The following is a 57,671-nucleotide window of genomic DNA, read 5'->3' as shown; positions in this document are numbered from 1 at the left end:
GCAAGGAAGCTAATCTATGAATATGTATGGACCTTCTATGCGAAAGAAAGAAGGCATGCGACAAACGGATACCAAACCCCTTACGAGGCTTATTACGGATGAGGTAGAAATGATAAATCTACACTCTACCATTTGGGGGACAGTTCAAAATGGAGAAACGACTCGTAAAGCCGGTGGTGGAATTACGGGTCAAAGACGAAAAACGAAGAAATGACCCGTAAAGCGGATGGTGAAATTACGGGTCAAAAACGCGAAATGGGGAAATGCCCCGTAAAGCGGGTGGCGAAATTACGGGTCAAAACCGCAAAATGGGGAAATGCCCCGTAAACTGGTCGGTGCGATTACGGGTCAAAAACGAAAAGTGGCAAAATGCCCCGTAAAGTGGCCGGCCGTTCCCCGGCTCCCCATTCTCATTGCGGTACACCGCATCAGCGGAAGGTGGTAAAATGAACCAAATGCAAGAAAAGAGGTTATTATGATTACTATCCCGTCCGATTATGTTCCGAAACTGGACCATTTTGAATTGCAACGTGCTATCGATTACGTCAAAAAGACCTTTCAGGCGGAGATTTCGCAGGCACTGAATCTCCAGCGCGTTTCCGCGCCGCTCTTTGTGCTGCGTGCCAGCGGCCTAAACGATAACTTAAGCGGCAAGGAACGTCCGGTTTCGTTTGATATTCCTGATGTGGACGCTGAAGCAGAGGTTGTGCATTCCCTGGCCAAGTGGAAGCGCATGGCCCTTGGTCGCTACGGCTTCGAACCCGGTCAAGGCCTTTATACCGACATGAACGCCATTCGTCGTGATGAAACTCTGGATAATCTCCATTCCATCTATGTCGACCAATGGGATTGGGAACGCATCATTACGCCCGCCGAGCGCACGGAGAAAACCCTCCGCGAAACCGTTCAAGCGATTGTTTCGACCATTTGCAATGTCAATCACCTGGTGCAGGCGCGATTCCCATCGCTGGACACCCAAATCCGTCGCGAAGTGACGTTCTTCACCGCCCAGGAACTCGAGGATCGCTGGCCGGACAAAACGCCGGAGGAGCGAGAAGCCGCGGCCGCGGAGCAATACAAGACGATTTTTATTCAGGGCATCGGCGGCGCACTGCGTTCGGGCAAGCTCCATGGCGACCGTGCGCCAGACTATGATGACTGGACGCTCAATGGCGATATTATTCTCTGGAATGATGTCCTCGGTTGTGCGTTCGAGCTTTCCTCCATGGGCATTCGCGTGGACGAAGCTGCGCTCACTCGCCAACTCAAAGCCGCCCACGCCGAAGAGCGCGCATCGCTACCATTCCATCGCGCGTTGCTGCAAGGGAAATATCCGCAGACCATCGGCGGCGGCATCGGTCAATCGCGCCTTTGCATGTTATTGCTGGGGACGGCGCACATCGGCGAAATTCAGGCGAGTGTCTGGGACGAAGAAACGCAGAAAGCGTGTGAAAAAGCGGGGATTAAGCTGTTGTAAGGAGGGAGAGCATAAAGTTTTCAATAATGGGTGTTATAAGAGAAGTCTTATTTAAAAGTTAAGAAGAAACGACAAGTGCGCCTTCCATCTGTAAGTGAAGATTCTGATGATCCTTCATCACTTCACAGATAGAAGACGCACTCATGTTACTTGTCCCAGATTAGAATTGAGATTGTATTTTTAGAATTCGGTATGATCCGTCCACAATTCGCATTGCGTCATTACCGTCTGGACAGCGTCTTCCATGCCTTCCGGTGGATAGTGATGCTTTTTGAGTAGTCTTTTGATCATCATGCGCATTCTGGCCCGCGCAGAGTCACGCTTTTGCCAATCGATCGTTTGATTTTTACGAAGAGCTTCAGTCAGTTCTTTTGTGATAGCAATCAGCTCATCATTCTCATAAAAATCTTTAATTGCTTCCGGCCTGGTTAAAGCATCATAAAATGCTAACTCCTTTTCTGACAGGCCCATTGCCTTTCCTGCGTTACGAGCGTCTCGAATCTGTTTTGCTATCTTTAACAGCTCCTCGATTACCTGCTCGTTCGTAAGCATTCCATTCAGATAGCGATTCATCACACCTTGTATGATTTCACTGAATTTTTCAGATTTAACAACATTATTATGCTTGTATATTTGCACTTGATCATCTATCAATCTTCTTAACAGCTCCACAGCAAGATTTTTTTCCTTTATTTTTGTAATTTCTTCGAGGAACTTTGGATCGAAGAGCGAAAACTCAGTTATTCTTGTTACTATTATCATACTCCGTTTTTGAGAGAAGTTCTTAGCAAAATTGAGTCATGCTAAGATAAACAAGAATTTAGAAGAGCAAGCAAAGGCTCTATATAAAAATCGTTTTATCGACTTAATTCCCTTTAATGGTACTATTCCGGAAGAATGGCATCGTGGAACTATAGCGGAAATCATAGAGCTACATGATGCAAAGCGAATTCCACTTTCTAGCCGAGAACGCGCGAATCTTGCCAAAAATTACCCATATTATGGAGTCACATCTGTTATGGACTACGTGGACAGATATATATTTGATGGCATCTGTCTTCTTCTTGGAGAAGATAGCACTGTTATCGATAGTAAAGGTTATCCAATTTTGCAGTATGTGGAGGGAAAATTCTGGGTGAATAATCATGCTCATATCATAACAGGAAAAAACAATTTATCTGTTGAGCTGCTTTATTTGCTTTTGGCGCTTTTGCAGGTGCGGCATCGGAAATAAGCGAATTGCTTCTTTCCGCTTGGATAAGTTCGTGTCGTTGAAGAATAGGTCAGAATATGGCCACATTCCGCGCAGATGGGCAAACTCGACGCGTCGATTCTGACACAGGTGGAAAAACCGAAAAGCGATTTTCTGGTGACCTATGAACGGTGCCGGAAGACTGGGGATGCTGAAAACTTGAAAGGATATGGTTATACTCAAAGGCAGCGGAGCTACCGCGAAGAAGATCAATGAAACCGAAGACGCCATCATTTATGAATATGGTGGGTATGATTTGGATGAGGCACGAATCGAAAATCCGGATCAACACTGTGAAGGCACCATCACCATTAACAAAAGATCCCTCGATGAATTGAATCGGGGAACAGCATCTCCTACCTCAGAGAGCTGGTTGGAGCAAAAACCACAGTTGCTTTCCTCTGGTGCCATCGATATTTTCACAAACGGAAAATACGAAGACGCACAGGATGGAAACGTCAATCCTTTGGCAAGTTGAATTCTTACCGGCCTGTTCTATCACTTGGATGACAATGGTGAACTGACAGATTCCATCACTTTGATCTTTTGAGTGAGATCAGCTTAGAAAGAGGAACATAAACCAAAATGAAATGCCGGTTATCTGTGAACCGGCACCTAAGGTGAAAGTACAAATTCGGAGGTGAGAATGGCGAATTATATTGAACAAATCCTTGATAACAAGGAAAGAGAATCTGAACGCCTTGAGTTCAAGGATTACCGCTTTGAACAGGGGAAATTTAACAGCCTTGGCCAAAAAGAATCTGATAAATTCCTAAAAGAAATTTGTGCCTTCGCGAATACCTATGGTGGCACCATCGTATTAGGCATTGGTGAAGATGAGAATCATAATCCAGACAAATTAGTGGATACTGGCGTCACTCCCGAACTGTTTGAGGAATGGGAAAAAGCCTTGCGCAATAAAATAGCCACACAGACCATCCCTGTGCTTTACGGTATCAAAGCAGAGCACATGACAGTTCGGGAGAAGAATTGCATTCTCATTACCGTTCCAAGGAGTGTATTAAAACCACATGCATTCAACTCTGGAAGCCGTGATGACATCTATATGCGTAATGGGAATACTTCCTCTCCAATGCGCTATAACGATTTAAAACATTCATTTCTGGAGTTTGATCACATAATGCAGAAGATTCAAGGATATAGGGATGAACGCCTATCTTTCTTACTCAATGGTGATCTCGACGAAACCTTAATAGAAATGCCGTTTTTGCTTCTGCACATCTTACCTGAACAGTCTTTGGATATGAGCACCACCGTTGAACTATCAAAAATAATTTATAATTCAGCCTTTCACCCAATTTGTACAACTTCTTATAGCGTATATTCATACAATTCCGACGGACTTATAAAAGTCGAATTAGGGCGAGACCAATCCGGGTTAAGCTCATACATTCAGCTCTCATTAAATGGATTTTTAGAGTCCCTAACCCTAAGACTATGGAACGAAGAAAAACTTTACTTACCACCATGGGATGATGTCGAGGAGTCCGTAGTCAAAGACATTTATTCTCTTTGTCATGAATTGAATATTTTAGGTTTAGGTGATGTGTACCATATTGGCATGACTCTCGCTAACGCTAAAGGCAAGTCATTGCCTTCGCGCGCTTACTACAACGAGGACGCGCTTCCTATCAACAAAAACTTAATAAAGACATCTTTTGTTCGAGTCGATATCAATAAGGATTTTGCTGCATCGATCCTACCAATCTTCACTAAACTGTCTCAGACAATGGGCTTATCACATTCGACATTATTCGAACAAGATGGAAGCCCAAACCAGAAGAAGTTTTCATTCATGAGACAGGCAGACAACACCCAATGAGCGCGGTAAAATCAGTTCAACAACCCAATACTTTGCTTAACGATAACGCGCAAATAAAACTTTTGTAGCAAGCACAGTTAGTGTCCGGCCACTGATGACAAATTGATGAAGCAGCCTCCTCGGAGTCCTGCTTCTTTTTTTCAATTTGAATCTTGTTAGGGTGAACCCTTAGACCCCAAAAAATACTGCACGGAGCAAATAACCATGGTAAATCGATTGAGAAATGAACGCATTGAAATCAAGTAGACGAAGGAAGAAAAGAATCTGTTTTGGCAAAAGATGAAGCTTGCCAGGTTCCGCAATATGAGCCTATTCATCCGCAAGTGCGTCCTGGAAAAAGAAATCCATGTGGTCGATCTGGAACCATTCCGTAAGCTGGAAGGACGGCTTGCCAATATTGCTAGCAACGTCAATCAGGTCGCCAAAAAAGCCAACGCCACCGATGAGATTGACCCTAAAGGCATCCGCAAAATGCAGGAACAAATTGATGATATAGGCAAAGAAATCCTTAAGATTCATGCCCTTTTACTAAATCGAACGACCTCAAAACAGGAGAAGACAACCGATGGCCATCACGAAAATCCATCCCATTAAAGCGACCCAAACTACGCGATCGACTATATCACCGATGCGCACAAGACCGATGAGAAAGTTCTGATTGATGCTTTTGATTGCTTGCCGCCCAGCGCATCCGTGCAGTTTTTGCGCACCAGAGAGGATGCTCATTCGGGAGGAAATGTGCTGGCGCGGTACTTGATTCAGTCCTTTTTGCCGGGTGAAACTACGCCTGAACAGGCGCATGAAATCTGCCTTGCGCTCTGCGAAAAAGTGCTCCAAGGCGAATATGAATATGTACTGGCCACGCACGTGGATAAAGGCCACATTCATAACCACATCATCTTCAATAACGTCAATAAAGAGACCGGTAAATGCTATCAGTCCAACAAGCGGAGCTATCACCGGATTCGCACAATCAGCGATAATCTCTGCAAAAAAAACCACCTCTCTGTGATCGATGAATATTATGAAGCCTATCGCCGTAAGTATAAGACCAACGGCAAAAGCTGGTTTGAACAGCAACAAGCCAAACAGTGAAAGTCCTGGAAAAGTCGTCTGCAATTCGACATTGACAGGACGATCAAAGCATCCAAAAGCTGGGATGATTTTCTTTCCCGGATGGAGGAGCAGGGATATGAAATCAAGCAGGGAAAGTACATTGCCTTTCGCCATCAGGATAAAGACCGCTTCACCCGTGCAAAAACAATCGGCGAAGATTATACAGAAGAACGATTAAAAGAACGCCTTAAAGAAGCACTTGCCCGGTCAGCCTTTACCGTCAAGAAACCCATCGGAAAAAGCATCGATGCCAGAAAAAACGTGGAGGCAAAAAACAGTCCTGCTTATGCCAACTGGATCACGAAACACAATCTCAAAACGACAGCAGAATCCATCGTAGCTCTGCGTAATCTAGGCATTCAGTCCATCACGCAGTTAGACGCTTTACTTACGCAATCCGCTGATGAGCGCCAGTCCCTTCAGGATGAAATCCGGAAACTTGAGACGCAGATGGATACACTCTCGCAAGATATGGAAAATGCGCACACCGTGCACGCCTACCGTGAGCTCTACAAGTACCACAAGGCGCATCCGGAAGACAAGGCTTTCGCTGAGGAATACCGCAGTGGACTTGCCGTTTACAAGGTGGCAGCCTCGGCAATTTTAGAGCGCTATTCCGACCTGCCGAATAGCAAAGAGATTCTCAAACAGCTGGACAATCTGGCACAAAAAAAGAACGCCCTGATGTCCCGACACGAGGACAACAAGGCGCAATTTGAGGAACTGATCCAGTACCGCCAAAATTATGAGCAGGGCATTGAGAAGAAGATGGAGAGGTGAACGATTGTGGGTGCTAAAATCTTTTGTCTTTAGAAAGTTTCCAATAATGTAACCCAAGAGGAGTGAGTCTGCAAGATTTGCTTTTCATTGCAGCAAAATACATGTGATCTTCTCCAACTGGTTCAATCAGACCAACACTTTCAAACATTTGCAATTCTTTGAACTTTTTAATGTTATCGGGATTTGCATAAGGCTCCCTATATTCATGCTTCTGATCCGGTGAATTTGTAAATTCATACGAAGGATCTAAGCGATATTCATCTTGTGGAGAGGTGAAATACTGGCTTAACTTTCGTAAGACATGTTTTGGAACTTTGGGTTCGACAGTCCTTAGCGGCAAAAAGCGGGAAATGTTGGTTTTGAAAACCGGTCGTTGTTCCCAAGCACCTAAAGATTGGTCTACGAATGAATAAAGACTGGCAGGAGTTATATTACCACCTACATCAGCCGCGCCACCTTTCAACCCCTGAATAAGTAGTTCCGTGAAAACCCCATGCCCCGTAATTCCATCTTCTACTGCATATTCATCACGGTTACTTGCGGTCATAATGGTAATGCCTTGACCTACTAATGACTCTGTGGAGTTAATCATTCCAAGTTCTCCAAACCGCCCAGAAAAACAACAATCCAAAATTATGACGGAGTTTTTGCTTTTGGACTTATTTGCTAAGCTCAACAAGTCAGTCATAGAAACACCAGTATCGAGTCCATTGTAATCCGGGGTTACTAAAGCTCCATTAAGACTATTCGCACCGTGGCCGGAAAAATAAAAAAGTGAAACATCGGCTTCTCCGACCTCAAATAAGTTGTGAAGGAGATTTAGTAGTTCTGATTTTGTTTTTATATTATAGGCCGTTTTAACTTCAAAGTTAGGAGAACCATCTCCATTATCTTCAAGCAGACCTGCGATTTCTTCAGCATCTTTAACGCAGCCATGTAATGGGCTGCCTGGATAATCGTCAATGCCTATAATCAGTGCTTTTTTCGTCATGAAGATTCCTCCTCTTAAACACTTCTAATCCAAGATGAAATGTTAGACCACGTCCAATCCATCACGCGAACATATCCGCATTCATCTGGCACAACAACACCATAGTGATCATCATTTCCATAGATGCCCACTACAGGAATATGCTCTTCCTTTGCACATTTCATTTCCCATATTTGTCCGTTCGCATGTTTTGTGTTCTTTGTAATGATAGAAATTACCCCAGCACAACCCTTTATTCTGGTTCGACAATTACTTTTCCATTCTGAACTCCAAGGTTGTTTGACAGACATATCAACAAACTCAAATGGACTATATTCATTTCGAGCTTGTCCCTTTAAAAAATCCCTTAAACGCTCGTCCTCAATTGCAAAACTGATAAAAATACGTTTCATACTTCCGCCCTCCTACATTGTTTTAATGCTATTTCGAATATGCGCCCTTTCAGCATCATCCAAACCATATTTTTCAAACAACTGATTATCAAGCTGTGTAAGTTCACATGACCAATTGATATCTGATTCCTTAGAATAGTCTTGTACAGGAATGAACCTGAATGTTTTTGCACTAGAATCTTGACTGCTCTTTGCTAGGCTATGAAGATATCTAAAAAATCGAGTGCTCATATATTTCACAAGATTGTTAGCTTCTTCCTCAGAAAGATTGTCTTCGCCATAGCAACACAAATAGGATTCTGTACAGATTGTCTTTGGTCCAGCAACAAACGCATTTAGATTGTCATCGTTTAGTTCTGTCGCGATATTGTTTGCTCTCGGTATAAACACTTTCCATTTATCAATCCAATTTCTATTCTTCTGAATCAAAGCTCTCTCAACAAAACCTTCTCTACGCCCCTTGCCTATACATAAAATAGGATCATTCATTCCCGATTGAGAGCTTTTATAGTTAGCGTCATTTACAAAGTACCCTCTAAATCCGAAAGGGCGTAAAGACGAGATGTGATTTTCAATCCTCGCAGTTTCATCTGATTGACCAATGTTGATTTTCTCAAGAATTGTTGATGCTTCGGCATCTCGGACTAAAATATCGACGCCAGCAGTTTTAAGGCGACGTTGAGAGTAATTGATTACTTCGCCATTTTTATGCGTCACAAACAAAACATGATCTATTTCTGCATTCCAAGATTTATCCATTAAAAAATAACATATTCCGCCACGATTATTAGTTCCCGGAAAAATTTCTTCTGGACTGAGAAAATCATGCATCACTTTAATAAATATATTGTTCAACATAAATTCTCGAAAAATATGTAGTCCCTTGCCTCCAGCAAACCACCTAGTTGGAATAATCATGGTGAGATAGAAAGGTTTAATTTGAGATGATATGTTTACAAAATGTTGGTAAATTGGTTGTGAACTAGATTGTGCTCCTCCATCAAGCTCATTATATGGCGGATTTCCAACCACTGCGCCAAATTCCACGGTATCAGCTCCTTTCTCTAATGCTTCTGCCAAGGTGATTGTTTCAAAAGGCTTCATCTGTTGAAGTAGCATTGCAGCTTTTTCGTAATCCATCTCGCCCTTTTCATCTTTGATTTTCAATAAATCATAGGCATTGAAGCCTCGGGCGATGTTTTGTGTATTCAGCCCCAGCGTTTCGTAAAAACGCCTGGTGAACTCGTAAGCGATAGACGAAGTCGGTATGGAATAGATCCGATCCTTAACTTCTTCCAGCGTGTAGCCCAATTCCTCGGTTAAAAGTCGGAACAGTGCCAGCGGATATTCGCCGGCTTTCCCACCCATATCAAGAAAATTCTGATTTCCAGCCATAATGGTGCGGATGCCTTCTACCGGAAGCAGTGCAACCATATCATGGCTTACTTTGGCCGGCGTAATCACCTCAGAATCCGACATACGATTGAACTTGGCCAAAGAGGTGGTCGCCCGCTCTACCGGGGATAGGCTTTCATCATGGGCAAGCGTTGAGATGTTCTGCACTTTATAATCCAGCTTGCTGAGCATAAAGGGATTCATACGCTCCAGCAAAGCCTCCAGCATGGCACGGTTTATGGATAGGTTATCGGCAATGCGCGGATTCGGACCATCGTCGAGAGTATCAAGAATATCCTGTACCGAATTGACCTGAACTGGCGTCAGGAAAGCATAGAACAGAATGCGCTGATAAAAGGTCTGAATCTTTTTGGCAAGTTTCTGCTCTTCTTTGTCTTCGTCTGTAGTTGATGTCGAAGGCGTTGTCTCGTCTTCCTGCTCATCCCCATCAGAATCAGGAACTGGAGGCTGAGCGTTCCCGTCAACGGGGACATCGGGAACATCTAGGTAATCGCCTTCACCGCTTGCGGGGCTTAGCGTCATGCCCTGTTTGGAACCGAATTCTCCTTGTCGTTCAATCAGAGCCTTAAATCTCGGGTCATCCAACAATCCCATATCCACCGGAATTTCAATCACTTCATCGTTCACGCTACGATTGTTATGGTAGGCGCTGATTACCTCCAGAATATCGGTAGCTTCAATTTGGTGAATTTTTCCGTGATTCAATAGCACCACAGGAGAGATGCGCAGTTCTTCTTCGATGCGGGCTTTCAGTTTGGCATTTCCGCCTTTTTCTACATTGGCATTGTAAATAAGCGCTTTTTGCTCCTGCATCCGGAAGAGCCTTGCCGGATCAAAATCCACCAGCAAAGTCTGTGGCTTCAGATTTTCTTTAATGACATGTCCTTCTTCATCGCGCAATTCACGCGTGTATTGATTTTGCAAACGAAAGATCGACTGATCATATTCCTGAGGAGAAGCCGTATCCTTGAAATAGAGCATTGTATCCCATTGTTCCACGGTACTTCCGGTCAGCATACGGTTAACCGTCAACGTCAGCGTCTTCTGATCTTCTGACTCACATTCACGGATGAGGCGCTTCACATCGGACGGCCGCTTATAGTTTTTGGAGCCGTCTACACCGGAGATATTGATGATTCGATAATTTCCGAGATTCTTAAATTCATCCTTGTGTTTATCGATCAAGGCTTCCATCGCATCACAAGACGCCCGGTAAGGTAAAACCATGACTAGGTGGCGGCACATTTTGCCTTCTTTCAGCTTGTCATAATCAAGGAAACTCAGTAAATTCTCATCTTCCTTTGTTCCGTCAATCACGCGCAAAAGCTCAGTAATCTCTTGCTCAAATCGAAATTTCTTATGCGCATTGGTCTTGATATCTTTCTTCGTCGACAAGGGCTTAAAAAGCGCCGACATCGCTGCGCTGACCCCTTGTTTTTGAAGCTCTTCCATCTTTTTGCGGGAAGATTCATTGGGATGAAAGGTAAAGCGAATCATCTCAGGGAACCCAAAATACGGGTTATCCCATTCATTCGTTTCATCGTCGGCCAAATGGGCGGCGTCCCAAGCTTTTTGCTCGTTGACAATATCCGTGAACTGCACAAAGGCGATAATGTCTTTCGGCTCAAACTCACTGCCCATGAGAATGCGGTAAGGCGTTCCAGACAAATGCAGCTGTACCTTTGCATGGAGTCGCTTTAAGACTTCGTCCGCGTCATCAAGACTCACGGCGTCGTCATCATCCTCATGGTCAACATCTGCAAGAACCTTGCCATACGAGGCAGCCCGTGCGCCAAAGTGCGTTTCATCCACGATCACTAAATCAAGCCGATGTTCGAAAATTTCCTGGTGCTTCTCTTTGATTGCGTTGCCCTGTAAATCCTGGAGCGTCAGGAAAATGACTGCCCGTTTTCCATTTTCCAGCGTTTCTTCCAAAATACGTTCGTTGGCACTCAAAGCACGGCTGTCAACGAAAACATAATCCTTAAAATTCCCAGCGGATTCGACCGTCTTTTTCCACTCTTCGGCGACATCCGCTTTCGCAGAAACAACCAAAACCAGTTTGGCTTCCATCGCCAGAGCGCAGCAAAGGGAAGTGAAGGATTTCCCAAAGCGCATCACCGCATACATGAGCAGCTTATGTCTGCCTGCCTGTATCGCCTTCTGAAAAGCCTCAACAGCAGCTTCTTGATTAGGCCGAAGCGCCCAGGATGCACCGCGCTCATAGTGGTACTCCTCCGGCAAACGACGAGAAGCATCATAAAAGGCATATTTCCCGTTATTTTGCTCGTAAGAACATGTAATATCTTTGATGGCCTTTTTAACATCTTCCGGCTTCGTCTCGCGGAAAAATTCTTTGCTGTAGTAAATCTCTTCTTCAATGTCTTCGGGAAGAAGACGAACTTTTTTCAATTCCTGTTCCAAAAACTGATGAACAGCAAAATCACGAAAATATACGTCCTCGGCTACGCTGGCTTTATCCTCAAAATTCTTTGTCAAATCTGGAAAATACAAACGCCATTCATGTAAACGCGTCGATACCGGACGATAGGTATCGCCAACTTTAAGGTAGTTCGGGACTGTGTTGGTCGAAAAAGCATAAATATGGGGCGTTACACGACCAACAATTAAATGCTCTAAGACTTCAAGATTATCAATCATTGCTTTCCCTTCTCTACCAATTTACGGAATTCTATAATCTCTTTCGCTCGCCAATCTTTAATCAGACAGTTTGCTTTCGGTTTTTCTACTACTCCTTCCAACTGATCGAACAGTGTCATTTGCCTGTGTAGCTCATCGGGAACCTCATACGGTATGGTGAAGGTGAGCCCATCCATCTGCCAGATATTCCAGGCGATGATCTTTGCAATTTTGATCAGCTCTTGAATGCTTGGCTGGCGTTTCAGGGCTTCTTCCAGATAATCGCTGTAGGTGAACAGGATATTTTCTCGGGCCAGAAGGAGGCTGTCACCTTGAAATTCAAAACCATACGTCGCCTGCACAGCACGCTCCGCCCATTTCAGCCAGTCATCTTCTGTTTCCGTGTTTTCTCCTACAATGCGCAGCTTACGATCAAGAAGGCCGATGCGATCTTTGATCTCAATGGCTTCTCCAGTAACGGTGTCATAACGGCTGACTAAATAAGGTGCTTCTCCACAGGTAATCTCAAGACGGCGCTCATCCACATAAGCCTTCCAGGTCTTTTTCGATTTGCCTTCTGGGAACGAAATCTTGTCCGTAATCGTTTCCCAATGATGGTCAAGTTCACGATTAAACACCACGTCCCGTTCAAACCAGGCCTGATCCACAAGGTTGTTTTGTGCATTACAAATCCAGGACGGTGTAAAGACCTCAGCCATTTCTTTGGTTCTCGCGCCCTTATGTTCATGGCTTTTCGCCACTCTGGGCTGAATAATGCCTGCATGAGTGCCTGTGATCTGATCGATGTGCATGGGGTAGCGTTCGCCGTAATCAGCGCCATAGCTCAGATAATTATTGGTTCCCCAGATAATTGTCCGATTGGTCGTACAATCCTTCAAAAGAATCCGAAGGAGTTCAGGGTGCATTTCATATATTTGTTGTTCGTTAATGTCAACGCGAGATGTCATCCCTTATCGTTCACTCCTTCTTCTCCGGCACATAGTCCACCAAGTCCCCGAAATTGCATCCCAGCACCTCACACAAGCGTCCGAGGACGGTCAGGGATACTTCCACATCCTTCTGAAGCCGGGTCATCGTATTCGGCGCAATATCGGCCTTGCGCCCCAGACGGGCAGCACTCATATTGCTTTCTTTCAGAAGCTTTCTGTATTTCTCATATGAAACAGCCATACTGCCTCCTTAATCGCTGGTTCTATTATACCGGCCTTGAAGATATGTCGCAATTTAGTTATACATTCCGCTTGCGACATTCAGGGCAAAAAAATAAGAGCGGTGCAGTCCGAAAGCCACACCGCCCTTTTCATCTTTCCTGTTCCTTGCTCCGTCCGCAGGACGGCTTGTCCTGTTCCTCGGCTTTGAAGTCCGCAATCTGCTGTAAGATGGACGTCTTCTCCGTTGGCTCCGGCTCTTTAATCTGTTCATCCACGTCATAGGCAGATTCCAGATAGTCGCTGTCCTGAAAGGCGTTGTCGTTCCGGTCGGGAATGCCATCATTGTCCATATCCTTGGCCAGCGGATCTTCTTCAAGCCGGGCATTCTCAATCCGCCGAATCAGATCATTGAGCGGGCTTTCTTCAATGTAGACTAGGTCGCTGAAATCGGAGAGTTCAATCTCATCTTTCATGTTGCGCAAGGGGTCAATCTGTTCTTCGCCTTCCCGCGCAAAACTTTCCATGGCGACCGCCACCTCATCCACGTACTGCGTCCAGGTCTTATCTTCCAGATTGAGTTCGTACTGAATGCTGAGCCGGCCGTCTTCGGTTTCCGTATAGGCCAGGGCCACATGTTTCAAGTCCAGATAGAGAGTGTCAAACATGTCCACCGTGTTGTTTTCATCATATTCTTGGTTGCGAAATTCCATAATGGTACGCTTGACGTCTTCGAGCAGCGGAGAAGGATTCTTGAGTTCTTCCACTTCGCCCATATCAAGAAGTTTGTTGAGTTCGGCTAGAGATTAAATATAATAATCTTGATTCGGGTAACTACCCACCAGAACCTAATAGCTGGAAAAACATCTCATGCTACTACAAGAAATATCGGAAGCAAACTCACTAAGTCGCCTTTTCAAGAGATGGCGTGCCTTTAAGAAAGCCTGTTAAAACTGGGCAACTTATAATTCCTTTAAAGAAGAGCTATTCCTTCATGTAGTGCTTTATGGAAACGAAATGGATTTCGACTTATGATAAATGAAGACGTTTAGGCTTAAGAACGAAGTGAAAGAGGTGCAACAATGGCAAAAGTGAAACAGGAAGACGACGATCTTGAAGAAGTAACTGATGAAGAATTCGCCGAAATTTACGAAGAGGCTATGGCGGAAGCGGATAAAATGATTCAAGAAGTGATGGATCGCCCGTTAACGGCGGATGAAAAAGCTTTTCTGGATGCCCTGGAAAATGCTAAAACCCAAGACGAAAAGATTCGGCTTCTTAACGATCTTCACGCATAGAACGGCGAACAACAGAATACGGAATTAGCACTCTTTTTAGAGTGCTTTTTTCGTGCTGAGCAGTTGTTTCCGTGCTACGCTACAATAAAATAGAAAACAATGCTCGGATGGGCTGGGGAGAAACGATGCATCACAAAGGCACACAAATCATTGAAACGCCACGCTTAATTTTAAGGCCGTTTACGATGGATGATGCGGAGGCAATGTTTCGCAATAGGCATGCCGACAGAGAAGTCACGAAGTTTTTAACTTGGCAGGCGGTACAATCAGTGGAGGAAACCAAGGCGGTTTTACAGTCATGGGTGGCGTCCGATGCGGATCCTTCTTTTTATCATAATCGATAGTATTTTCTGGAACGATGCCCTCGGTTGCCCCTTCGAGCTCTCCTTCATGAGCATTCGCATGGACGAAGTCGCACTCACCCGTTCGTCGAAATGCAGGCGAGTGTCTGGGACGAAGAAACGATTGCAGAATGTCAAAAAATGGGTACTTCTCTATTGTAAGACGATGCACCGACAACTCGTGAGCAAAAAGGAGGGCCTATGAAAAAGCGGATTTGGATGGTATGGGGTTGTATCTTGTTGCTGGTTCTGACCGCGTGCGGCGCAAATGCCTCCCCCACGGAAGAAGCCAAGTCAACTGTCGAAGGATTCTTTCAGGCATTTGCCAAGATGGATGCCAAGGAAATGGCAAAGTTTCTGCCAAAGGAGATGCGCGAAAAGCAGCAGAGCGCTGAAAAGGAAAGTTCAAGTTTGAACATGGACGATCCCAACGTGAAGAAGCAAGTGGATATGTACAAGTCAGTTTTTGCGAAGGTGCAAGCCGCTTACGTGAGTGGCGAGATCGAGAAAGGAAAGACGGAAGGAACGCTGACCTATAAGGTGACAGCCCCCAATATGATGGATCTTGCGTCCAAAATGATGAGCGTTATCGGGCCGAATGGTCAGCCGGACTATTCGAAGTTAGATCTTTCCACCGTTAAGACGGACGAAACATCGCTTGATATCGACGTGAAATATGACGATGATCGCTGGGTCATTGCGGATCCGCAGACGCTCTTTATGAAAACCATGGGCGTTCAGGGCAATGTAACGGATATGATGCCTGCACAACCATAATCGGCACGGCCCGCGAAAGAGGTTCGTGGAGCAAGGCAACGGTACCTTTGTAAACCATGTGGAACCAAAAACATCAGAAGATTTCCTGAATGCAACCCTATGGATGGCGGGTTAACACGCCATCCATAGGGTACGTTTTTTCATGGGCGTTAACCTTTCTTTCTTTGTTTGGTTGATACTTTTTATGTAAAGGATTCTCTCTCCCAACTCCGCAGCACCGAGTTATGACAAATAGTTGTTTTCGTGCTACGCTACAATAAATTAGAAAAAATGACCAAATGGGCAGGGGGAGAAACAATGCACCACAAAGGCACACAAATCATTGAAACGCGACGCTTAATCTTACGTCCTTTTACGATGGACGACGCGGAGGCAATGTTTCGCAATTGGCATGCCGACGAAGAAGTCACGAAGTTTTTGACATGGCAAGCAGTGAAATCGGTGGAAGAAACCAAGGCGGTTTTACAGTCTTGGGTGGCGTCCTATGCAGATCCTTCTTTTTACCAATGGGCCATTGAGCTCAAAGAGCTTCAGGAAGGGATCGGCTCTCTTTCGGTTGTCGGAAAAGAGGAAAGGACCGACACGGTCCATATCGGCTATGCGATTGGGAAAAAGTGGTGGCACAAGGGAATTACGACCGAGGCCTTCCAAGCGATCATTCCCTTTTTATTTCAGGAAGTTGGGGCGAATCGCATTGAATCTCAACACGATCCGAATAATCCGCATTCCGGGCAAGTGATGAAAAAGTGCGGCTTGACCTATGAAGGTACGTTACGGCAGGCGGACAGAAGTAATCAGGGCATCGTGGATGCGGCCATTTACAGTTTATTGAGGGAAGAATGGGAGAAAAGGGGAAAATAACTATCGCTATTTTCGGGGAATAACCCAAATGTGTTTGGGATTTATGTCATAACTGCTGTAACGGTGAAGTATTTGGGTGCGGAATAGCGCGAGGATGCAGGCGCAGGAACAGGAATTCATTAAAGCGCTTCATGCGTGAGGAAAAAGACGAAGATAGAAATGGGATTCAAAAGGATGTAACAAAGCCTCTCCCTTGCAATCGAATGTTCGCATTCCGCGGTTCTCTTGCTTTCGGTTCATCCAAAGTTTGTTGTTACGTTAGCCGCTCTTTCATTACGCCCCATGTTATTGCTCTATCTTAAAAATAACATGGGGCGCCGTTTCGCGATTGTCCCATGTTATTTCCTGATTTGTAAAATAACATGGGGCACTGAAGGGAGAAAAACTCTGATTTCTCCCATGTTATTTCATTATTTCAAAAATAACATGGGTTTTTACACAGCAATTTTGGCGAAACACCCCATGTTATTGCTTTATCTTAAAAATAACATGGGTTTTTACACAGCAATTTTAGAAAAACACCCCATGTTATTTCTCTATCTTAAAAATAACATGGGGTAGCGGTCGCGCGAGCACCCCATGCTATTTATCGATCTGTAAAATTACATGGGGTACCGTCGTTATATGGGGCCGAAGCTGCTTTGTTAAGCCATCCCACTGCGCCGGGCATTATTAAATAAGGAAAAGGGCTGCCCCAATATCTTGCCGAAAATCGGCATTTTGAGGCAGCCCCTTTTTATGAAGTAAATATTATATTTCAGTTGTTTTTCGCCAACGATCCGATCGGATCCCAGGGCTTGAGTTCGGTGACTTCGCCATCGTAGGCCTTGAGCCACTTCTTATCCACATATTTGCGATCCACCATGATCTGGTAGGTGAACTCGTTCATCCAAGCATCGCTCATGGAGTAGATGCCCTTATCGCCATTTTCATCGCCCCAGCTGTTTTCCACTTTCCATTTCAGCGGGTTGCCTTTTTTGTCCAGATCGACACCGACAAGAACCATGGCATGGGTAAGGACGGATTCGCTGTAATCCAGGCGTTCGGCTTTGGTCATGCCCGGGGTGAAGCCCAGGGTGTCTTCAAAGTCGTAGGTTTCCAGATCCATGATGCCTTCCTTGCGACCCAGTCGCTGGCCGACATCGCAACCGAACCAGACGGGATGACCGTCTTGAATGGAGCGAATGGCTGCCTTTTTGAGGTCTTCCATGGGGACGTTGACGTAACGGACCGGATCGGCCTCGTAGATCGTGCCCAGATACTGGACGGTGTAGGCTTTGCCGTAGGGCTTGTCTTCCGTAGGAGCATTGATGAGCGAAATCTTGTCATCCATGTTCCAACCAACGTACTTGTTGAAGAATTCCTGGGGCGTAATGCCTTCGATGCGATGGAATTTCTCATCTTCATCGCGATAGGAGAAGTCGAATTTCGTTGGTACTTCGCCCAAGGCCTTAGTCAGGATGTTATAAATATCATAGAGCATGTCATCCTTTTCGGCACGAAGCGCTTTCTCTTTTTTGCCTTCTTTGTATTGTTGACGGATGCGGCAAGCATCTTCACGCAGACGCGTGGTCATGATGGTATCGAGCATGCGGGAATTCGAGGAATGGAAGGTTTCCGGCATGACGCTCTTGGGCACCGCGCCGTATTTTTTCAAAATTTCCTTGAACATATCCCACTGGCCGCCATCCTGCAGCGGCGCTTCCAACAAATGCTTCATCAGGCGGGAATCAATGTCCTCATCCAACGTGTGGAGAATGTTCTCCAAAAAGTAGTTAGCTTTTTCAAGCTTGTCCCAGAAGAACGTATAGTTCTGTGAGAACTCGAACGTCTTCATGTTCAGTTTTTCCATCACCGAAACGCGCGCTACGTTCAAAGATGCGAACATCCAGCAACGACCGCTGCTCTTTTGGTTCGTGATATCGCCACGTTTGGTCTCATCCGAAAACACGAAATTGTGCTTTCTTAATACATTATTGTTGAAGGAAGCTTTCTCAAAGCCCACCGAAGCGATGGCATTTTTTACTCCTTGCGATTGCTTGTCTTCGGCAAAGCGCTTCGAAAATTTATCCAGTAATTTCTTATCCATTTCTACCTCCTTTATTTGACTTTCATGAATTATTCTAGACTAACAAGGAAGAAAGGACAAGACGACGCCTTGCGTTTACGCTTTTTCCGGCATATCGCTCGAAATAACTAGCACAGAGTGGGCTTTAAATATGACAACAGAGTTTAAATTCTGGGACGCCTTGGGACAAAAACTAGAGGACAATAGAAAAGGAGTGTTTGTACATATGAGGAGTGAGGAATGAAACTTTAACATCGCTATAGGAAGGTGAATATGGATTATTTGGAGTTCGTTTTGCGCAGGACATTGATAAAGTATAAGAAAGCATGGAGTGAGCTGGAAAAAAGAGAATCGACACTTTCTCGTACATCGATAAAGGGGAGGCTTGTCATTTCAAAGTCGCACGATCGCTATCAATTTTATTGGATAACTCGCAATGATAAGAATAACACGGGCAAACAAGAAATCGTAAAACGCTACTTAGGAAGTGATGAAAACGAAACGGTGCGCACATTGGCTCAAAAAAGTTATGATATGGCAGCGCGTCGATTGCTTAGCAAAAGGATCCCACAATTGGAGGGACTGTTAAAAGACTATCAGTCCGGGGAATTAGATCTTCTCTACGATATTTTACATCCCATGCGAAAGCGGTCTGTTCAACCTTTGCTACCAACGAATCGGCAACGGATGGATCAATGGAAAAGGCGGGCTTTCCAACCAAAATCCACTAGCAATATGCGTGAAAATCTTTATACCAATAAAAATGGAAAAGTGCGTTCAAAGTCGGAGAAGATCTTAGCGGATCTTTTTACTGCAAGGGGGATCGAATATAAATACGAATGTCCCTTGTATCTGCCGAATGGAACCTGCATCCATCCGGACTTTACGTTTTATCATCCGGAGCGACAAATTGAAATGTATTGGGAGCATTTTGGCATGATGGATGTTCCGGAGTATGCGAACAATGCGCTTCGTAGAATAGCACTTTACGAATCTGCGAATATTCATCCTGGCGATCGGCTGATCATGACCTTTGAGAGCTCGGAATGCACCTTGGATTTGCGCATTGCCGAAGAGCGCATTCAGCGATATTTATGGAAGGACCATCAATGATAAAAGAGGCGGGGTCAACCTTCACCAGATACCGATGCTCGACGCAACCAAGCTTCAGCCATTCTCCAAGCAGTTCAATGTAGCTACTTTGTGCCGGGTTATGATCTTCGTGTGCGCCCGGCTAAAGAGTGGCCGCCACAATTACGGGTCAAAACGGCGAAATGGAAAAATGACCCGTAAAGCCACCGTCACAATTACGGGTCAAAACCGCAAAATGGCAAAATGACCCGTAATCTGCGCCTTCAGTGGGGGAGGAAGTCGGACGGACGGCGGCCAAGGACTCGTTCGGCGTCATGAGCGGCGTCGCCTTTCCGGCTCGCATTTGACAGATGAGGGAAATTTGTTATAATTCTAGGGTAGTGCACTTTTGATTGTTCTGTGGAGAGCTGTCCGAGTGGCCGAAGGAGCATGATTGGAAATCATGTATACGGATTCCCGTATCGAGGGTTCGAATCCCTCGCTCTCCGTTGCACTATATGGGGAGTTAGCGGTGCCCTGAACCTGCAATCCGCTTTAGCAGGGTAGAATTCCCGGCCTCGGGATACAAGGTGAATCGCTGGTCTTCGTCGGCGGTGTTGACGTCATGGTCTTGCACAATGGAGGCTCATGAACCATGTCAGGTCCGGAAGGAAGCAGCATTAAGTGTTGTACTTCATGTGTTGCGAGGGTGCCATGGCTGAGCCGAAGGCTAAGGTGCCGGGTGCATTGCGTGTCACAAAGCCGGGTGTGCGGACTTATGAAAGAAGCCGAAAGGCTTCTTTTTTTGTATGGATTTATAACAAATTTTGGTATGGATCAATATTAAATATAATAGACATATGAGTATGCAAAATCTTTAAGAAAGCGATGGAACGGTTTTAATGCCCCTTTACACCGGGAGGCATCAAAGGGCTAGACGCGTTCTTATGAACCACTTACTATCAATGCATGGAGTGCAGTTGAAATCAGCGTGAATAATGCGCAGGCCACGAAACAATTCCTAAAGAAGAATAATTTGACAATAATTAGACGCCGCAATACTATTGGGGTGAAGATGGCTAGGCAAGAAAGGGAAAACGTTTTTTATGGCTGTAGCCTTAATACTGTGCCTAATGATGAATCAGGGGACGGTTCAAGCCGTGGCATCAAGGCCTTCAATTAAAGTGAATTCTTTTATGAGAAGAAGTCCGGTACGACGCGTAGATAAAGTTATACATCATTCGCCTCAGGGGGAAGTAATAATATCAGGGTATTACCGTTTGAGTAATTCGGGCGAGGTGATCGATATTGATCTCCACGCTAGATGCACGGGTAAGTATAGCCTTTATAGTCAATCTTATGAACCAAGCGAAGGCAAAGTCTATTGTATTATCTACTACCGTGACGGCTATTTTGTAAATAGCATTTCTGTGTTCGTTTGATATCGTTGAAAATGAATTTAAATAAGATACTAAGATACTAAGATACCTATAAAGCAGGAAGGAGCATTCCATGAAACGTACTTGGCTTCATCTGAAACGCAATGCAAAGCAGGGAGTGCTCCTTTTTGCGGTGTTTTTTGCGATTACGTTCTTTCTGCTTCTGTCTTTTTCAATGCATCGAGCCGGTGATTTCTTTCATAAAGAAATGCAGAATGTGCTGGAGGCACGCTTTATCATTACGACTCCCTTTATGGGCGGATCACGCTATCAAACAGAAGAACAGCTTACCGAAGAAGTGCAACAAATGCATCGCTGGCTGAGCGAATGGCGGAAAGATCCAAGAGTCAAAGAGGTGATTGTTGAGCCGGTTCTTCGAAACGGATATCTGACGACCTTTGATGGAGCGGATAGCGATGAGACCATGTTTGGAGTGCTTGATTCCCATGATGCCTCTGAAGCGGATGACAAAGGATTCTATACCAAACATTTTGACACGCCGAAATCCGTGGCTGGCCCGGGCGATTGGAAAGAAGCCCGTAAAACGGATAATCTGGTGCTACATTATTTAGACTGTATTCGCTTGTCTCTTCAGTATCGTTCGGCAAAACTGGAATATGAAATGAATCCCTCTCTCTTTGCCGAAACGCCAAGTCTGCTCTATGGCAATGCCATAAAGGGGATACATCCCGCTTTGGTGGGTGTCACGCAAGAAAAAACCAGCGATTTGTTATGCGGCCAAACCAAAATTATTGAGGGAAGAATGTTGAATGAAAAGGATGATGCGACAGGTGCTTATCATGTGGTAGCTCCATTCAATACGTTTTATATCGATAAGAATGGCTATCGGCCGTTGCGCATTGGGGATAAAATTCCGATTACGATCAATGATTTTGGCAAAACTGTTCAATCAGAATTGTTTACAGTCGTCGGCTTCCACAACGGCACGCGAAGCTGGCCGATGGAAATCAATCAATTTTCTGTATTCGGTTTTATCGGTGATTATTATTATATTCCACGGAGTCGATGGGAAAGTATTCGGACATCGCTACAAGAAACGATGCAAAAAAAATCATGGAAGAAGTTGTCCCACATCGGCATTCAAGGCGAGACGCTTGAGAATTTAGATCCGCAGAGTGATCATGAGATTCTTACTTTTCCTATTGTTACGTTGCATGATTTCAAGGACTTGGGCCCAATGATGAAAAATGTACAGGCGAAGATGGATGCATTAAACAAGCGCCATGAAGTGCCGTTATATGCATGCCACTCTTCCTTTAAAGCCTATCAGTCGTTAGCCGGCAATATTGATTCCATGCAAGGGGTGTTTCAATTTATGAAATGGTTATCCGTGGCGGTTGCCATCCTAACCATTCCTCTTTTGATTCTTTTCCAATTGACAAGAAGAAGTAAGGAGATGGCAATCCTGCAGGTTCTGGGAGAAACGCGTGAACGAAGTCTCTTTCATTCCTTGGGCGAATATATACTTCTCATCAGCCTTTCGTTTCTTGCGGCAGACATAGCCAATGCGTTTGTCTCCGTGGCATGGCGCCGCTATTTGACAAACTCTGTCCGTACGCTAACGACCGAAACCGAGGTCTTATCCAATAGCGCAGCCATTGAAAAGGGCGTTGCTACGTATCGGACGTTGTCTTTATCCGACGGCAATTTCCTTTTGCTGCTGGTCTGCATCGGTCTTGTCATTGCCGGCTTTGGCCTAGCCTATATCGTGTTGCGTAAAAAGAAACTTACCGATAGACTGCGCGATATGGAAATTATGGGAAAGAATAATGAATAATAAAGAACCGGATACTAGCGATAGTTTCATTTTGTGCCGGCAGAGGAGCAAAGGCAGAGGGGAAGAGAAGGGATGCCACGATGACACTGTGGAAAGAAAGCCTGTTGCGTTTTCATCGTAAGTGGGGAGAATCTGCGATTTTCAGCGCCTTGATGTTCGCCTTGTGCACCTTGCTTTTTATAACGATAGCATTTGTGCATCTTTTCTTTCGTTCCGGGGAGAGTTTGTATGCCGGAATAGAGCGCTCCATAAGTTTGGAAGGAAATGTGACAAAACCGATCGGTTATGACTATTCTGAAAAAATATATCAGGATATTCAAGATATTGAGCAGGCTTGGAAAAAGTTCGAATCCATTCCCGGCATTTCCGGCACAAGTATGCACTATGCTTTGCTGGCTACTCTAGAGTCATCCGTAAAGACGGATGCTGCAGACGATAAGGTTTCTTTAGTGGGCTTTGCTTCGTCGGATCAAAAAGAGATCGAACTTTCACAGGGAAAAAAACTGACGAATACCGATTTTAGCAATGGCTCGGCAGTGGCTCTTGTACCGACAGATTTTACAGTACCGAGTGAAAAGGGAAGCCATCCTGTGAAAGCGGGTGAAACGATTGTTGTTACCTTTCCGGATCCGGTGGCTGCTTATTTCCGAGAAGCGGAGGCAACAAAAGCAACGCCTCATCGCCTCGCCGTCAAAGTCGTGGGAACCTTTTTGCCTCTTAAAAAAGAAGGAGATCTTCCCACCGATTCGAACAAGACCATTTTTTTGCCCAATGCCTTTGTACGCGATCAAATGGATCACTTATATCGCGAAAGGAATAAACGCATTGCTTCATCCCCAAAGGATGCCGCTTTGCTTCGCAACGACGATGGCGTCATTTATGGTGCAAAAATTTTAAAACCAACCTTGCAGTGTGCCGATAGTAAGACATTAAAAAGCATGCGATCCCAAGTGCAACAATTGGCGTATCGCTTGGACAAATATGATGAGAAGGGTGAACTGGTAGCGGAATATAAAGCAACGTCGACGTTTGATCAGGCGCTCAAACTGGAGAAAGCCATTCGAACTTCACAGCAATTTGTATTTCTTTTTATGGTAGCGTTGTCCGTTCTCCTGCTTGTCGTGTTTATGGTGCTGTTTTTCTATTTTCTGCAAAGTCGTGCGCCGGAAATGCAATTGCGCTTTGCGCTAGGAAGCGCCTTAGCACCTATGCGACGTCTTTTCTTTTTAGAAAAGGCATGGATTTTGTGCCTCAGCTGCCCCATCGCTTGGGCGACGGGAACCTTGGTAAGCCGTACGATGGCCAGAATCTTGGCGCAGCGTGTGCTTTCGCAAGAAAATGTGGCCATACTTCTGGCGGAACGAACCCATGAACAACAGATGCTGTGGCGTGCATCGGTACAGGAGAACTATCATATCGATTTTTCGTGGCAGGTCGGTGTTTTCGTGTTTGTGTTGCTACTATTCCTATTATGGGCCCTTACCGCTTACGCCCTGCATCGCATCACAAAAGAAAAGAAAAGAAGAAAGGCTTAATATGAAGGAAGCAGGGAGAGACTGTGCCGGGGTTTGAGACAAAAAAAGGAGGAAGTCCAATGCTTTTTGAAGTGAAGCATGTTACCCATCGCTATAAAGATGGCGATGTCGAACGGGTGGTTTTGGATGATGTAAATCTTTCTTTGGAAAAAGGAAAGTTTTATACGATTATGGGGGAATCGGGGAGTGGAAAATCAACGCTGCTTTCGCTGATGGGGACGCTGGAGCCTTTACAGGAAGGAAAGCTTTTCTTTCGAGATAAAGAAGTGACGGATCCGTTGGCATTTCGTCGCTTGCAGTTGGGCTTTGTGTTTCAATCGTATAATTTAATTTCATATATGACGGCACATGAAAATGTCGAGGTGGCGCTTCGGTTGGGAAAGGCGGATCTTTCGGCGGCGAAAGAGGTGGCGGATCGTTTGGAGAAAAGTCCGTTGACACCGCAGGAACAAAAGGAAGATACGGCGGATCCTCTGACGCGCTTACTGCTGCTATTCGGGTTGGACCAGGCAAAGTCTTCCCGTGTGGTGACGAAGCTTTCCGGCGGGGAGCAGCAGCGCGTTGCCATTGTGCGCGCCATTGCCAAGAATCCATCGATATTACTTTGCGATGAACCGACGGGCAATTTGGATCAAAAGACTTCTGAGGGGATTGTGGCGTATTTTGAATTGTTGGCGCATACGCTCGGGATGTGCGTCATTGTGGTCACGCATGATCCGCGTATTGCGGAGCGATCGGATCAGTCTTTTGTGCTGGATCCGGTTTTGAAACGGCCGGTGCAGCAATAGACGGCAGGCGTGCATCGCTAAAAAATTGGGAGGTTCCGCAAGACATGGGTATCTACCTTGCATGAGTAAAAAAGAAGGTAGGACGATATGGAAGATTATTTAACATTTCATGGAACGCCGAGCGTTCTGTTTGAACAATTGGAAGCCGGTAATGAAGAGGGCGTTCGCCATTTGGAAATTGTGCACGAATACGGCTCGCATCAAAAGCTGGAGGACGGCACGGAATTGCCGCTGTTTCAGTGGGAAGACGGCTATCGCAAATTAGGGCGCGCCACAGACGGATCGCTGTTTTTAATTCAGACTTCGGTGATCTATCAGGAGGAGATGGAAGAGGAAGAGCGCGATTGGTATCAGGTTGACTCTGAAGAGCAGGCCGAGTGGTTGAACCGCCATATCGATGGGCAGAAGCTAGCCTATCATTATAATGGGCCAAAGATCTGGACGGCAGAAGGCGTGATTCACTTTTCGAGGGGATAAAGTGGCTCTTGGCCCCCAAAGAGCGATCAGGCGTATCGTTTCACTCTATAAAAATCAAAAACGAAGGAGTACACCATGTCGATTTACGATTTTACCATGAAAAATGCCGAAGGCGACTTCGTGGATTTTCACACCTATGAAGGGAAGGTGCTTTTGATTGTTAATACGGCAACCGGTTGCGGCTTCACCCCGCAATACGAGGGCCTGCAAGCTCTCTATGCCAAGTACCATGACCAGGGACTTGAAATTTTGGATTTTCCCTGCAATCAATTCGGTCATCAGGCTCCGGGCTCAGACGCCGAAATCACAAACTTTTGCCAGCTCACCTATCAAACAGCCTTTCCGCAATTTTCTAAGATTGATGTCAATGGCGAAAACGAAGCGCCGCTCTATGCGTTCTTGAAACAGCAGCAAGGCGGCGTTCTTGGCGATGCCATTAAGTGGAATTTTACGAAATTTCTGGTGAATCGCCATGGCGATGTGGTAGCCCGTTTTGCGCCGCAAACCTCGCCGGAAAAGATGGAAGACGCCATCCAAAAGCTGTTGGCGGAATAAAAAGAGGCATAAAAGGGTATTTTATGAGCCTTAAAGGTGGGAATGACAAAACGTAAAAAAGACAAAACGTGGGAATTTCAGCAGGCGCTGAAATTCCCACGTTTTTCATTTAGACAATTGCATTCAAAACGCTGCGTCTTTACTTATTACTACATTTCCACGTCGTCTTCTTTACCGATGGTTTCGCAATAGATGCATCGATAAGTCTTCGTTTCCGGATCAGTCAGACGGAAGACATGATCCAGCTCCTGTTCAATGGAGGTGATGCAGCGCGGATTGTGGCAATGCAGAATATTCGTGATGGTTTCCGGCAGCTGCGGATGTTTCTTTTCGACAATCTCGCCATTATGCACGATATTGACGGTGATATGGGGATCGAAATAGCCCAGCAGGGCGAAGTCGAGATCGATGTGTTCCGCCACTTTCAGGATATCTTTCTGGCCGCGTTTGGAGCTGACGGCGTTTTCGATCAGAGCAATCTGAGAGTTCAGTTTATCCAGACCCAGATAGTGATAGAGCACCATGCCTTTGCCGACAGGAATATGGTCAATGACAATGCCTTCTTGTAAATCGCCTAAAATCATGCTGTTACCCCCAATAATTTCATAATCAGTGCCATTCGGATAAAGCGGCCGTTCTTCACTTGACGGAAGTAGGCGGCACGCGGGTCGCTATCGACCTTGACAGAAATCTCATTGACACGCGGCAGCGGATGCAACACGCGCATGCTGGACTTTGCGATTTTGAGACGTTCCGGCGTCAAGATGTACGTATCTTTCAAGCGGATGTAATCGGCCTCATTGAAGAAGCGCTCGCGCTGGACACGGGTCATATAGAGAATATCCAGTTCCGGCATGGCTTCGCTGAGACTGCGCACCTCCTTGAAGGGAATGTTTTGCTTTTCCAAAATTTCCGTGCGTACGTGTTCGGGGATCACCAGCTCTTCCGGCGAAATCAGGACAAAGCTGATGTTTTTGTAACGACTCATAGCCGTGATCAGGGAGTGGACGGTGCGGCCGAATTTGAGGTCGCCACAGCAACCGATGACCATGTTGTCCAGACGGCCCATTTCGCGATGGATGGTCAGAAGATCCGTTAAGGTTTGGGTCGGGTGGTTATGACCGCCGTCGCCGGCGTTGATGACCGGAATATCCACGGAACGCGAGGCCACAAACGGAGCACCTTCCTTGGGATGGCGCATGGCGATGATGTCCGCAAAGCATTCAACGGTGCGGGCGGTATCGGCAACGCTTTCGCCCTTGGCCACGGAACTGGAGCTGGCTTCGGAGAAGCCGATGACATCGCCACCCAGGGCAAGCATGGCGGATTCGAAGCTCAGACGGGTGCGTGTGGAAGGTTCATAGAAAAGGGAACCCAGCACGCGGTGGGCGCATACTTCCTGGAAACGGGCAGGATCGGCGATAATTTGTTCGGCCACCTCAATGAGCTCGTCAATCTCTTGGGTGGACAGATCTTTGATGTCAATTAAATCCTTCATCGGCATCGGCTTCCTCCTTATTCTTGGGTTATATTTTGCTGTTCCGACGATTGCATCCAGGATTCATCCGAAGGATTATCGCGGAACTTCTTCAACTGCGGAATTTGGGCAGCGGTTAACATGCCTTGTGCTGCCGCAACGTCTAAGATGGTGTCAAAATCGGTCAGGCTGTGCAGGGGGACCTTAGCCTGCTGCAGGCGATCGATACTTTTTTGCATGCCATAGGTAAAGATGGAAACAATCCCAAGCACCTCGGCGCCAGCTTCGCGCAAGGCGTCAACAACTTCCAGCACGCTGCCGCCGGTCGAAATGAGATCCTCAACCACCACGACTTTTTGCCCCGACTCGAGGCGTCCTTCGATACGATTCTGGCGGCCGTGATCTTTATTACCGCCGCGCACATAGCCCATGGGTAAATCCAGTAGCGATGCCGCCAGTGCGGCATGAGCGATGCCTGCTGTCGCCGTACCCATGAGCATTTCTGCTGCCGGGTAGTGTTCGCGAATGGTATCGGCGATGGCTTGTTCCACTTGCCGGCGCACCGTCGGCGCCGACAAAATTAAGCGATTGTCGGTGTAGATGGGGCTGTGGATACCGCTGGCCCAGGTGAAGGGCTCTTCCGGCCGCAGAAATACGGCTTGAATCTCCAGCAAATCCTTAGCGATGGCAGTTTTTGTTGTGTTTTCCATAGGAACCTCCTATCGGTTTTCGGCTTCGGCATCGCCAAAATCCGCCAAGGCGCGGCGATAACTGGCGACGGGATCTTCTGCCTTTGTGATGGAACGTCCCACCACAATGTAGCTGCTGCCAAGTTCTTTTGCCTGCGCCGGCGTCGTAACGCGTTTCTGATCATCCTTGGCATTGTCGGCAAAGCGAATGCCCGGGGTCACGGTCAGAAACGCCTTGCCCAAGCGCTCATGGACCAGTGGCGATTCCAGCGGTGAGCAAACGACACCGTTTAAGCCGGATTCTTTCGCCAGCGCCGCATACTGCACGATGATGTCATTCATAGGCTTTACAATGCCTAACTCATCTTTGAGCATTTCCGGTGAGGTGGAGGTCAGCTGTGTCACCGCCAACAGCACCCCGTCAGGATAGCCTTCCCGCGCAGCGCGCATCATGGCACTGCCGCCTGCCGCGTGAAGATTTGTCATATCCACGTTTAGCGTATGTAAGCGGCGCATCGCCCGCTCCACCGTGTGCGGAATATCGTGCAATTTTAAATCCAGAAAAATGGGATAGCCCATATCCTTAATTTCCCGTACTAAATCCGGGCCTTCGCCATAAAAGAGTTCCATCCCTATTTTGACGAAGGGCTTTTCGTCCCGAAACGGCTGCAAGAAATCCATGGTTTCCTGGCGATTCGGAAAATCCAAGGCAATAATGACCGGTTTCATTCCGTCTCCTTTCCGCGAGGGTTTTGTTTCACCTGTGCGACTGATTTTGCATGCGCAGCCCCCACAATGTCTTCCAACTGTTCCACGCCCAGTCGATCCAGCACCGTTTCGATATCGGTCAGAAGCGATGCCCACATAAAAGGATCGGCCAGTCCTGCCGCGCCGATTTCGACCGCGCTGGCGCCTGCCATCATCATCTCTACAACATCCTCCGCGGAGCTCACGCCGCCGCAGCCCAGAATGGGCACGTCCACCGCTTCGTACACGTCATAGATCATCCGAATGGCGATGGGGAAGATAGCCGGTCCGGACAGGCCTCCGGTGCCGTTGGCCAGAAGTGGCGCGCGCTTTTTCAGATCGATGCGCATGGCTTTTACCGTATTGATGAGCGTGAGACCATCCGCTCCCGCCGAAACAACAGCTTTTGCCAAGCTGGTGATGTCTGTGACATTTGGCGTCAGCTTGACGAAGAGGGGCTTGGTAATGGCCTTTTTCACCGCTTCGGTCACAGCGGCCGCCTGCTCCGGATCCACGCCGAATTCCATCCCGCCGCAATGCACGTTTGGACAGCTGATGTTGAGCTCAATCAGCGCAATCTGCTCTTGCTCCGCCATTTTCTGTGCCACTTCCACATATTCATCGATATGAAAACCGGCCACATTGGCGATCATGCCTTTTTTGGATACGGCTGCGAGTTTCGGCAACTCCTCGGCGATGACCTTGTCCAGTCCGGGGTTTTGCAATCCGACGGCATTCAGCATTCCGCTTGCGCTCTCTGCAATGCGCGGCAGGGGATTACCAAAGCGCGGCTCGCGCGTGGTTCCCTTTAGTGCGATGGAGCCGAAAAAGTCCGGGGCAATGTCTTCAGCGCGTTCATAACCGAAGCCGTAGCACCCGCTGGCGGGAATGAGAGGATTTGTCAGTTTGAGGCTGCCAAGCGAAACCGCAAGGCGTGGTGTCACCTGCTCTTCAAGACGCGATTTCATCCCCATGGCAGCGCCTCCTTTCGAAATACCGGCCCTTCCTTACAGACACGCTTCGGCCCGTCCACGGTTTCCACCGTACAACCCATGCAAATGCCCACGGCACAACCCATGCGCTCCTCTAAACTGAACGCACCATCCATGTGTTCCTGTTCCATGGCGCGATAAAGTGCCTGAAACATCGGTCGTGGTCCGCACGTATAAATATAGAAGTCTTTTGCCGGTCGCTCGGCGAGCACATCTTGCAAACATTCCAAGACCGTGCCCTTGGTTCCCGTGCTGCCGTCCATGGTAGCAATGCGCACATCACAACCCAGCGCTTCAAATTCTCCCGCCAAAAAGATCTCATTGGCCGTATTGAATCCCAGCAAAACGACCGGGCGTTTTCCCTCTTTTACGAAGGCTTTGGCCAGCGCGAAGAGCGGCGGAACACCCACGCCCCCACCGATAAGCATCGGCGTGCGATTTCCCGCATCCTGCAGGCAGAAGCCATTTCCGCGTCCCAATAACACATCCAACGCACCGTCCTGTATTTTTGTCATTGCTGTGGTACCATGGCCGACGGTTTTATAGAAAATGCGCAGCGATGTTTCATCCCAGTCGCTGACGGACATGGGGCGTCGCAGATAGTAGTCGGGCACTTTAATGGCTATGAATTGTCCCGGCGTCTTTAGCGACGTTGTATCACCGGCAAGAATCATTTCATACGTATGGTCGGCGACCTTTCGGTTGCTCACGATGCGCATTTCAGTCACAGTAACGCTCCTTCCAGGCCGGATCCTCATAGGCACTTTCGCCACCGACCAAGGTATTGAGGCACACGCCGCGTACCGTCCATCCCGCAAAGGGCGTCGCATGGCCCATGGAGAGGAAGGTTTCCGGATCAATGGTGTAGGCCGCATTCAGATCCCAAATCCCCAGATCTGCCGGCTCATTCACATCAATGCCATACGGGATGCCAAGGGATGCCTTGGCTTCCTTTACTTCCGGCAGGCGGAAGGACGCCATCGGCCGTGTGCTCATGGCTTCCACCAGTTGTTCCAGTGAAAGGATGCCGGTCAACACCAGCTGTGTATAGAGCACCGGAAACGCCGTTTCCAATCCCACGATGCCGTTCAAGCTCTTGTCCAAACCTCTTGCTTTTTCCTCCGCCGAATGAGGTGCATGGTCTGTGGCCACCGCAAGAAGCGTCCCGTCAATCAACGCTTCACGCAGCGCTTCGCGATCCGCCCCCGAACGAATCGGCGGGTTCATGCGAAAGCGTCCGTCTTCCCGCAAATCCTCATCCGTCATGGTGAGATAATGCGGTCCCGTTTCGCCCGTCACCGGCAGCCCCTTTTTCTGTGCTTCCCGGAGCAATGCGACGGATTCCTTCGTAGAAATATGGCAAATGTGATACCGGGCTCCGGTTTCCTCCGCCAGTGCGATATCTCGTTCCACTTGTTTCCACTCGCTTGCAGACGGGTTTCCCTTATGGTGATGCCGCACTGCATAGGTGCCGTCGTGGATGACGCCACCGTTGACCAAGGCAATCTCCTCCGCATGTGCGACAATGGCTTTGGCCAGTGCTTTTGCTTTCACCATGGCTTCGCGCATCCGTCCTTCGTCCGCCACACCTACGCCGTCGTCCGTAAATGCCACGACATACGGTGCCAGCTCCTCAAAGTTGGCCAGTTTTGCGCCCTTTTCGCCGCAGGTAATGGCTCCATAGGGCAATACATGCACCACCGCCTTATCACGAATGATCGCACGTTGCACTTCCAGATTTTCCAACGTATCCGGCACCGGCTTCAAGTTCGGCATCGTACAGCACACCGTATAGCCGCCGTGTGCTGCCGCCCGGCTTCCCGTTTCAATCGTTTCTTTATACGAAAAACCCGGTTCGCGAAAATGCACATGCAAGTCGACGAAACCGGGAAAAATGTGAAGATGGGAACAATCCATCACTATTTCATTATTTTCATTAGAAACGGGAGAAATGGGAGAAACAGAAGAACCGGAGAGGGAAGACGGATCCAAACGAACAATACGCCCTTTGTCAATCGTCAAATCCAGATTTTGGAAACGGCCATGATAAAACACCGTTCCATTCACCAGCTTCAGCTTGCGCATGGTCACTCCTTTCGCAATACCCATGTTCTTTTTCGACGCCGCTTGTCACGGCGTATATCTGTGCTATCTTACTCTACTCTTTTTTTTCCGTCAAGAACGGAGACGAAATTTTTTGCCAAGCACCGGGTAACGATTACGGGGGAGAGTGTTCTATTCCTTCTGGCAGCGCACCTGCTTCCGTTGACTATAACGTTTTCTCATTTTATTATGATACTAAGTCGGATAGCTATGTGGGATTAGGTTGATTATGTTATTGCTGTTTTAAGCCACCATCGACAGGGGAGAGGCGCAATGAAAACGATCAGAGAAAGCTTTATACGCCTCCATCGCAAACCATGGGAATCCATTCTCCTGGGCGTATTAATGACAGGCTTCATAGTGCTTATTGTTGTGTTAGTATTATTTTCTTCCATGAGCTTGAAAATGAAAGAAACAATATATCAAGGTGTTGATTACTCCGTACGATTGGACAGTGAAATTACGACATTAAAAAGCATTCGATACACGAATGAAATTTACGCTGACATTGAGGAATTAACGCACTATTTTAACGCAGCAACCTCACGCGAAGGGGTAAAGAATGTCTCGTTTCACTATACATTGACCCCGCAATGGAAAAATGGAACAAAACCTTTGGCAATTACGCCTAAAGGAAATGAAGAAGAAAATCAGACAAAAAATGGAAATGGTTCACTTGGCTTTGGTATGGATAAGAAGGTTTTGCTTTACGGACAAACCAAAAAAGAGCAAGAAACCATTCGTCTGCTTCATGGTCGTGGCTTTAACGATAAAGAGTGGCAAACGGTGCATCAAAATGCGGTTGCTCCAAAAGCACTTTTAATATGGGATGGAAAAAGCATGCGGCCCATTCAGGTAGGAGATGGACTGGAACTCTATTTCCCGCATCCGTTGGAAAACTTTCAGTTGGATAAGGGGGAGCGCTTAAAAGGAGTGTCATTAACGCTAACAGTGATAGGAACCTATGAAACGCTAGAGAAAAAGGGCGCTATTACGCTAGAAGATGCTAAAAAAGAGCAGCGGATCTATGTCTCAAATGCATTAATAAAATCATGGATGGATCGTCTGCATAAAGAAAGGAATGATCTCATTTATCGATCCACCGGCATACAAAGAGAGTATCTGGAGCGTGACGATGGGACAGAGGATGGCGCTAAAATTTTATTTCCCACTCTCATTTGCGATTCCTTGGAGACATTGGAAAGAGAAATGGCTTCTTTGCGACAACTGGGCTATCACCTGGAAAAATATGATGCGCAGGGAAATACAGTTCGCGAATATACAACAACAAGCACCATTGATCAAGCCAAGCACTTGGTCGAAACAACAAAACTCGTACAGGCTACCATATTCAGCTTGTTTGCTATTGCAACGTTACTTGTGATAGTGCTGTTCGTATTGATTTATTTTCTGTTTTTCAAGACTCGAACAAAAGAGATGCCATTACGTCTGGCCTTAGGCAGTACCTTTTCGCAGATGCGGCGCCTATTCCTTTTGGAAAAGGTTTGGCTTGTTTTGCTGAGCGGGTTTCCTGGTTTCATTATGGGACTCTTTTTCTCTAAAAAAATTGGAGCCTCCTTATGTGAAAAGGCGCTTCGACAACAACAAGGCGCTTTAATTCTTAGTGACCTTACCACTATCCAACAAGAGCGCATAACAGCCATCATTCGTGAAACCTATACTGTGCATCTTTCTGCTTGGATGATAGCGGGATTGCTCTTAGGAATAGTTTTCTTCCTTTATGTTTTGACAACATGGGCTATGCGTCGCACGATGAAACGGTTGGGGAGATTAGGGTAAACTTTAAGAAAAGAAAATAATGAAAAAATATATAGAACAATCAATAAACATTACAATCGCAGAAAGGTGATATGATGCCCTTGAAGGGAAAAGGCTATACCATCGTGCAAGAACATTATTACCCCGAGGGTAGTCGTGTTCGTTGCATTATAAATTATTCCTATGGTGGTCCGGTACGGCTGATTAACGTACTGCTCTAAAATGGCTTCAGTGGATGGAGAGACTGTTTCAAACATGGTTTAGATCTTGTAAAATCGTTTCATCAGTGGATATTGTATAAAAAGCAGAAGGAAGGCATTTCGATGAAGCAAATCTATCTCCACATGAAACGCGAGTATCGATCAACGGTATTTCTTTTCATTCTGTTGTCTGTTTTTGCCTTTGTTTTGCAGATCTCCTATGTCATGCGTAATGCCGGGGAGGAATTTCACGCGAGCATACAAGAGAATCTGAATCCACGCTTTGTGATTACGACGCCATTTCTGGAAATGCCTCAATGGTTTGACGCAGAGAATCAAATTGCTATGGAAACAGACGCTATGCGTGATCTGCTTAAAACGCTTCAAAACGATCGTCGGGTACGCAATGTATTTTCCGAGCCGATGCTCCATGATGGCTATTTGTGTACGTTTGAAAAAATCGAGAATGACGCCACGATGCGTGGCGTCGTTCTTTGCGGTTCCGGGGAGAGGTCGCAATGGAATGAAAAAGGACGGGTGATAAACCGATCAACCCATCCGCCAGTCATTGACGAAGGAGAGTGGGCAATTGTTCGTCAGACCCAAGATGTGACACAGCGATACTTGGATTGCATCCGTTTAGGTTTAAAGGGCGAAGCCACCACCTTTGCTTTTCAAAGAAATCCGGAACGTTTTGCTTTTTTTCCGAGTGTTATGGAAATTGAGAAGGGTGTTGTTCCTCGATTACTGGGTGTAAAAACGGCGGAAGTCAACGATCAAATCTTGGATCGTCTGGACATAGTCGAAGGACGAGCCATTCAACCGAAAGAGGATCAGGAGCAAGATGCTGTTATTGTTGCACCGTGGAATGCATTTATTATCGATGCAAAAGGCTATCGTCCGCTTCAAGTAGGAGATCGTATTCCTATCTCCATCAATGCTTTTGGAAAACTTTTATATACGGAATACTATACGGTTATCGGATTACATAACGGAAATACCGGTTTTCCCTTTTATATTGGCGAAAACGAATACGCCGCAGATATTTCAAAGTATTGCTACCTGCCCATGAGTCGGTGGACGCGTTTACGAGACAAGTTAAGAGGATTCTATCAGCAAAATGCATGGCAGAAGCAATCTCACATGGGCGTAGATGGAAGAGAATTGGAGAATACCCGACCTGCTTTTGATCATGAGACAATGACGCTGCCTGTGATTGAAACGAGAGCATTCGATGACCAGCCTGAGGTAATTGCTGAGATTCAACCCGTCCTCAATCGCCTCAATGCCATGCATGAAGATAAAGTGTATCGGTGTATTTCCGAATATGAGACATACCAGACGCTGGCCGGTTCCATCGATTCAATGCGAATCATTTTTCATGTTATGGTGCTTTTGGGAATGTTCTGTACGCTAATCGGCCTGCCATTTGTATTGTTGATGCAGATATGGCAAAGAAGACGCGAAACGGCGATATGGCAAACCTTAGGGAAGACGAAGACAGAAACTTTTTTTGCTATCTTTTTGGAATATTTTTTCATCGCCACTCTGGCATTTTTTGTATCTTTACTCCCTACCATACTGCTTTCACAACAATGGAAAGCCTACTTAGTGCATTCGGCGGGTAAGGCAAACACCCCCGCAGGTGCCTTTGTATCAATGGAAAAGATGGAAGCGCTAATGGAAACGTATTTGAACCATTCCATTGTAAAAGAGATAGGGCTGCTGTTTTTGTTGTGGATCGGTCTATTGGCAGTGGCTTGCCTGCTTGCCTATGAGGTGCAGAATCGTCGCTCTCTTGCCGCCTCAATGAAAGAAGAATAAGGCTGTGAAGCGTCCGCGGCGCCAAGTAAAAAATAGGAAGGCGTGCCTCCTCATGATAAGATAGAGGCGGGCTCCGTGTGCTCCATGGTGGAGGGAGCAGAGCGGAACCCTATTTGGTTCTTACCGTGAAAAAGCAAAAGGAGCAACAATGCAGATGAATGGGATTATGGTTCAGTCTTTTGACTGGGAATATCCGGCAGACGGATCGTTTTATCGCAAGTTAGCAGAGATGGCCGAAACGATGGAGAAGATGGGCGTAACCGCAGTGTGGATGCCGCCCGCGCACAAAGGAACGAGTGATCAGGATGTGGGTTACGGCAGCTATGATTACTGGGATTTAGGTGAATTCAACCAGAAGGGGACCGTGCGCACGAAGTATGGAACTCGGGAAGAGCTGGAGGCCTGCCTTAAAGCACTGCACGAGCACCATATTTCGGTTTATGCGGACATGGTATTCAACCATAAAGGTGGTGCGGATGAGACGGAAACCTTTAAGGCGGTGATGGTGGATCAAAATGACCGCACGAAGGACGTGGGAGAAGCGCATGATATTGAGGCGTGGACCAAGTTTACGTTCCCCGGCCGCGAAGGGAAGTATTCGAAATTTCAATGGCATTATTACCATTTCACGGGCGTGGATTATGATCAGAAATCGGATACGACGGCGATTTTTCGCATTCTTGGCGATGGCAAATATTGGTCGTCCGATACGGATAGCGAAAAAGGCAACTTTGACTATCTGATGAACGCGGACATCGATGTCAGCCATCCGGACGTACAGAAAGAATTGATGGACGTCGCGTATTTTATGATTGACTCCATCGGCTATGACGGCTTTCGCTACGATGCCTTGAAGCACATTGATATGAATTTCATCGATACGATGTCGGCGTTTATTCTGGACTACAATCCCGATTTCTTCTTCGTGGGAGAATATTGGAAGGATAGCGATGCCGCCATGCAGCACTATCTGAACGAGACGGATTACAATGTGCATCTCTTTGATGTGCCACTGCATTTTAATATGGTAGAGGCGGCAACGAATCCCAACTTTGATCTGCGGCAGATTTTTGATGATACCTTGGTTTCGACTAATCCGGTGCAAGCAGTTACGTTTGTAGACAATCATGATTCGCAGCCGGGGCAGGCGCTGGAAAGCTGGGTTGAGCCGTGGTTTAAGGAAATTGCGTATGCGTTGATTTTACTGCGTCGCGACGGCTATCCCTGTGTATTTGCCGGGGATTATTACGGCATTGCTTCAGCACAATATCCCGGCATAAAGGACGAGCTCTTCCGCATGATGAACGCACGAAAGACGTGCGCTTACGGCGACCAGGACGATTACTGGGTGACGCCCACAAAGATCGGCTGGGTCCGTCGTGGTAATGAAGAACATCCGTATCCCTTAGCCGTCCTGATTTCCACGGGCGATATGGACGAGGAGCGCATGTTTGTCGGCGAGCAGGAAGCGGGGCAAGTCTATTGCGATCGCAGTGGTAAAAATGAGGATGTCACCATCGATGACGAAGGTTTTGGTCTCTTTACCGTGGCGCCGGGATCGGTGACGTATTGGACGCGCAAGGATTTGCCGGACGAGAAAAATAAAGCGAAATAAAACAACAGAACGGATGCAATGATGGCATATTATGCAGTGAAGGCAGGGCGTAAGCCGGGCATTTATCAGACCTGGGATGCGTGTCGTGCCCAGGTGCACGGCTACTCGGGCGCCTTATATAAAAAATTCGAAGCGAAAAAAGATGCCGAGGCATACATGGACGCCAAAGACTCGTCCTCCGTCGCGCCGACGAAGACATCGCCGAGAAAAGGAAAGCGTGGCGTTCCGACAAATCCCCCGGAGGCTTCGCCCTTTTCGCCGGAACACATTCCCGCCGGCGAATGCCACGCCTACGTGGACGGCTCCTTTAATGCCAAGACAAAGGTTTTCGGCTATGGTGTCGTGTTTTTTACCAGTCATGGCAAGGAAACCTTTTACGGCCATGGCAAGGACGATGCCTCTCGTCACCGCAACATTGCCGGTGAAATCCGCGGAGCGGAGAAGGCCATGGAATTGGCCGTGGAGCGTCACGCGAAGTCCCTTACGATCTATCACGATTATGCGGGCATTCGCCATTGGGCGCTTGGAGAATGGAAGACCAATGTGACGCTGACACAGGAATACGCCAAAAAAGCGGCCTCCGTCCGAGAGATGCTTACGCTTCACTTTGTGAAGATTGCGGCGCATACTGGCGAAACCTATAACGAAGAAGCGGATCGCCTGGCAAAGAAAGGCGCCGGCGTTGCAACCGGCAGTTAAGAAAAACGAAGGCGACCCGTCCAGGGTCGCCTTCGTCATCGAATAGACTAGTTATTACTTTTTGGGTGCTTATTGATCCAATTCCGATGTGCAGTACGGGCAGCGTGTTGCTTCCAGTGCAATTTCAGATTTGCAATGCGGGCAAATCTTTGTGGTGGCTGCGACAGGCTTCGGTTTACGGGCTTTGTTGAAGGCCTTAATGATCAAAAATAGAACAAAAGCGATCACGAGGAACGAAAAGACATTGTTGATGAAGTTCCCAACACCAAACGTGATGGGACCAACCTTCAACACCCATTCTTTGAAATTGACACCGTTTAGGAAGACGTTGAGGATCGGCGTAATGATATCCGCTACCAACGAATCCACGATGGCTTTAAATGCAGCACCAATGATAATGCCGACGGCCATCTCGAGAACATTGCCCCGTGCGATAAATTCTTTGAATTCTTTAATCATAATAATCTCCTTTTGATACGGCAAAGTGATCATCCGCACACAAGAAATGTGGAAGAGGACCGGCCTGACGGCTCCGCGAGAGAGTGCAGGAGCTTTTCAGTCTTGTTTTGTATACCCAACTTCACGAAAGAAACCATTGACGTTTTCGATTCAACATAACCGTTAGGAAGATAAACAATGCAACGGTAGCGTTTAAGGCCGGTAGATAACAGGCGGAAAACGTTAAAAAAATAGTATTGTGAAAGGGGTTTGCTATAATAGAGAAAAAGGTCGGTATCATGTCGACATTATTTTTGGGAGGTAGTCATGAACTTTTTATCCATTATCGCGATCATCATCGGCGTGGCAGCTATTGCGCTCGCGTTGATGAAATTGCAGATCATTCAAAAATTGCCCGCCGGTACGCGGGAAATGATCCGCATCGCAGAACTGAACCGTCACGGTGCGTTTGCGTTCTTACGACGCGAATACATCGTCATTGGTGTCCTGATGATTGTAGTCTTTCTGGCCATCGGCTTTGGCTTGCATTCTTGGTCGACAGCCGTTTGCTTCCTCGTAGGCGCGATTTTCTCTATGCTTGCCGGCTTCATCGGTATGAATGCCGCAACGCTTGCGAACGTTCGTACGACGAATGCGGCGGCCACGAAAGGCATCAACGAAGCGCTGCAGGTTGCTTTCTTCAGCGGTTCGGTCATGGGCCTTGTGGTTGTCGGCTTGGGCGCCATCGGTGTCAGCTTTTTCTATCTGATTTTTAAGGATCCCGGCATTGTCATGGGATTCAGCTTGGGCGCTTCTTTCGTGGCACTGTTTGCCCGTGTTGGCGGCGGTATCTACACTAAGGCCGCAGACGTCGGCGCCGATTTGGTCGGCAAAGTGGAAGTCGGTATTCCGGAAGACGATCCGCGCAACCCGGCCGTTATTGCTGATAACGTCGGCGATAACGTCGGCGATGTTGCCGGTATGGGTGCGGACTTGTTTGAATCCTACGTCGGCGCCATTTTGTCTGCATTGACATTGGGCACATTGGCGTTCCAAGGCAGGGGCGTGCAGTTTGCCTTCGCTCTGGTTTTCTGCGGCTTATTGGCTGCCATCGTTGGCATTCAGTCTGTGCGCGGCTCCGAAAATCCGCAGCGATCCCTGAACATGGGTACCTTTATTTCAGCTGGCATTTTGCTTGTGACCAGCCTTTTGTTCAGCTTTATCATCTTCGGCGAAGTTCGCCCCTTCATTCCGGTCTTTGCCGGTATCGTGGTCGGCTTAGGTATTTCGAAGATCACTGAAATTTACACCTCGGAAGAGTTCCCATTTGTGAAAAAGATTGCAAAGGAATCCACTACCGGTTCCGCAACGAACATCATTTCCGGCCTTTCCGTCGGTATGAATTCGACCGCCATCCCCATTCTCTTCATTGCTGTAGGCATCATCGTCTCTTTCATGGCAATGAACAGCATGGGTCCGAACGCAGGGCTTTATGCCATCGCTCTGGCGGCATTGGGCATGCTGGCCACTTGCGCCATGACCATCGCCGTGGATGCGTATGGTCCGGTTGCCGATAATGCAGGCGGCATTGCCGAAATGACTGCATTGCCGGAAGATGTACGTGCGATCACGGATAAACTGGACTCGGTCGGTAACACCACGGCTGCCATCGGCAAGGGCTTTGCCATCGGTTCCGCCGCATTAACCGCGCTCTCCTTGTTTGCTTCTTACACGCAGCAGGCACAACTCAAGAGCTTGGATATCACCCAGCCGCAGGTTATTGCCGGCGCATTCATTGGTGGTATGCTGCCGTTCCTGTTCTCCGCTCTTACTATGAATGCCGTTGGCGATGCAGCCAATGCCATGGTAGAAGAGGTACGTGGTCAGTTCCGCAAGAACCCGGGCATCATGGAAGGTACGTCGGATCCGGATTATGGGCGCTGCATTGATATCTCGACGCAGGCTTCCCTGCGCAAAATGATTCTTCCGGGCCTCTTAGCCGTTGCGGCGCCGCTTTTGGTCGGCCTCATTCTGGGCATTGAAGCGTTGGGTGGCCTTTTGGTCGGCGGGTTAATCACCGGCGTTCTCTTGGCCATCATGATGGCTAACGCAGGCGGTGCTTGGGACAATGCTAAGAAATATATTGAAACCGGCGTCTATGGCGGAAAAGGCTCCGATGCGCACAAAGCGGCCGTCACCGGCGACACCGTCGGCGATCCGTTCAAGGATACTTCAGGTCCGTCCATCAACATCCTAATCAAGCTGATGACCACTGTCTCCCTGATTTTCTTACCACTGTTTTTATAAGTTGCGGAAAAGGAATCAATAAGGAAGGCGCCAACCAAAAACGTAAAAACGCCGGACTTTCAACATATGAAAACGTTGAAATTCCGGCGTTTTAATTTTTGTTATTTGTCGCGGGCATGTGGTTTGGATCAGCCCCTTTGAAAGCGCCGCCTAGGAACGCTTACTGACCGTGCCTTTGTCGTTTTTTTACAAAAGGCACGGTCACTCCAGCTGTGCTGGCTGACTTACCGACCGTGCCTTTGTCGTTTTTTTACAAAAGGTACGGTCGCCCAAGCCGTTCAGGCTGACGTTTCGACCGTGCCTTTGCTGTTTTTTTACAAAAGGCACGGTCACTCCAGCCGTTCGGGCTGACTTTCTGACCGTGCCTTTGCCGTTTTTTTACAAAAGGCACGGTCACTCCAGCCGTTCGGGCTGACTTTCTGATCGCGCCTTTGCCGTTTTTTTATAAAAGGTACGGTCTCCCAAGCCGTTGGCGTTGACTTTCTGACCGTGCCTTTGTCGTTTTTTTACAAAAGGCACGGTCACTTACGCCGTTCGGGCTGACTTACCGACCGTGCCTTTGCCGTTTTTTTGCAAAAGGCACGGTCACTCCAGCTGTGCTGGCTGACTTTTCGACCGTGCCTTTGTCGTTTTTTTACAAAAGGCACGGTCACTCCAGCCGTTCGGACTGACTTTTCGACCGTGCCTTTGCCATTTTTTTGAAAAAGGCACGGTCACTTACGCCGTCCGGGCTGACTTTTCGACCGTGCCTTTGTCGTTTTTTTACAAAAGGCACGGTCACTTACGCCGTCCAGGCTGACTTTCTGACCGTGCCTTTGCCATTTTTTTACAAAAGGCACGGTCACTTACGCCATTCGGGCTGACGTTTCGACCGTGCCTTTGTCGTTTTTTTACAAAAGGCACGGTCACTCCAGCTGTTCGGGTTGACTTTCTGACCGTGCCTTTGCCATTTTTTTACAAAAGGCACGGTCATTTACGCCGTTCTAGCTGACTTACCGACCGTGCCTTTGCCATTTTTTTACAAAAGGCACGGACACTTATGCCGTCCGGGCTGACTTATCGACCGTGCCTTTGTCGTTTTTTTGCAAAAGGCACGGTCACTCCAGCTGTGCTGGCTGACTTTTCGACCGTGCCTTTGCCGTTTTTTTGCAAAAGGCACGGTCACTCCAGCTGTTCTGGCTGACTTTTCGACCGTGCCTTTGCCATTTTTTTACAAAAGGCACGGTCATTTACGCCGTCCGGTCGCCTAAGCCGTCCGATCATTCATGCGGCCTAGGAACGCTTCCGGACTTTGCGATATTGACCCGCAACAGGTGTCATACGCCAAGACCCTTCACGGATCACATTCACTGCAATATTAAGGTTTGCGATTATTGCTGACGGGACACGCACTTTCCTCGCAGATGCTGTTCTATCACAAGGGCTGTGCTATACTGAAACCGATTAGATTGTATCGCCTCTTCTGCCGGCGGGAGAATCGTTAAGATGGTTAGACGGCACAAAGCGCTGTGTCGTACCGGGCGGCATCGCAGGAGGAAGGAAAGATAGAGAGGTTTATCCAAACGTGAAACTGGGAATTGTCGGATTACCGAATGTAGGGAAATCAACACTGTTTAATGCGATTACGCATGCCGGCGTACCGGCGGAAAACTATCCTTTTAATACCATCGAGCCAAATGTCGGCTTGGTGGAAGTGCCGGATGAGAGGCTTCATGTGCTGGCGGAGCGCTTTTCTTCGAAAAAAGTGATTCCGGCCGTGATTGAGTTTTATGACATTGCTGGGCTGGTGCGTGGTGCAAGCAAGGGCGAGGGCTTGGGCAATAAGTTCTTGGGCGATATTCGCACCTGCGAAGCTATTGTGGAAGTGTTGCGCTGCTTTGAGGATGAAAATGTGACGCATGTGGACGGCAGTGTGGATCCGATGCGGGATATTGAAACCATAAATCTTGAATTGATTTTATCGGACTTGGAACAGATTGAACGCATCTTGGCGAAAAAGGAAAAGCAAGCCAAGGCGGATAAGGAAGTGCGTCCGGAAGTGGCGTTATTGCAGCGCATTAAGGAAGTGCTGGAAGAGGGTCGCTCTGCGCGCGTGCTGGATCTGAATGACGAAGAGAAAAAATTGCTGAGTTCGTATCAGCTGTTGTCGGTAAAGCCGGTAATCTATGTGGCTAATGTGGCAGAAGAGGATTGTGCGGACGATGGGGCTTCGAACGAGAATGTAAGCAAGGTTCGCGCCTTTGCAAAAACGGAACAGGCGCGCGTGGTTGTGATTTCAGCTAAGGCGGAAGCGGAGATTGCGCAGCTGGAAGCGGAAGAACGCGCGGAGTTTTTGGAGATGCTGGGGCTTGAACAGTCGGGACTGGATCGACTGATTGTGGCCTCCTATGATTTGCTGGGATTGATGTCGTTCTTAACCACCGGTGAAGACGAATCGCGTGCTTGGACCATCGCTAAAGGGACAACGGCGTGGGAAGCAGCGGGTAAGATTCATACGGATATTCAACGTGGATTCATCCGTGCGGAAATTTTTTCGTACGATGATTTTATCGAAGCGGGCTCCATGGCAGCCATTCGGGAAGCCGGAAAGCTGCGTTTGGAAGGCAAAGAGTACGTGATGCAAGATGGCGACATCGTGCATTTCCGCTTTAATGTTTGAGTCACGATCCTGTAAGGGATTGTAAGGATGACACGATGGTGTCAATGTCGAAATCGGCAGAAAGGAGAAGTATGAACATTCAGGAACGCTTGGAAGCCCTGCGTCAGCGCATGGCAAAGAGAGATTTGGAAGCCTATATTATTCCAACGTCGGATCCGCATCAGTCGGAATATGTGCCGGATCACTATAAGGCGCGTGTGTATATGTCGGGCTTCACAGGATCGGCGGGCACGCTGGTCGTCACAAAGAACAAAGCAGGCTTGTGGACTGACAGTCGTTACTTTTTACAAGCGGAAGCACAGTTGAAGGGCAGTGGCATTACCCTCTATCGCATAGGCTTTGATGAAACGATGGAAGAGTTTTTACTGGCCAATGTTTCTGCTTTTGGAAAAATCGGCTTTGACGGCATGTGCATGTCGGTGACGAATTATCGCAAGCTGTCAAAATGCATGGGCAATCGCGTGTTGGTCATTGATGTGGACTATGTATCGGAAATTTGGAAAGATCGTCCGGCATTACCGGCAGAAAAAGCTTTCTTCTTTGATACGAAATATGCCGGGGCAAGCATTGAGGATAAGCTGCGGGTTTTGCGCTTTATGATGCGCGAACGCGAATGCGATTATACCTTCATCAGCAGCTTAGACGATATCGGTTATCTCTTTAACTTGCGCGGTTACGATGTCACAGATACACCGGTGGTGTTGAGCTATGCCCTGATTTCGGAGTCAAATGCCAAGCTTTTCATTCGCCCGGAAAAATTAACGCCGGAAGTAGAAGAAAAGCTGAAAGCGGCTGGCGTTGAACTGTACGACTATGACCGCATTGGCGATGAATTGGCGGAGATCGCGGGACAAAAGGTGGTCTATCTGGATCCCACCCATACGAATATTGCGCTGCATCGCCAATTGCGTGACAACGTGAAGATTCAACAGGGTCCGAATCTGTCGACGCTGATGAAGGCGATCAAGAACGAGACGGAAATTGAAAACACGCACCAAGCCTATATTAAGGATGGCGTGGCGCTGACTAAATTCTTTAACTGGGTGGAAACCGGCGCTCATTCCGCCGCGGTGACGGAACGCCTGGCGGTGCAGAAGCTGCATGAGCTGCGCGCCGAACAGGAACATTTCATTATGGATAGCTTCGGGGCGATTATCGGTTACGGTTCCAATGCTGCTATTGTGCACTATGACCCGATGCAAAATGATACGCCGGCCGTGATTGAACCAAAAGGATTGCTGCTGGTAGATAGCGGTGGCCACTACCTGGAAGGCACGACGGATATCACCCGTACGGTAGCCATGGGTCCGACGACGGAAGAAGAACGCGTGGACTATACCTTAGTGTTGAAATCGCATATCGCTGGCATCACGGCAGTGTTCCCGAAGGGAACACCGGGAATGTATGTTTCCTCCTTAGCCATGAAACCGCTGTATGAAGCGCGCAAGACGTTCTTCCATGGCACGGGGCATGGCGTTGGCCATGTGTTGGGCGTGCATGAAGGACCGCAGGGCTTTGTCAATCGCCCGGTGGGATCCGGCGCCGTGGAACTTGCCCCGGGCATGGTAACCTCTATGGAACCGGGCTTGTACATTGCCGGGAAACACGGTATTCGCATTGAATCCATCACGCTGTGCGTGGAGGATGAAACGAATGATTTCGGAACATGGTATAAATTAGAGCCGCTGACCTGGGTGCCCATTGACACCCGTCCGGTGCAGGTAGAGATGTTAAGCGATGCCGAACTGGAATGGCTGAATGCATACAATGCGCATTGCTTCGAGGTCTTGTCTCCGCATCTGGAAGAGGAGGACTTGAACTATCTTGCCGCTCGGTGCAAAGCGTTGGAGAGATAAAGAGAATGCCGGCGGCGCGTGACTTCGGTCCGCGCCGCTTTTTTTTACAGAAAGGGGGGACAATGAAAGACTTTTCGGAAGCGTTAAAACAGGTTCCGGAATCCCCCGGCGTGTATCTGATGCGGGATAAAAACAATGTCATCATCTACGTGGGCAAAGCCATCAATCTGCGTCGCCGCGTCCGCTCCTATTTCACGCCTTCCTCACACGGAAAAAGCCCAAAAGTGCTGGCGATGGTGGAGCATGTGGATCACTTCGAATACATTGTCGTCGATAATGAAGTCGAAGCTCTGGTATTGGAATCCAATTTTATTAAAGCGCATCGCCCACATTACAACATCATTCTAAGAGACGATAAGCAATACCCATACATCTGCATTCCGCAAGAAAGGTATCCGCGTCTGCTAAAAGTACGCCAGACCAAGTCGGATGGGGGCGAATACTTCGGCCCATTTCCGAATGCCTATGCCGTAAACGATACGATCCGCCTCTTACAGCGCCTATTTGGCATTCGTTCGTGTCGCTTGGACTTTTATCACGGCGCACGACTGCGTCGCCCATGCCTCAATTATGATCTGGGCCAGTGCCCGGCGCCTTGTGTCGGCTTGGCGGATGAAAAAGAGTACGCCGAGCAAATGGATCGTGTGCGCGATATTTTGAAGGGCAATGATCGCGCCGTACGCGAGCAATGGACGGGGGAAATGCACGCCGCTGCTGAAAATCTCGAATACGAGCGAGCGGCGCGCTTTCGTGACGCCTTAAACAATTTGGATGCGTTGCAGGAAAAGCAGAAAGTGACCTTGGCTCGCGGCGAAGATTGCGATGTCATTGCCATGGCAAGGGGAACGACGCAGGTGATTTTGCAGGTATTCTTCGTGCGTGGCGGAAAGGTCGTGGATCGCCGTACGTTCCGCCTTCAGGAAGAGTTTCAGGAAAGCGCGGAGGTGATTCTTTCTTCGTTTCTGAAGCAATTCTACTTGGAAGCGACATATATCCCCGCTGAAATTTATATGGAAACGGAACCGGAAGATGGCGATGCTATTGCTGCGTTTTTAGGCGATCGCAAGGGTCATCGGGTGCATCTGCATGTGCCCAGACGTGGCGATAAAAAAGAATTGCTGCGCACAGCGCAGGCGAATGCGGAGGAACAGCTCACAAAAGCTATGGCACGGGAAGCACGCAAGGAGCGCAACAAGGATGCGGGCATTCACGCATTGGAAGCGGTGGTGCAACGCGATCTGGATCGCGTGGAAGCCTACGATATTTCCAATGTCTCGGGTGTGCAGAATGTTGGAGCGATGGTCGTGTTTCAGCGTGAGCGCAAGCAGCCAAAAGAATATCGAAAATTCAAAATCCGCACCGTCGAAGGGCCGGACGATTATGCTTCGCAAAGAGAAATGCTGGAGCGTCGCTTCGATCACGGATTGCATGACGCAGAAGAGGGTAAAACGTTAACAGGATTTGGCGTATTGCCTTCTGTAGTCCTCATGGACGGCGGCAAAGGACATGTGCATGTGGCAGAAGAGGTTTTGCGCGAACGCCACCTGGATATTCCCGTGGTGGGCATGGTAAAAGACGATCATCATATCACGCGTGCCCTTTTCTATCGGGGAGAGGAATGGGAGATGGATCCACGTTCCCCACTCTATGAATATCTGTATGCCGTACAGGAAGAGGTTCACCGCTTTGCGATTGAATATCATCGTCGCTTGCGATCAACGGAGATGATGACGTCGGCATTGGATGCTATTCCGGGTATTGGCCGGAAGCGACGTACGGCTTTATTGCGCGCGTTTGGCTCTGTGGCGGCAATTAAAAAAGCGGATGTGGCAGAGCTGCAGGCGGTGGACGGCATGACAAAGGCCAGTGCGGGAGCGGTCGCACACTATTTTGCACAGCACGCGGCAGAGAATGTGTCGGATGCAGCGCAAAAGGCAGTCTCGAAAGAAACTGCGAACGTTACCTCTGAGCGATCGTTATCAAAAAAGGAGTAGCCATGGAGAGCGAAAACAGAACCGTTAAATTGGCGGAATTGGTGGAAAAAATGGGCCTTGAGATCGTGGCACGTTCCAGGGATTATGATTCCATTACCATTAAGAGGGCCGATGTGAATCGTCCCGGCCTGCAACTGGCCGGATTTATGGAAAACTTTCCTTGGGCGCGCCTGCAGATTATCGGGCGCGTGGAGTATATCTATTATATGCAATTGGCGCCAGAGCTGCGCTATGAGCGCTTTCGCGGCATATTCTCCTATCCGATTCCGGCGCTGATCTATTCCTATGATCAGGCTATTACCGACGACATTTTAGATTTAGCGGACTACTATAATAAGACCATTCTGCGCACACCGTTGCAGACGACTAAACTCGTTGCCATGATGAATCGGGAATTGGAGCTGCTATTGGCTCCGACGACGACGATGCATGCCGGATTAATGGAAGTCTTTGGTACTGGCGTGCTGATTCGGGGGAAGAGTGCAGTGGGAAAGTCGGAAACCGGCTTGGATTTGCTGATTCGTGGGCATCGCTTGGTGGCGGATGATGTGGTGGAGCTGACGCGCGTGGAAAATACGTTGATCGGGCAGGCGCCGGAGAATATTCGTCACTATATGGAGATTCGCGGATTGGGCATTTTAGATATTCGTCGTCTGTACGGCATCGGCTCGGTCAAGGAAGATACACAGATCGAGATGGTGGTGATGCTAGAGGATTGGCAAGATGATAAAGAATACGATCGCTTAGGGATTTTTGATGATTATACGGAAATCCTGGGGGTTCGTTTGCCGGCGATTATGGTTCCGGTGAAACCTGGGCGCAACTTGGCCATGATCATCGAGGCAGCCGTGCGCAACAATCGTTTAAAACAAATGGGCTATAATGCGGCATTGGAGCTCAACAATCGTTTGATCGAAGAATCCAATCGCATGGCACAAGAAGAAGGGGTGCAGTAAACCTCCTCACAGTTAGGCGTTCATTTGACGCCCAAATAGGTTTCTTTTATACTCGGTATAGGCACAAATTTGGTGGAGTGAGCGGGTTGTGGAGCCCGCGGGGACGGCCGGTGCGCCGTTAGAAAGTCAGGAGTATTTATGGTGCAAAAATTCAAAACTATGGATGGTAATGAAGCTGCAGCATATGTCTCGTACGCATTTACGGAGGTGGCTACGATCTATCCGATCACGCCGTCTTCTCCGATGCCGGAGCATGTAGACACTTGGGCAGCCAACGGGATGAAGAACATCTTCCAAAAACCGGTGCATGTGGTGGAGATGCAGTCGGAAGCCGGCGCTGCCGGTGCAGTACACGGCTCTTTGGCAGCGGGTGCTTTAACCAGTACATATACAGCATCCCAAGGCTTGCTGCTGATGATTCCGGATATGTACAAAATTGCCGGTGAGAATTTGCCGGGCGTATTTCATGTTGCCGCACGTGCCGTCGCCAGCCACGCATTGTCGATCTACGGCGATCACTCGGATATCAACTCGGCGCGCATGACCGGCTTTGCCTTCCTTTGTTCCAGCTCCGTACAGGAAGTAATGGATCTGGGCGCTGTTGCGCATCTGTCCGCAATTGAAGGATCGCTGCCGTTTGTCCATTTCTTTGATGGCTTCCGTACGTCGCATGAAATCAATAAAGTTGCGGTTTGGGACTTTAAAGATCTGGAAGAAATGGTGGATCATGAAGCCATTCAGGCGTTTCGCGATCGTTCGATGAATCCGAATCGTCCGAAGACGATGGGCACCTCCCAGTCGCCGGATATTTTCTTCCAGAACTTGGAAGCCTCCAACCATTACTATGAAGACATCATTCCCATCGTTGAAAAGTACATGGCGAAGGTTTCTGAGAAGACCGGTCGTCCGTATCATCTCTTTGATTACTATGGTGATCCGGACGCAGAAAACGTCGTCGTTCTCATGGGCTCCGCTTGTGAAGCAATGGAAGAAGTCATTGATGCTGAGGCGGAAAAGGGCAACAAGCTCGGTATGATTAAGGTACGTCTGTATCGTCCGTTCAGCCGCAAACACTTCCTGGAAGCTTTGCCGAAGAATGTGAAGAAGATTGCGGTTTTGGATCGTACGAAGGAAAAAGGATCCCTTGGCGAGCCGCTCTACATGGACGTTCGTGCGGCACTTTATGATTCGGACATTCACCCGACCGTCGTGGGCGGCCGTTACGGCATGGGCTCTAAGGATACCATTCCGACCCATCTGTTGGCCGTATTCCGCAACCTCGAAAAAGATGAGCCGAAGAACCACTTCACTATCTCCATTGAAGATGATGTGACGAATCTTTCCTTGGATCAGTCGGAAGTCTTGCATATCCGCGAGGAAGGCACGACCCGTTGCAAGTTCTGGGGATTCGGTTCCGACGGCACGGTCGGCGCAAACAAACAAGCCATTAAGATCATCGGTGATAACACCGATCAGAATGCACAGGGCTATTTCTTCTACGATTCGAAGAAATCCGGCGGTTTGACCGTTTCGCATTTGCGTTTCGGCAAGAGTAAGATTCGTTCCACGTATCTGTTGGATGAAGCAGACTTTGTCTCCTGCTCGAAGCAAGCCTATGTGCATCAATACGATTTGCTGCGCGGTCTGCGTAAAGGCGGCACTTTCCTGCTGAACTGCACGTGGGAAGAAAGCGAACTTGACGAACATCTGCCGGGACAGATGAAACGCTATCTGGCCGAAAACGACATTCAGTTCTATATTTTGAACGCGTCCAAGATTGCACAGGAGATTGGCCTGGGCAACCGTACCAATATGATCATTCAGTCTGCATTCTTTAAACTCTCCGGCGTTTTGCCGCTGGAAGAGGCAGTAGCGCATCTGAAGGATTCCATTGTGAAAGCCTACGGTCATAAGGGCGACGATGTCGTCAACATGAATAACAAGGCGGTGGACAGTGGTATCAACGCTCTTGTCAAGGTGAACATTCCTGCCGCTTGGGCAGATGCCAAAGATGATACAGTTGATCTTTCGGGCACCCCGGACTTCTTCAAGAACGTGGTGCGTCCGATGTTGCGTAATGAAGGCGATGACCTGCCGGTATCGGCCTTCACAGGTCATGAAGACGGACACTGGGATAACGGCACCTCGCAATTCGAAAAGCGCGGCATTGCTCTGTTCGTGCCGGAATGGCAAGTGGACAACTGCATTCAGTGTAACCAGTGCTCGTATGTCTGTCCGCATGCGGTCATTCGTCCGTTCCTTTTGAATGAAGAAGATCAGAAGAATGCACCGGAAGGCTTTGTTTCCAAGAAAGCCGTCGGCAAAGGCATGGAAGGCCTCAACTTCCGCATTCAGGTTTCTCAGCTGGACTGCACCGGCTGCGGTAACTGCGCAGATGTTTGCCCGGCAAAGAATAAGGCTCTGATTATGAAGCCGTTCGAAGAACAATACGAAGCCCAGAAGGGATATTGGGAATACGCCCATGAAAAAGTCGGCTACAAAGAAGATGTCATGCCCGACACAACAATTAAGGGCTCGCAGTTCAAGCAACCGTTGCTGGAATTCTCCGGCGCCTGCGCAGGCTGCGGTGAAACGCCGTATGCACGTCTCTTGACCCAACTCTTCGGCGACCGGATGCTCATTGCTAACGCCACCGGCTGCTCCTCCATTTGGGGCGCTTCTGCACCGTCCACGCCGTACACCACGGACGCTAACGGCTGTGGCCCGACATGGGGTAACTCCCTCTTTGAAGATGCCGCCGAATATGGCTATGGCATGCTCTTAGCTACCGAGTCCAACCGCGACCTGATTGAGACCAAGATGAATCAGTTCCTGGCGCTGGGATTGGATACGTCGTATAACGAGCTGTTCCAGACTTGGATGGATAGCAAGGACGACTATAAGGCTTCCAAAGCCGCCACGGCTGATATTCTGACAGCTGATGCCAAGGTTGACAGCGCAGATGGACAGAAACTCTTGGAAGAGATTCTAAAACTAAAAGATTACATGACCAAGAAATCGCAGTGGATTTTCGGCGGCGATGGATGGGCTTTCGATATCGGTTACGGCGGATTGGATCATGTCTTAGCCTCCGGCAAAGACATCAATATCCTCGTCATGAACACGGAAGTTTACTCCAACACCGGCGGTCAGTCGTCCAAAGCGACGCCGCTTGCCGCAGTGGCACAGTTTGCCGCTTCCGGTAAACGTGTGAAGTCCAAGGATTTGGGCCTCATGCAATCCACCTACGGCTATGTCTACGTTGCTCAAGTAGCAATGGGCGCTAACCAGAATCAAACGATTAAGGCATTCCGTGAAGCCGAAGCCTATCATGGCCCGTCCCTGATCATTGCTTACGCACCGTGCATTAACCATGGTATCCGTATCGGCATGGGCAAGAGCCAGGCTCGTGAGAAACAAGCAGTCGAAGCCGGTTATTGGCATCTGTGGAGATACAATCCGCTGCTGGCCCAGGAGGGCAAGAATCCGTTCCAGCTCGACTCCAAGGAACCGACAGCAGACTTCCAAGAATTCCTCATGGGCGAGGTCCGTTACTCTTCCCTGAAGCGCAACTTCCCGGAAGAAGCCGGCGAACTCTACGCAGCAGCCGAACAGGCCGCCAAGGATCGCTACGAGAACTACAAGCGTCTCGCGGCGATTGAGTACTAAGCGAAAAAATCATCCGATACAAGCTTTTAGGGAAAAATCTTCCGAGGAGGCTTGTGTTCGGAAAGTAATGCAAGTAAGAAGCAACGCACGCACTCGCGTGCGTTGCTTCTTTTAATGTCGCCGCAAATGGACGGCAGGAAATTACGGGGGCGTTTTGCGATTTTGGGTTTTGCCGACCGTCCACGCCACTTGCCGTACGCCCTCTTCACATCCGCGCACGCAACCGCCATCCTTCAGGAGATGGAAGACTTTGGTCCGGCAGGGTGATGTATTCATGGTAAAATAGGGTAGCATTGTAGCGTCTGAAAGGTTGGAGGCTTAAGCATGATCAATGAAAAACAGCGTGCGGAGCTACTGTCGGGGGCGTATGGGCTGGTGCGGGAAAATGTTCCGCTATCGACCCTGACGACGTTCCATTTGGGTGGCCCGTGCGAATTACTGATAGAAGTTACGTTGGAAAAAGAAGCATTGCGCACCATTCGCTATTTACGGGGAAATGGGATTCCGTTTACCATCCTGGGCAACGGGTCCAATACATTGGTGCGAGATGGGGGTATTGATGGCGTTGTCGTGAAAATGGGACAAGCATTTTCGGATGTGACCGTGGACGGCAATATCGTATGCGCTCAGGCGGGGGCGCTGTTATCCAAGGTGGCGCAAACGAGCTTCCGTGCCGGTTTGACTGGCATGGAGGAACTGGCGGGCATTCCGGGATCTGTCGGCGGCGGGGTGATTATGAACGCTGGCGCATATAATAAAGAGATGAAAGATGTGGTGCGTTCGGTGCGCGCCATTAATCGAGAGGGATCCATCGTTACGCTGTCACCGGAAGAAATGGCAATGGGCTATCGGACGTCACGCATGATGCAGGAAGGCATGGTGGTGACAGAGCTGGAGTTTGCGTTAACCCCCGGCGATCCGGAAAAAATTCGTGAGAAGGCGCAGGATTATGCTCAGCGTCGCAGCAGCAAGCAGCCGTTGGAGAAGTATTCGGCGGGTTCGACATTTAAGAGGCCGACCGGACATTTTGCCGGTCAGCTGATCCAGGAAGCAGGCCTTCGCGGTTATACAGTCAACGATGCACAGGTCTCAGAGAAACATTGTGGCTTTGTGATCAATAACGGGAATGCCACAGCAAAGGATGTCTTGGCGGTTATTTCGCATGTGCAAGAAACCGTGAAAGAAAAATTTGATATAGAGCTGGAAACAGAAGTACGCATTATCGGAAAAGAGTAGGTGTTTTCATGAGAATCGTCATCGTCACGGGAATGAGCGGCGCCGGAAAAAGTTCAGCGCTTCGGCTGTTTGAGGATATGGGCTATTACTGCATGGACAATATTCCTCCGCGGCTGATCGGCAATTTTTTGGAGCTAACGAAGAGCGCCTCTAAAAATTTGACACGCGTGGCGTTGGGCGTGGATATTCGCGGACGTGAATTTTTCGAGGATTTGCAGTCAACGGTCGAAGCACTAAAAAAAGAGAAAGAACTGGAAGTCACGACACTCTTTTTGACGGCCTCCGATGAAGCCTTGGTGCGTCGCTATAAAGAATTGCGGCGGCCGCATCCGATGGACAAAGCGGGCAATATTTTTGATGGGATACAGCGCGAGAAGCAATTTTTAGAGCATCTGCGTCTGACCTCTGATTTAGTGCTGGATACGACGAATAAGACACTGGGCGAATTAAAAGAAATGATCGACCGCCTGTTTTTATCGCAAGGCGAAAAACCGAAACTGTTTCTTTCCATCATTTCCTTCGGCTTTAAGCACGGCATCGTGCTGGATGCAGATCTCGTCTTTGACGTGCGTTTCATTAATAACCCGTACTATGTGCCCGAACTCAAACATTTGACCGGACTGGATGCACCACTCAAGGAATATGTGTTGCAGTTTCCGGAGACAGAGCAATTTTTAAAGAAGATCAGCGACTTGCTCGAATTTTTGGTGCCCTACTATATTCGCGAGGGAAAACGCACGCTGACCCTCGCCTTGGGATGCACCGGAGGGCGGCATCGCTCCGTTGTGATGGCAGAACTTTTGGGGGATCAACTGGCGGAACACTACAGTGGAGTGAGCGTTTCGCATCGCGATCGCCATTATTGGAAATAATCCTCAGGATTTCTTCACAGGTTTGGGATACCCTGAGGAAAGAATTCGAATAGATGTAAAGAAAGGAGGGCGTAATGAAAGAAATCAGTGCCGGCGGCGTTGTCATTGATGGAAAGGATGTCCTCGTGCTGCGCAAATTTCGCGGCGACTGGGTGCTTCCCAAGGGACGCATTGAATCCGGCGAAACCTTGGAACAAACGGCTCTCCGAGAAGTGCATGAAGAAAGTGGATTGGCTTGCCGCGTAGGCTCTTATATCGGTTTTGTCCGTTACAATTATTCCAAGCCCAATGGCATCGAGGTACATAAAACGGTTCATTACTATACGATGACGGCAGAAGGGGGCTCGATGAAGCCGCAAAGGGAAGAAGGCTTTTGCGACTCTGCCTTCATGCCCTGGCGAAAAGCCGTTAAATTATTGCGACACGATTCCGAACGCAACATGGTCCGCCAAGCGTTCACAGGAACACCGCCCGCAAAGAAACGTCGTCCACCCTCTACGTTAAGGATTGATCAATGAGCTTTTCCTACGATACAAAAACAGAATGCGCCCGCCTGGCTCTCCACTCGAAAATTGAAGCTCTGTTGGAACTGTCGGCCATGGCACGTTTGAATGCGGCCATGGTCATTCGGCAACAGGAAGTTCGCTTACGCTTCTTCTCGGAGCATCCGGAAGTTATCGGATGCGTGGTGAGTCTGGTGCGCTTTTTATTTTCGCTGGAATGCGAAGTACGTGCGCAAAAGAATGATCAACTGCAGATTAAGCCGGTCTACTATATGGACTTACCGGAGACGCAGGCGGAAGCGCTCTTTCAACAAAGCGGCGTGGATCCTTTCGGACAAACGACGCAGAGTCGCGATGCCATCTTCGGCCGACTAAACGTGCCGGCCAACGCCCGTGCCTACTGTCGCGGCGCGTTTTTAGCAGCCGGCTCGGTGGTGGATCCCGAGAAGTCCTATCATTTGGAAATTGTGACCAAAAATGCGCTGGACGGCGAAATTTTGGAACACGTGTTTCAAAATCTGTCCATTCCAGCAAAACAGACGCGCCGTGGGGATCTCTATGTTTACTATTTAAAGGATTCGGAAGCAATATCGGATTTCATGGTAGCCATCGGCGCTTCCGCGGCCATGCTGGCGCTTGAAAATGTCAAAATCGAAAAAGAAATTCATAACGATATCAATCGCAAATCCAATGCTGAAGCCGCAAATCTCGATAAACAATACCGTGCGTCACTGGAGCAAATCCGCGCCATTCATCTCCTAGATGAGAAACGCGGATTGAACAACTTACCGGATTCCTTGCGCGAACTGGCGGAAGCCCGCTTAGCCCATCCCATGGCAAATCTGCGCCAGTTGGGCGAAACGTTACAACCGCCGCTGGGAAAATCCGGCATTATGCACCGCATGCGCCGCATCTTAAAAGAAGCATCCGTTTGGGAGGAAGAATGAGACAGCCCGGAGAAGATTTTCAAGACGATATCGATGACACCTTACCTTTGAATACACAGCACGGAAATAAGGATTGGCGTGCGGCCCAGGAGGCAGCACGACAGGCTGCTGCACGTCATGCAGAACAGGATGACACGTGGGAAGACGAAAACCGTCGCCACGCTTATGCTGATGCCTCGTATGCGACAAAACGGCCGCACAAAAAGCACAGCTGTCTCGGACGCGTGATTCGCCTTGCGCTTGTGCTTTGCCTTGTCGGCATCATTGCCCTCATCGGCAACCTCTATTTCTGGGATCAAAAAAAGCAGGATCTGCCCGTTCCCGCAGCAGCGGATGGCAACGTCCTGGATCCCATTGATAAGGATTTATTATTTCTGCTTGCCGGCGTGGATGACACCGGTACCGGTGAGCCACAGCGCACCGACACGCTGCTTTTGGTTCGCTATGATTTTAGCGATGGTCGCTTAATCGGTCTTTCCATTCCTCGTGATTCGCGCGTCTTCGTGCGCGGCAAGCGCGACAAAATCAATCATGCCCATGCCTATGGCGGCATCGCCCTCACTATGCAAACAATACGTGATTTTCTGGGCATCGATCTCGATTATTATATGGAAGTGGACTACGACACGGTTAAATCAGTGGTGGATGCTGTGGGCGGCGTCCGCTACAACGTTCCGCAGGAAGCGCAGCCTGTCCCCGGAGAGATCTTTCATACCGGCGACCACGTGCTAAATGGCGATGAAACCCTCAGCTTTCTTCGCCATCGTCAGGGATATAAGAACGGCGATATTGATCGCGTTAAAGCACAACAGGCGTTCTTGAAGGAGACTGCTCACAAAGTGGTTTCACCATTAAACATCTGGCGGATGCCCTTTGTTCTCAAAGCAATTCAAGACCACGCTAAGACCAACATTCCCGCGTTGCCTCTGCTTTCGAAAGCACCCGGCGTTCTCTTTACCGGTCTGCCGGAGATGGAGATGCACACGATCCCCGGACACGGACAGACCATTGGCGGCCTAAGCTACTACGTGCCTGATAAAAAAGGCACTAAACAAATGGTACGGGAACTACTGGGTCCCTTTATGCAGCACTGAAACATTAATAGCCTTGCGGTAGCAACCATAGTGCTATCATTGCCTGCTATACCTACATTTACAGCAAACTTTAAAAGTCGGCCTACGGGTCGGCTTTTTGTATTAATGAGAAAGTTCAATTTATATCATGAAAAGTTAAAATAATTTTTCAAAAGAAGAAGGATTATGATCCTATCCGAAACGCAAACCACCTTATAAGCTTGCAATAATCTCATTTCCATTGGATCCTCAAAGAGTTCAAAAAAAGTTGGCAAAAGTGTTGACACAATAAATCCACGGTGGTATCATATCCAAGTCGCGTTTGAAGAGCGCCACAGAAACAAGAAAAAGTAAAAATAAATTTTACAATCTCTTGACAGGCACTTAACAGCGTGATACAATAACAAAGCACTCCCTAAAAGGGGAGAGCGCGAACCTTCATAATTGAATACGTGAATAACTTTGAGTTGAAATAATTCAAAACAACAAATATAGAGTCAAGATATTGGCTCTCAAAAAATTTTTTTGAGAGTTTGATCCTGGCTCAGGATAAACGCTGGCGGCGTGCGTAACACATGCAAGTCGAACGAGAATGTACTGACGGATCCTTCGGGTGAAGATAGTACAGGACAGTGGCGGATGGGTGAGTAACGCGTAAGAAACCTGCCTTTCACACCGGGATAGCAGCTGGAAACGGCTATTAATACCGGATGACACTTTTTCCCCGCATGAGGAAGAGGTTAAAGAATTTCGGTGAAAGATGGTCTTGCGTCTGATTAGCTAGTTGGTGGGGTAACGGCCTACCAAGGCGACGATCAGTAGCCGGCCTGAGAGGGTGTACGGCCACATTGGGACTGAGACACGGCCCAAACTCCTACGGGAGGCAGCAGTGGGGAATTTTGCACAATGGAGGAAACTCTGATGCAGCGACGCCGCGTGAACGAAGAAGGTC

46 protein-coding genes, 1 tRNA gene, 1 other RNA gene, 3 pseudogenes and 1 other annotated feature (1 of these 52 only partly in view) are annotated in these 57,671 nt (G+C 48.2%); of the genes and pseudogenes, 35 read left to right on the top strand and 16 right to left on the bottom strand.

The genetic code is table 11. The features are described 5' to 3' along the window. Together BN98_RS08185 and asnA are read left to right on the top strand one after the other, a co-directional pair. Positions 1-102: part of an integrase core domain-containing protein coding region (locus BN98_RS08185; protein WP_154654974.1), annotated on the top strand (this coding region is incomplete at its 5' end). The annotated region extends 98 nt beyond the left edge of the window; the window shows 102 of its 200 annotated nt. Between the two features lie 373 nt (positions 103-475). Beyond that, complete coding sequence (asnA, locus tag BN98_RS05325) at positions 476-1,477, top strand: aspartate--ammonia ligase (RefSeq protein ID WP_019190426.1); 1,002 nt, start codon at positions 476-478, stop codon at positions 1,475-1,477. Between the two features lie 180 nt (positions 1,478-1,657). Here asnA and BN98_RS05320 read toward each other — a convergent pair. Further along, positions 1,658-2,215 (bottom strand): annotated as a pseudogene (locus tag BN98_RS05320) (DUF3387 domain-containing protein); the annotation flags it as partial. Positions 2,216-2,270: 55 nt separating this feature from the next. Between BN98_RS05320 and BN98_RS05315 the strand changes: the two are divergent. The 5 genes and pseudogenes from BN98_RS05315 to BN98_RS05295 all read left to right on the top strand — a co-directional run bounded on the left by BN98_RS05315 (position 2,271) and on the right by BN98_RS05295 (position 6,468). Beyond that, entirely contained in the window at positions 2,271-2,711 is a 441-nt protein-coding gene (locus BN98_RS05315; RefSeq protein ID WP_019190424.1) for a restriction endonuclease subunit S, read from the top strand. 187 nt (positions 2,712-2,898) lie between these two features. After that, positions 2,899-3,207: a hypothetical protein gene (locus tag BN98_RS05310; RefSeq protein ID WP_019190423.1), complete on the top strand. Its 309-nt coding sequence runs from the start codon at positions 2,899-2,901 to the stop codon at positions 3,205-3,207. A gap of 168 nt (positions 3,208-3,375) precedes the next feature. Continuing rightward, positions 3,376-4,572, top strand: coding sequence for an AlbA family DNA-binding domain-containing protein (locus BN98_RS05305; RefSeq protein WP_019190422.1), 1,197 nt, complete (start codon positions 3,376-3,378; stop codon positions 4,570-4,572). Between the two features lie 258 nt (positions 4,573-4,830). Then, positions 4,831-5,166: pseudogene (gene mobC, locus BN98_RS05300) on the top strand (plasmid mobilization relaxosome protein MobC); the annotation flags it as partial. After that, positions 5,138-6,468, top strand: a pseudogene (locus BN98_RS05295) (relaxase/mobilization nuclease domain-containing protein). The pseudogenes mobC and BN98_RS05295, both read left to right, overlap by 29 nt. 13 nt (positions 6,469-6,481) lie before the next feature. Here the strand turns inward: BN98_RS05295 and BN98_RS05290 are convergent. The 6 genes from BN98_RS05290 to BN98_RS05265 form a co-directional block, all read right to left on the bottom strand. Continuing rightward, positions 6,482-7,459 carry a caspase family protein gene (locus BN98_RS05290; RefSeq protein WP_019190418.1) on the bottom strand — a complete coding sequence of 326 codons (978 nt, stop codon included), beginning with the start codon at positions 7,457-7,459 and terminating at the stop codon, positions 6,482-6,484. Between the two features lie 14 nt (positions 7,460-7,473). Further along, on the bottom strand, positions 7,474-7,851 hold the full coding sequence (locus BN98_RS05285; protein ID WP_019190417.1) for a TIR domain-containing protein: 378 nt from the start codon (positions 7,849-7,851) through the stop codon (positions 7,474-7,476). Positions 7,852-7,863: 12 nt separating this feature from the next. Further along, on the bottom strand, positions 7,864-11,928 hold the full coding sequence (locus tag BN98_RS05280; RefSeq protein ID WP_019190416.1) for an Eco57I restriction-modification methylase domain-containing protein: 4,065 nt from the start codon (positions 11,926-11,928) through the stop codon (positions 7,864-7,866). Continuing rightward, the gene (locus tag BN98_RS05275) at positions 11,925-12,875 is read right to left on the bottom strand and encodes a hypothetical protein (protein WP_019190415.1); all 951 of its coding nucleotides are present in this window, start codon (positions 12,873-12,875) and stop codon (positions 11,925-11,927) included. Before BN98_RS05275 ends, BN98_RS05280 begins: the two co-directional genes overlap by 4 nt. A gap of 10 nt (positions 12,876-12,885) precedes the next feature. Then, positions 12,886-13,098, bottom strand: coding sequence for a helix-turn-helix domain-containing protein (locus BN98_RS05270; RefSeq protein WP_019190414.1), 213 nt, complete (start codon positions 13,096-13,098; stop codon positions 12,886-12,888). Between the two features lie 130 nt (positions 13,099-13,228). Further along, complete coding sequence (locus tag BN98_RS05265) at positions 13,229-13,852, bottom strand: hypothetical protein (protein ID WP_019190413.1); 624 nt, start codon at positions 13,850-13,852, stop codon at positions 13,229-13,231. 306 nt (positions 13,853-14,158) lie between these two features. Between BN98_RS05265 and BN98_RS05260 the strand changes: the two genes are divergently transcribed. The 4 genes from BN98_RS05260 to BN98_RS05245 all read left to right on the top strand — a co-directional run bounded on the left by BN98_RS05260 (position 14,159) and on the right by BN98_RS05245 (position 16,353). Continuing rightward, positions 14,159-14,374, top strand: coding sequence for a hypothetical protein (locus tag BN98_RS05260; RefSeq protein WP_019190412.1), 216 nt, complete (start codon positions 14,159-14,161; stop codon positions 14,372-14,374). A 125-nt stretch (positions 14,375-14,499) separates the two neighbouring features. Beyond that, positions 14,500-14,718 carry a GNAT family N-acetyltransferase gene (locus tag BN98_RS05255; protein ID WP_052332322.1) on the top strand — a complete coding sequence of 73 codons (219 nt, stop codon included), beginning with the start codon at positions 14,500-14,502 and terminating at the stop codon, positions 14,716-14,718. A 198-nt stretch (positions 14,719-14,916) separates the two neighbouring features. After that, the gene (locus tag BN98_RS05250) at positions 14,917-15,492 is read left to right on the top strand and encodes a hypothetical protein (protein WP_019190409.1); all 576 of its coding nucleotides are present in this window, start codon (positions 14,917-14,919) and stop codon (positions 15,490-15,492) included. Between the two features lie 297 nt (positions 15,493-15,789). Next, complete coding sequence (locus tag BN98_RS05245) at positions 15,790-16,353, top strand: GNAT family N-acetyltransferase (protein WP_019190408.1); 564 nt, start codon at positions 15,790-15,792, stop codon at positions 16,351-16,353. A 757-nt stretch (positions 16,354-17,110) separates the two neighbouring features. Here the strand turns inward: BN98_RS05245 and BN98_RS05240 are convergent. Next, positions 17,111-18,442, bottom strand: coding sequence for a C1 family peptidase (locus tag BN98_RS05240; protein WP_019190406.1), 1,332 nt, complete (start codon positions 18,440-18,442; stop codon positions 17,111-17,113). A gap of 252 nt (positions 18,443-18,694) precedes the next feature. On the opposite strand from BN98_RS05240, the gene BN98_RS05235 reads away from it, so the two are divergent. The 8 genes from BN98_RS05235 (at position 18,695) to BN98_RS05205 (ending at position 26,084) form a co-directional block, all read left to right on the top strand. Continuing rightward, complete coding sequence (locus BN98_RS05235) at positions 18,695-19,534, top strand: hypothetical protein (RefSeq protein WP_019190405.1); 840 nt, start codon at positions 18,695-18,697, stop codon at positions 19,532-19,534. Positions 19,535-19,914: 380 nt separating this feature from the next. Further along, positions 19,915-20,001 (top strand) — tRNA-Ser (locus tag BN98_RS05230). Continuing rightward, an RNA gene (ffs, locus tag BN98_RS08180) (signal recognition particle sRNA large type) lies at positions 20,002-20,266 on the top strand. Positions 20,267-21,004: 738 nt separating this feature from the next. Then, positions 21,005-22,729: an ABC transporter permease family protein gene (locus BN98_RS05225; RefSeq protein ID WP_019190404.1), complete on the top strand. Its 1,725-nt coding sequence runs from the start codon at positions 21,005-21,007 to the stop codon at positions 22,727-22,729. A gap of 80 nt (positions 22,730-22,809) precedes the next feature. Next, positions 22,810-24,264, top strand: a complete 1,455-nt coding sequence (locus BN98_RS05220) for an FtsX-like permease family protein (RefSeq protein WP_019190403.1) — start codon at positions 22,810-22,812, stop codon at positions 24,262-24,264. Between the two features lie 59 nt (positions 24,265-24,323). Beyond that, a complete protein-coding gene (locus BN98_RS05215) occupies positions 24,324-25,052 on the top strand; it encodes an ABC transporter ATP-binding protein (RefSeq protein ID WP_019190402.1) in 729 nt (242 codons plus the stop codon). 87 nt (positions 25,053-25,139) lie between these two features. Next, positions 25,140-25,529, top strand: a complete 390-nt coding sequence (locus BN98_RS05210; protein ID WP_019190401.1) for a hypothetical protein — start codon at positions 25,140-25,142, stop codon at positions 25,527-25,529. Positions 25,530-25,604: 75 nt separating this feature from the next. Continuing rightward, positions 25,605-26,084 (top strand): glutathione peroxidase, encoded by a 480-nt coding sequence (locus BN98_RS05205; protein WP_019190400.1) that lies wholly within the window; start codon positions 25,605-25,607, stop codon positions 26,082-26,084. Positions 26,085-26,233: 149 nt separating this feature from the next. Here the strand turns inward: BN98_RS05205 and BN98_RS05200 are convergent, their stop codons facing one another. The 7 genes from BN98_RS05200 to BN98_RS05170 are packed head-to-tail and all read right to left on the bottom strand — an operon-like array spanning position 26,234 to position 32,074. Next, entirely contained in the window at positions 26,234-26,668 is a 435-nt protein-coding gene (locus BN98_RS05200) for an aspartate carbamoyltransferase regulatory subunit (RefSeq protein ID WP_019190399.1), read from the bottom strand. Next, positions 26,665-27,582, bottom strand: coding sequence for an aspartate carbamoyltransferase (gene pyrB, locus BN98_RS05195; RefSeq protein ID WP_040942781.1), 918 nt, complete (start codon positions 27,580-27,582; stop codon positions 26,665-26,667). The genes BN98_RS05200 and pyrB overlap by 4 nt, the downstream gene beginning before the upstream one ends. A gap of 17 nt (positions 27,583-27,599) precedes the next feature. Then, complete coding sequence (gene pyrE, locus BN98_RS05190) at positions 27,600-28,271, bottom strand: orotate phosphoribosyltransferase (protein WP_019190397.1); 672 nt, start codon at positions 28,269-28,271, stop codon at positions 27,600-27,602. A 9-nt stretch (positions 28,272-28,280) separates the two neighbouring features. Then, the gene (pyrF, locus tag BN98_RS05185) at positions 28,281-28,979 is read right to left on the bottom strand and encodes an orotidine-5'-phosphate decarboxylase (protein WP_019190396.1); all 699 of its coding nucleotides are present in this window, start codon (positions 28,977-28,979) and stop codon (positions 28,281-28,283) included. Continuing rightward, entirely contained in the window at positions 28,976-29,971 is a 996-nt protein-coding gene (locus BN98_RS05180; protein ID WP_019190395.1) for a dihydroorotate dehydrogenase, read from the bottom strand. Before BN98_RS05180 ends, pyrF begins: the two co-directional genes overlap by 4 nt. Continuing rightward, a complete protein-coding gene (locus BN98_RS05175) occupies positions 29,962-30,708 on the bottom strand; it encodes a dihydroorotate dehydrogenase electron transfer subunit (RefSeq protein ID WP_040942756.1) in 747 nt (248 codons plus the stop codon). The genes BN98_RS05180 and BN98_RS05175 overlap by 10 nt, the downstream gene beginning before the upstream one ends. Position 30,709: 1 nt before the next feature. Then, positions 30,710-32,074 carry a dihydroorotase gene (locus BN98_RS05170; RefSeq protein WP_019190393.1) on the bottom strand — a complete coding sequence of 455 codons (1,365 nt, stop codon included), beginning with the start codon at positions 32,072-32,074 and terminating at the stop codon, positions 30,710-30,712. Positions 32,075-32,365: 291 nt separating this feature from the next. On the opposite strand from BN98_RS05170, the gene BN98_RS05165 reads away from it, so the two are divergent. The 5 genes from BN98_RS05165 to BN98_RS05150 all read left to right on the top strand — a co-directional run bounded on the left by BN98_RS05165 (position 32,366) and on the right by BN98_RS05150 (position 38,209). Next, positions 32,366-33,892: an FtsX-like permease family protein gene (locus BN98_RS05165; RefSeq protein WP_019190392.1), complete on the top strand. Its 1,527-nt coding sequence runs from the start codon at positions 32,366-32,368 to the stop codon at positions 33,890-33,892. 71 nt (positions 33,893-33,963) lie between these two features. Next, complete coding sequence (locus tag BN98_RS08655) at positions 33,964-34,092, top strand: hypothetical protein (protein WP_019190391.1); 129 nt, start codon at positions 33,964-33,966, stop codon at positions 34,090-34,092. Positions 34,093-34,194: 102 nt separating this feature from the next. Then, positions 34,195-35,895: an FtsX-like permease family protein gene (locus tag BN98_RS05160; protein ID WP_019190390.1), complete on the top strand. Its 1,701-nt coding sequence runs from the start codon at positions 34,195-34,197 to the stop codon at positions 35,893-35,895. Between the two features lie 148 nt (positions 35,896-36,043). Continuing rightward, positions 36,044-37,510 (top strand): alpha-amylase, encoded by a 1,467-nt coding sequence (locus BN98_RS05155; protein WP_019190389.1) that lies wholly within the window; start codon positions 36,044-36,046, stop codon positions 37,508-37,510. Between the two features lie 18 nt (positions 37,511-37,528). Then, complete coding sequence (locus tag BN98_RS05150) at positions 37,529-38,209, top strand: ribonuclease H1 domain-containing protein (protein WP_019190388.1); 681 nt, start codon at positions 37,529-37,531, stop codon at positions 38,207-38,209. A 69-nt stretch (positions 38,210-38,278) separates the two neighbouring features. On the opposite strand, the gene mscL is transcribed toward BN98_RS05150, so the two are convergent. Then, entirely contained in the window at positions 38,279-38,668 is a 390-nt protein-coding gene (mscL, locus tag BN98_RS05145) for a large conductance mechanosensitive channel protein MscL (RefSeq protein WP_019190387.1), read from the bottom strand. A gap of 306 nt (positions 38,669-38,974) precedes the next feature. Here mscL and BN98_RS05140 point away from each other — a divergent pair, with 306 nt between their 5' ends. From BN98_RS05140 to BN98_RS07970, 11 genes are all read left to right on the top strand, one after another. Continuing rightward, on the top strand, positions 38,975-40,954 hold the full coding sequence (locus tag BN98_RS05140) for a sodium-translocating pyrophosphatase (RefSeq protein ID WP_019190386.1): 1,980 nt from the start codon (positions 38,975-38,977) through the stop codon (positions 40,952-40,954). A gap of 1,564 nt (positions 40,955-42,518) precedes the next feature. Then, on the top strand, positions 42,519-43,613 hold the full coding sequence (ychF, locus tag BN98_RS05135) for a redox-regulated ATPase YchF (RefSeq protein WP_019190385.1): 1,095 nt from the start codon (positions 42,519-42,521) through the stop codon (positions 43,611-43,613). A gap of 71 nt (positions 43,614-43,684) precedes the next feature. Continuing rightward, positions 43,685-45,469, top strand: a complete 1,785-nt coding sequence (locus tag BN98_RS05130) for an aminopeptidase P family N-terminal domain-containing protein (protein ID WP_019190384.1) — start codon at positions 43,685-43,687, stop codon at positions 45,467-45,469. A gap of 62 nt (positions 45,470-45,531) precedes the next feature. Then, positions 45,532-47,463 (top strand): excinuclease ABC subunit UvrC, encoded by a 1,932-nt coding sequence (uvrC, locus tag BN98_RS05125; protein WP_195891109.1) that lies wholly within the window; start codon positions 45,532-45,534, stop codon positions 47,461-47,463. A gap of 2 nt (positions 47,464-47,465) precedes the next feature. After that, complete coding sequence (gene hprK, locus BN98_RS05120) at positions 47,466-48,419, top strand: HPr(Ser) kinase/phosphatase (RefSeq protein WP_019190382.1); 954 nt, start codon at positions 47,466-47,468, stop codon at positions 48,417-48,419. A gap of 141 nt (positions 48,420-48,560) precedes the next feature. Then, complete coding sequence (gene nifJ / locus BN98_RS05115) at positions 48,561-52,088, top strand: pyruvate:ferredoxin (flavodoxin) oxidoreductase (protein ID WP_207636734.1); 3,528 nt, start codon at positions 48,561-48,563, stop codon at positions 52,086-52,088. Positions 52,089-52,412: 324 nt separating this feature from the next. Continuing rightward, positions 52,413-53,324 (top strand): UDP-N-acetylmuramate dehydrogenase, encoded by a 912-nt coding sequence (murB, locus tag BN98_RS05105; RefSeq protein WP_019190379.1) that lies wholly within the window; start codon positions 52,413-52,415, stop codon positions 53,322-53,324. 8 nt (positions 53,325-53,332) lie between these two features. Next, on the top strand, positions 53,333-54,196 hold the full coding sequence (gene rapZ / locus BN98_RS05100; RefSeq protein WP_019190378.1) for an RNase adapter RapZ: 864 nt from the start codon (positions 53,333-53,335) through the stop codon (positions 54,194-54,196). A 74-nt stretch (positions 54,197-54,270) separates the two neighbouring features. Beyond that, the gene (locus BN98_RS05095) at positions 54,271-54,714 is read left to right on the top strand and encodes an NUDIX hydrolase (RefSeq protein ID WP_019190377.1); all 444 of its coding nucleotides are present in this window, start codon (positions 54,271-54,273) and stop codon (positions 54,712-54,714) included. Beyond that, complete coding sequence (gene whiA / locus BN98_RS05090) at positions 54,711-55,646, top strand: DNA-binding protein WhiA (RefSeq protein ID WP_019190376.1); 936 nt, start codon at positions 54,711-54,713, stop codon at positions 55,644-55,646. Before BN98_RS05095 ends, whiA begins: the two co-directional genes overlap by 4 nt. Further along, positions 55,643-56,740: an LCP family protein gene (locus BN98_RS07970; RefSeq protein ID WP_019190375.1), complete on the top strand. Its 1,098-nt coding sequence runs from the start codon at positions 55,643-55,645 to the stop codon at positions 56,738-56,740. Before whiA ends, BN98_RS07970 begins: the two co-directional genes overlap by 4 nt. 538 nt (positions 56,741-57,278) lie before the next feature. Further along, positions 57,279-57,655 (top strand) — a sequence feature (16S ribosomal RNA rRNA prediction is too short). The last annotated feature ends 16 nt before the right edge of the window (positions 57,656-57,671 follow it).

The organism is Levyella massiliensis, from assembly GCF_000308275.2.
GTDB lineage: Bacteria > Bacillota > Clostridia > Tissierellales > Peptoniphilaceae > Murdochiella > Murdochiella massiliensis_A.
The sequence above is the reverse complement of the archived record's forward strand: the minus strand, read 5'-3'. Positions and strand labels throughout refer to the sequence as shown.

Excerpts from the sequence above, each read along its gene's own strand:
- asnA (WP_019190426.1), top strand. The coding sequence starts at position 476 with ATGATTACTATCCCGTCCGATTATGTTCCGAAACTGGACCATTTTGAA.
- BN98_RS05310 (WP_019190423.1), top strand. The coding sequence starts at position 2,899 with ATGGTTATACTCAAAGGCAGCGGAGCTACCGCGAAGAAGATCAATGAA.
- BN98_RS05305 (WP_019190422.1), top strand. The coding sequence starts at position 3,376 with ATGGCGAATTATATTGAACAAATCCTTGATAACAAGGAAAGAGAATCT.
- BN98_RS05290 (WP_019190418.1), bottom strand. The coding sequence starts at position 7,459 with ATGACGAAAAAAGCACTGATTATAGGCATTGACGATTATCCAGGCAGC.
- BN98_RS05285 (WP_019190417.1), bottom strand. The coding sequence starts at position 7,851 with ATGAAACGTATTTTTATCAGTTTTGCAATTGAGGACGAGCGTTTAAGG.
- BN98_RS05280 (WP_019190416.1), bottom strand. The coding sequence starts at position 11,928 with ATGATTGATAATCTTGAAGTCTTAGAGCATTTAATTGTTGGTCGTGTA.
- BN98_RS05275 (WP_019190415.1), bottom strand. The coding sequence starts at position 12,875 with ATGACATCTCGCGTTGACATTAACGAACAACAAATATATGAAATGCAC.
- BN98_RS05270 (WP_019190414.1), bottom strand. The coding sequence starts at position 13,098 with ATGGCTGTTTCATATGAGAAATACAGAAAGCTTCTGAAAGAAAGCAAT.
- BN98_RS05265 (WP_019190413.1), bottom strand. The coding sequence starts at position 13,852 with ATGGGCGAAGTGGAAGAACTCAAGAATCCTTCTCCGCTGCTCGAAGAC.
- BN98_RS05260 (WP_019190412.1), top strand. The coding sequence starts at position 14,159 with ATGGCAAAAGTGAAACAGGAAGACGACGATCTTGAAGAAGTAACTGAT.
- BN98_RS05255 (WP_052332322.1), top strand. The coding sequence starts at position 14,500 with ATGCATCACAAAGGCACACAAATCATTGAAACGCCACGCTTAATTTTA.
- BN98_RS05250 (WP_019190409.1), top strand. The coding sequence starts at position 14,917 with ATGAAAAAGCGGATTTGGATGGTATGGGGTTGTATCTTGTTGCTGGTT.
- BN98_RS05245 (WP_019190408.1), top strand. The coding sequence starts at position 15,790 with ATGCACCACAAAGGCACACAAATCATTGAAACGCGACGCTTAATCTTA.
- BN98_RS05240 (WP_019190406.1), bottom strand. The coding sequence starts at position 18,442 with ATGGATAAGAAATTACTGGATAAATTTTCGAAGCGCTTTGCCGAAGAC.
- BN98_RS05235 (WP_019190405.1), top strand. The coding sequence starts at position 18,695 with ATGGATTATTTGGAGTTCGTTTTGCGCAGGACATTGATAAAGTATAAG.
- BN98_RS05225 (WP_019190404.1), top strand. The coding sequence starts at position 21,005 with ATGAAACGTACTTGGCTTCATCTGAAACGCAATGCAAAGCAGGGAGTG.
- BN98_RS05220 (WP_019190403.1), top strand. The coding sequence starts at position 22,810 with ATGACACTGTGGAAAGAAAGCCTGTTGCGTTTTCATCGTAAGTGGGGA.
- BN98_RS05215 (WP_019190402.1), top strand. The coding sequence starts at position 24,324 with ATGCTTTTTGAAGTGAAGCATGTTACCCATCGCTATAAAGATGGCGAT.
- BN98_RS05210 (WP_019190401.1), top strand. The coding sequence starts at position 25,140 with ATGGAAGATTATTTAACATTTCATGGAACGCCGAGCGTTCTGTTTGAA.
- BN98_RS05205 (WP_019190400.1), top strand. The coding sequence starts at position 25,605 with ATGTCGATTTACGATTTTACCATGAAAAATGCCGAAGGCGACTTCGTG.
- BN98_RS05200 (WP_019190399.1), bottom strand. The coding sequence starts at position 26,668 with ATGATTTTAGGCGATTTACAAGAAGGCATTGTCATTGACCATATTCCT.
- pyrB (WP_040942781.1), bottom strand. The coding sequence starts at position 27,582 with ATGAAGGATTTAATTGACATCAAAGATCTGTCCACCCAAGAGATTGAC.
- pyrE (WP_019190397.1), bottom strand. The coding sequence starts at position 28,271 with ATGGAAAACACAACAAAAACTGCCATCGCTAAGGATTTGCTGGAGATT.
- pyrF (WP_019190396.1), bottom strand. The coding sequence starts at position 28,979 with ATGAAACCGGTCATTATTGCCTTGGATTTTCCGAATCGCCAGGAAACC.
- BN98_RS05180 (WP_019190395.1), bottom strand. The coding sequence starts at position 29,971 with ATGGGGATGAAATCGCGTCTTGAAGAGCAGGTGACACCACGCCTTGCG.
- BN98_RS05175 (WP_040942756.1), bottom strand. The coding sequence starts at position 30,708 with ATGCGCATCGTGAGCAACCGAAAGGTCGCCGACCATACGTATGAAATG.
- BN98_RS05170 (WP_019190393.1), bottom strand. The coding sequence starts at position 32,074 with ATGCGCAAGCTGAAGCTGGTGAATGGAACGGTGTTTTATCATGGCCGT.
- BN98_RS05165 (WP_019190392.1), top strand. The coding sequence starts at position 32,366 with ATGAAAACGATCAGAGAAAGCTTTATACGCCTCCATCGCAAACCATGG.
- BN98_RS08655 (WP_019190391.1), top strand. The coding sequence starts at position 33,964 with ATGATGCCCTTGAAGGGAAAAGGCTATACCATCGTGCAAGAACATTAT.
- BN98_RS05160 (WP_019190390.1), top strand. The coding sequence starts at position 34,195 with ATGAAGCAAATCTATCTCCACATGAAACGCGAGTATCGATCAACGGTA.
- BN98_RS05155 (WP_019190389.1), top strand. The coding sequence starts at position 36,044 with ATGCAGATGAATGGGATTATGGTTCAGTCTTTTGACTGGGAATATCCG.
- BN98_RS05150 (WP_019190388.1), top strand. The coding sequence starts at position 37,529 with ATGATGGCATATTATGCAGTGAAGGCAGGGCGTAAGCCGGGCATTTAT.
- mscL (WP_019190387.1), bottom strand. The coding sequence starts at position 38,668 with ATGATTAAAGAATTCAAAGAATTTATCGCACGGGGCAATGTTCTCGAG.
- BN98_RS05140 (WP_019190386.1), top strand. The coding sequence starts at position 38,975 with ATGAACTTTTTATCCATTATCGCGATCATCATCGGCGTGGCAGCTATT.
- BN98_RS05130 (WP_019190384.1), top strand. The coding sequence starts at position 43,685 with ATGAACATTCAGGAACGCTTGGAAGCCCTGCGTCAGCGCATGGCAAAG.
- uvrC (WP_195891109.1), top strand. The coding sequence starts at position 45,532 with ATGAAAGACTTTTCGGAAGCGTTAAAACAGGTTCCGGAATCCCCCGGC.
- hprK (WP_019190382.1), top strand. The coding sequence starts at position 47,466 with ATGGAGAGCGAAAACAGAACCGTTAAATTGGCGGAATTGGTGGAAAAA.
- murB (WP_019190379.1), top strand. The coding sequence starts at position 52,413 with ATGATCAATGAAAAACAGCGTGCGGAGCTACTGTCGGGGGCGTATGGG.
- rapZ (WP_019190378.1), top strand. The coding sequence starts at position 53,333 with ATGAGAATCGTCATCGTCACGGGAATGAGCGGCGCCGGAAAAAGTTCA.
- BN98_RS05095 (WP_019190377.1), top strand. The coding sequence starts at position 54,271 with ATGAAAGAAATCAGTGCCGGCGGCGTTGTCATTGATGGAAAGGATGTC.
- whiA (WP_019190376.1), top strand. The coding sequence starts at position 54,711 with ATGAGCTTTTCCTACGATACAAAAACAGAATGCGCCCGCCTGGCTCTC.
- BN98_RS07970 (WP_019190375.1), top strand. The coding sequence starts at position 55,643 with ATGAGACAGCCCGGAGAAGATTTTCAAGACGATATCGATGACACCTTA.